Origin of the sequence: Stenotrophomonas sp. 22385 (assembly GCF_052045085.1) — a bacterium.
In the GTDB taxonomy this organism is placed as follows: domain Bacteria; phylum Pseudomonadota; class Gammaproteobacteria; order Xanthomonadales; family Xanthomonadaceae; genus Stenotrophomonas.
The window spans coordinates 129,329-185,554 of the sequence record NZ_JBQEOG010000001.1; the positions used below are offsets into that span (position 1 = coordinate 129,329).

Sequence of the window (56,226 nt, forward strand, 5' to 3'; positions counted from 1 at the left end):
CGACTATCCCCCCCGCCCCCCCCCCCCCCCCCCTCCCCCCCCCCCCCCCAAGCCGGTGGTGGTGGTCAAATCCGGCCGTCACATCCGCATCGAGCCCGATGGCGATACCCATGTACAGGCGCTGGCCAGCTCCGACGCGGTGTACGGCGCCGCGTTCAACCGCGCCGGGCTGCTGCGGGTGGGCGCGCTGGACGAACTGTTCACCGCCGCCGAAACACTCGGCCGCCTTGGCACCTTCCCCGGTCGCCGGCTGGCCATCCTCAGCAACGGCGGCGGGGTAGGGCGGCTGGCCGTGGATCAGCTGCTGGCCCTGCGCGGCAGCCTGGCCGAACTCTCGCCCGGCACCATCGCCGAACTGGACGCCGTTCTGCCCGAAGGCTGGTCGCGCAGCAACCCGGTCGACATCGTGGTCGACGCCGATGGCGAGCGCTACGCTGCCGCCATCGATGCGCTGATGTCCGACACCGCCAACGATGCGGTGCTGGTGGTGAACGTGCCCACCGCGTTCACCTCATCGGCAGACGCCGCGCAGGCACTCACCCGTACCCTCGGCCTGCGCCCGCGCCACCATCGCGACAAGCCGGTGTTCGCGGTGTGGCTGGGCAACGACGACCGTGCTACCGCCACGCTCAATGCCGCACGGGTGCCGACCTATCCCACCGAAGCCGAGGCGGTGCGCGGCTTCCAGCACCTGGTGCGCTACCGCGACGCGCAGGCAGCGCTGATGGAGACCCCGCCCAGCCTGCCGCAGGATTTCGTGGTGGATACCGCCACCGCGCGCGCCATTGTCGAGGCCGCGCTTGCCGCCGGCCAGCAGTGGCTGGATCCCATCGCCACCCACCAGCTGCTCTCGGCCTACGGTATTCCCTCCGCGCCGGTAATGCAGGCGCGCGATCCGCATGAAGCCATGGATCTTGCCCAGCCGCTGCTGGAGCAGGGCACTACCGTGGCGGTGAAGGTGTTCTCAGCCGACATCCCGCACAAGTCCGATGTCGATGGCGTGCGGCTCAACCTGGGCAGCCTGCAGGCGGTGCAGGCCGCCGCCAGCTCCATTCTCGCCCGCGCCCATGACATGCGCCCGAACGCGCGCATCGACGGCGTGCTGGTGCAGCCCACCATCGTGCGGCCCAAGGCGCGCGAACTGATCGCCGGCATTGCTGACGACCCGACCTTCGGCCCGGTGGTGGTGTTCGGCCGGGGTGGCACCGCCGTGGAAGTGATCGACGACAAGGCGCTGGCGCTGCCGCCGCTGGACCTGCGCCTGGCTCACGAACTGATCGGCCGCACCCGCGTGTCGCGTATCCTCAAGGCATACCGCGACGTGCCGGCCGCCGACGAGCGCGCCGTGGCGCTGATCCTGGTCAAGCTGGCGCAGCTGGCGGCCGACATTCCTGAAGTGCGCACGCTGGACATCAACCCGTTGCTGGCCGACCGCGATGGAGTCATCGCACTCGATGCGCGCGTTGCCATCGCACCCTCGCGCAAGCTGCACAAGGGCCGTGGCCATCCGCGCTTCGCGGTGTTCCCCTATCCGAAGGAGTGGGAGCGCACCATTACCCTCTCTGACGGTGCCCCTGCCTTCGTACGCCCGGTGCGCCCGGAAGACGACGCGCTGTTCCGCGCCTTCTTCGCCCGCGTCACCGACGACGACCTGCGCCTGCGCTTCTTCCAGTCGGTGAAGCATTTCAGCCATGAATTCATCGCGCGCCTGACCCAGCTCGACTACGCCCGTTCCATCGCGCTGGTGGCGATCGACCCGCGCAGTGGCGACATGCTCGGCGCGGTGCGCCTGCATGCGGATGCGGATTACGATCGTGGCGAGTACGGCATCCTGATCCGTTCCGACCTCAAGGGCCATGGCATCGGCTGGCGCCTGATGACCATCATGATCGAGTACGCCCAGTGGCTGGGCCTGAACATCGTTGAAGGCCAGGTACTGCGCGAGAACAGCACCATGCTGGCGATGTGCCAGAGCCTGGGCTTCAAGACGAAACTCGACCCCGACGACCCCACGGTGATGGTGGTGACCCTGCCGGTACAGGACGCCAACGTATCCCTGCCGCCCGAGGGCGCCGGGTAGGCTCGGTTCCCGAACGACTGCCGATACCCGTGCAACATCCGGTAACGCATGACCTCCAACGAAGGCGCCTCTCCGGCACAGGTCATGCGTCACCCTGCCGATCACGTCCAACGGCAGTCGTTCGGGAACCGGCCCTACCGAGCGGCACTCCACGGCATTCAACCATCACCGCCGACTCCGCGTCCGTTACTCTGCCGGCCGGTTGCCTGCATCAGAAACAATGCCGAGTGCTCACGGGTCCCGACGGGTACTGGGTCACGCCAACGCTCCAGGTCACTGTTTCATGGTTCTGTGCCGATCAGGAGCCTGCAACACACTGGGCCACACACGACACTCCATGGCCACCCGGATCGCGGACAATAGCGGCATGACCGATCGTGTACCGCTGTTGCTGCTGCCCGGCCTGCTCAACGACGCCGAGCTCTGGCGCGCGCAGATTGCCGCCCTGTCCGACATCGCCGACTGCACGGTGGGCGACCAGTCCCGGGGCGAAACCCTGCAGGCGGTGGTCGAGGACGTTTTGGCCCAGGCGCCGGAACGCTTTGCCCTGGCGGGCTTCTCGCTCGGTGGCTTCGTCGCCCAGCAGATCCTGCGCGTGGCCCCGGAGCGGGTACTGCGGCTGGCGCTGATCGACACCTCGATCCATGCCGACTCGCCCGAGCGCGCCGCCCAGCGCCAGTCGCAGCGTTCCAGCGTGCGCCTGCCCGGCACCTTCCATGGCTTCGGCGACAAGCTGATGCGCAGCTACATCGATGCCTCGCGGCTGGACGACTACGTGCTGGTCCAGCGCGTGCGCGACATGACCGCGCGCCTGGGCGCAGAGGTGTTCCTGCGCCAGAGCGCGTTGGACCGCAGCGACGGCCGCGACGTACTGGCCGGCTACCGCGATCCGCTGCTGATCCTGTGCGGCGCCAACGACCGCATCACCCCGCTGGCAATCAGCGAGGAGATGCATGCCCTCGTACCCGGCTCAACCCTGGTGGTGCTGCCCGATTGCGGCCACCTCGCGCCCATGGAAAAGCCGGAAGAGGTCAGCGCCGCGATGCGCGATTGGCTGTTGGCCTGACCTGCGGCACACTCAATCCCACGCCGGCGCGATGCCTTCCGGGTTCGCCAGGCGCTGACCGCGATCCAACGTGGCGATCTGGGCCATGTCCTCATCGCTCAACGTCAGGTCCGCCGCCAACAGGTTGCTGGCCAGGTTCTCACGACGGGTCGACGACGGAATGACCGCAAAGCCCTGCTGCAGCGCCCAGGCCAGCGCGACCTGCGCCGGGGTGGCAGCGTGGCGTTCGGCAATGGCCTGGATCACGGGGTCCTTCAGCACTTCGCCATAGGCCAGGCTCATGTACGCCGTTACATGGATGCCCTGCTCGCGCAGGAACGCAACCAACGTCCGGTTCTGCAGGTACGGATGCACCTCGATCTGGTTGGTCGCGATCGCATCGGCGCCCAGGATCGCAATCGCCTGGCGGGTCAGGTCAATGGTGAAGTTGGAGATACCGATCTGCCGCGTCAGCCCGTCGGCCTTGGCCTGCGCCAGCGCGCCCAGGTATTCCTTCATCGACACCGCATCGTTCGGCGACGGCCAATGGATCAGGGTCAGGTCCACATGGTCGGTGCGCAGCTTGCGCAGGCTCTCGCGCAGGCTGTCCAGCAGCGCATCGTGCCGGAAGCTGGCAATCCAGACCTTGGTGGTCAGGAACAGGTCCTCACGCGCCACGCCAGACTCGGCGATGACCTGCCCGACCTCGGCTTCGTTGCCGTAGATCTGCGCCGTATCGATGGCGCGGTAGCCCACGTCCAGTGCGTTGCGGACCGAATCAATGACGGTCTGGTCCTTCAGGCGGAACGTGCCGAGGCCAAATGCGGGAATGCTCATGAAAAACTCCTTCAGCGGGGGAAGTGCAGGCTACGCAGTGCACCGTTAAACGAATCAAATGAGAAGGCTCAATGGGCGGCGGCAACCACGCCTTCGGCGCGGTCCTCGATCCCGTCACGCCGGTCCAGCCGCCCGCTCAGCACGGTCAGCCCCAGCGCACCCAGCACCACCAGCGCGCCCAGCCAAGGCGTGTGCATCAGGCCCAGGTGATCCACCACCAGCCCGCCCAGCGAAGCACCCATTGCGATGCCCACGTTGAACGCGGCGATGTTCAGGCCAGAGGCCACGTCCGCCGCCTGCGGCGCGAACCGCTGCGCCTGCTTCACCACGTACACCTGCAGCCCCGGCACGTTGCCGAATGCCACCGCGCCCAGCGCCAGCACCGTCAGCAGCACCAGCCAGGTGTTGTGCGCGGTGAAGGTCAGCGCGAACAGCACCAACGCCAGCAGCCCGAAGATCAGCTTCAGCGCCGGGATCGGGCCACGGCGGTCGGCCAGGCGGCCACCCCACAGGTTGCCGATGGCTACCGATACGCCGTACACCAGCAGCACGCCGCTCACCGCATTCGGCGAGAAACCGGTGACGTCCTGCAGGATCGACGCGAGATAGGTAAAAGACAGGAACGTACCGCCATAGCCCAGCGCAGTGATGGCATACACCAGCAGCAGCCGCGGCTGTGCCAGCACGGCCAGCTGCTGGCCGAACGTGGCCGGTTCGCTGCGCTGCAGGTTGCGCGGCACGAACAGCAGGCTGCCGATCAGCGCGATCACGCCCAGCGCCGCCACTGCCAGGAAGGTAGCGCGCCAGCCCAGGTGCTGGCCGATGAACGTACCCAGCGGCACCCCGGTCACCAGGGCCACGGTCAGCCCGGTGAACATGATCGCGATCGCGCTGGCCGCCTTCTCCTTCGGCACCACCGAGGTCGCGATGATCGAACCGATCGAGAAGAACACGCCGTGCGCCAGCCCGGTGAGCACCCGGGCCACGATCAGTGAGCCGTAACTGGGTGCCATCCAGGCAATCACATTGCCCACGGTGAACAGCACCATCAGCGCTACCAACAGGGTCTTGCGTGGCACCCGGCCGGTGAGTGCGGTCAGCACCGGCGCGCCGACCGCAACGCCCAGCGCGTACAGCGAGACCAGCAGGCCCGCGGAGGGTAGGGACACGCCGAGATCGGCGGCAATGGTCGGGATCAGCCCGACGATGACGAATTCAGTGGTGCCGATGGCGTACGCACCCAGCGTAAGCGCCAACAAGGCCAAGGGGATGCCACGGGACATGAGGGTTACCGGTGGGAGAAGAAGGTGCGCAGTCTGCGCGTCCCACTCTTGCTGAAAAACCGGTCTTCACGCCAATGACTCTTGCTTCATGGTCAATAATGCATCCATGAAGACCACCCTCGATGAAATGCAGGCGTTCATCGCCGTGATCGACAGCGGTTCGATCACCGCCGCCGCCGATGCTCTGGGCCAGACGACCTCCGGGGTCAGCCGGGCCCTGGGCCGGCTGGAGGAAAAACTGGGCACGACGCTGCTGACCCGCACCACCCGGCGGCTGCAGCTCACCGAGGAGGGCGATGCCTTCCTGGCCCAGGCCCGCGCCATCGTGGCCTCGGTGGAGGCCGCCGAAGAGCAGATGACCGCGCGCCGCCAACGCCCGGCCGGGCGCCTGCGCGTGGATGCGGCCACCCCGTTCGTGCTGCATGTGATCGCCCCGCTGGTGGCCGGCTTCCGCACGCGCTACCCGGATGTGCAGCTGGAGCTCAACAGCAGCGAGCGCTACATCGACCTGCTCGAGCGCCGTACCGACGTAGCCATCCGCATCGGCCCGCTGGCCGACTCCACCCTGCACGCGCGCCCGCTCGCGCACAGCCGGCTGCGGGTGCTGGCCAGCCCGGCCTACCTGGCCGAGCATGGCACCCCGAAAACGGTTGAGGATCTGGACGGCCACGCGTTGCTCGGCTTCAACGAGCCCGATTCGCTCAACCACTGGCCGCTGCCCGGGCGCACCGACGTGCTGCTGCACATTCGCCCGGCGGTGGCGGTGTCCAGCGGCGAAACCCTGCGCCGGCTGGCGCTGGAGGGGGCGGGCGTGGTCTGTCTGTCCGATTTCATGACCCACCGCGACCGAGATGCGGGCACGCTGGTGCAGGTGCTGCCGGCGCTGACCGTGGAAGTACGCCAGCCCATCCACGCCGTGTACTACCGCAACACCGCCGTATCGGCGCGGATCAGCAGCTTCCTGGATTACCTGGCGGACGCCATGACGGGACAGGCCTTCCTCCGGTAACGCCGGCCGTTCATCGGCCATCTGAACGGTAAGACGCGTACGTGGGCGGCCAACGGCCGGCGCTACCCGTCGGCGGAAGAATATGTAACTATAGTTGTTACATGAAATCGAACAATCAGTTCTCCGACGCGCTCCACATCATGGCCCACCTGGTCGGCCAGGACGGACCGCGCACCTCCGAACAGCTCGCTACCTGCCTGCCGACCCACCCGGTGGTGATCCGCCGCCTGCTCGCCGCGTTGCAGAAGGGCGGGCTGGTCCACACCGCGCGCGGCCATGGTGGCGGCAGCCAGCTGGCGCGCGACCCGGGCACCATCACCCTGCACGACGTCTATCTCGCCATCGGCTCGCCGGCGCTGTTGCATACCGGCGCGCGCGAAACCGGGCGTGGCTGCCCGGTGCAGCAGGTGGTGAATGCCGCGTTGGACGAGAGCTACCAACAGGCGCAGGCGCTGCTCGAACAGCGCCTGCGCGCCACCACCCTGGCCACATTGGGCGACGCCTTCGCCCGGCACCTGGCCCTGCACGCAACAGGAGTTGCCCATGACCTTTGATGCCGTGATCGTCGGCGGTAGTTTCGCCGGCCTGTCCGCCGCGATGATGCTGGCGCGTGCGCGCCGCAGCGTGCTGGTGATCGACAGCGGGTTGCCGCGCAACCGCTACTCCAGCCACTCGCACGGCGTGCTGGGCCTGGATGGCATCTCCGGCACCGACCTGCTGCGCCAGGCCAAGGCACAGCTGCTCGATTACTCCAGCGTGCGCTGGGCCAATGACACCGTCACCAACGCGCAGCCGACCGTGGATGGTTTTGCGGTCACCACGGCGGCCGGTGAGACCTGGGCGGCGCGCAAGCTGTTGCTGGCCACCGGCATCCGCGATGTGCTGCCCGAACTTCCCGGCCTGGCCGAGCGATGGGGCCACAGTGTGCTGCACTGCCCGTACTGCCACGGCTACGAAGTGGGCGGTGGTGCAATCGGGCTGCTGGGTGGGCATCCCATGTCGCCGATCATGGCCGGGCTGATCGCCGACTGGGGCCAGGTCACCTTCTTCACGCAGGGCATGGCGCTGGACGACGAGCAGCTGGGCACGCTGCAGCGGCGCGGCGTGCAGATCGAAACGGAAACGGTCGTGGCACTGGAAGGCGACGCACCGCAGTTGAGTGGTGCACTGCTGGCCGACGGTCGCCACATCGACCTGCGCGCGCTGTTTGTCAGTGCGCGCCAGGAGATGGGCTCGGCGCTGGTGGAGCAGCTCGGCTGTGAGTTGGAGGAAAGCCCGGTGGGCGTGCTGGTGCGGGTGGATGCGCAGAAGCAGACCAGCGTTCCCGGCGTCTACGCCGCAGGCGATGCAACCTTGATGGGCAACATCACCCTGGCCAGCGCGGAAGGGGTGCGCGCCGGGGTCAGCCTGCATCACGCGCTGGTCGCCGAGGATGGAGCTGCCCCGGGGTGATACGGAAACGGCCACCCTGAGGTGGCCGTTCGTTGAGGCGTCCGCGTCGAATCAGGCGGCGCTGGCGCTTTCCAGCTGTGCGATGTCTTCGGCGGTCAGACCTACCTGCGCGGCAGCCAGCACGTCGCGCAGCTGTTCCACGCTCGTGGCGCTGACGATCGGCGCGGTGATGCCCGGGCGGGCGATCAACCACGCAATGGCGACCTGTGCCGGGGTGGCGTTGTACGTGCCGGCCACGTCATCCAGCGCCTGCAGGATACGCAGGCCACGCGGATTGACGTATTTGGCCACCACGTTGCTGCCGCGCGAGCTGCTCTTGGCCGCATCGTCGGCACTGCGGTACTTGCCGCTGAGGAAGCCGCTGGCCAGCGAGTAGTAGCTGATCACGCCCAGCCCGTGCTCGCGCGCCACCGCCTCCAGCCCGCTTTCGTAGCCGGCACGGTCATACAGGTTGTACTCCGGCTGCAGCGTCTCGTAGCGGGGCAGCTTGTAGTCCGCCGATACCTTCAATGCGGCCTGCAGACGCTCGGCGCTGTAGTTGGAGGCGCCAATCGCACGCACCTTGCCCTGTTCGATCAACCGGCCGAACGCGGCCAGCGTGGTTTCCAGCGGCGTGGACTCGTCATCCTCGTGCGCCTGGTACAGATCAATGACATCGGTCTGCAGGCGGCGAAGCGAATCCTCCACCGCCGCACTGATGTTGTCGGCGGAGAGGCCCGGGTGCTCGGCCCACTTGGCCACCTTGGTGGCCAGCACCACCTTGTCGCGCTTGCCGCTGCGCTGGAACCAGCGGCCCAGGATCGTTTCCGATTCGCCGCCCTTGTTCCCGGGCACCCAGGCCGAATACACATCGGCGGTATCGACCAGGCTGAAGCCGGCATCGACGAACGCATCGAGCAGGGCGAACGAGGTCTTCTCGTCCGCGCCCCAGCCGAACACGTTGCCGCCGAACGCGATGGGAAGCACTTTCAGGCCGGAACGGCCGAGTTCGCGCGGTGCAGCCATGGGCAATCCTCCAATCAAAATCCAATGTCACAGCATAAGTGCCTGTCCATGACACCGCTGCGGCACCGGCCACAAAACAGTGTTCCGCTTCGCTGCACTGCACTAACGTTTTGTGAACACCTTTGACATCGCGGCTGCTAGTCTCGCCGCATCCCGCCACCGTAGGTGATCCGATGAAAGCCCGTTCGCTCAGCTGTGCCTGCCTGTTCACCGTCTCCACGCTGCTGCTTGCCGCCCCCGCCATGGCGATCAAGCCGGCCGGCCCCAACGCCCAGCCCGCCATTACCGCCGCCGTCCAGGCTGCCGTCGACGGCAAGGGCCGCACACCGGAAAACGTGAAGCGCGATGCCTACCGCCACCCGGCGCAGACGCTGTCGTTCTTCGGCGTGGAACCGGGCAAGACCGTGGTGGAAATCACTCCCGGTGGTGGCTGGTACTCGGAGATCCTCGCCCCGCTGCTGCGTGACAAAGGCACCTACGTGGCCGCCGTGGTCGACCCGATGGCCGTGGCCGAAGGCAAGGGCCGCGATTACCAGCAGCGCGGCAAAGACGGGCTGGAAAAGAAGTTCGCCGACGCCCCGGCCCTGTATGGCAAGGCAAAGGTCGTGGGTTACGACCCGAACGCACCGAAGTTCGGCGCGGACAACTCCGCCGATGTGGTGCTGACCTTCCGCAACGTGCACAACTGGCGCAGCGCCAACCAGGCCGAAGGCATGTTCAAGGGCTTTTACAACGTGCTCAAGCCCGGCGGCGTGCTCGGCGTGGTCGAACACCGCGCCAAGGCCGACGTACCGGCCGACGACAAGAGCGGCTACGTCGGGCAGGCCCAGGTCATCGCCATGGCTGAAGCGGCCGGCTTCAAGCTGGCCGGCAGCAGCGAGATCAACGCCAACCCGCGCGATACCAAGGACCACCCGAACGGCGTGTGGACCCTGCCGCCGGTGAACAACCACGACGCCGCCGACGATGCCAAGTACAAGGCCATCGGTGAAAGCGACCGCATGACCCTCCGCTTCGTGAAGTAACCCGGTCGCCACACACCGGTAGGTACCGACCGTTGGTCGGTACCACGGCGCCCGAAGCCGTGTAATGGGACAATGACACCTCGTCACCCACGTCCCGCCCCATGCTCATCGCCTTCAACAAGCCCTTCAACGTCCTGTGCCAGTTCACCGACAGCAGCCAGCCGCCGCGCGCGACGCTGGCCGGCTTTGGCCTGCCGCCTGACGTATACGCGGCGGGGCGGCTGGACTACGACAGCGAAGGCCTGCTGCTGCTCACCGACGACGGCAGGCTGGCGCACCGGCTGACCGACCCGCGCCACAAGGAAGACAAGACCTACTGGGTGCAGGTGGAGGGCGCGCCGACCGACGAGCAGGTGCAGGCATTGCGCAGGGGTGTGCAGTTGAACGACGGCCCGACGCTGCCCGCGCGCGTGGAACATCTGGAAGCGCCGACGCTGTGGGAACGCACGCCGCCGGTACGGTTCCGCAAGACCGTGCCCGATGCCTGGCTGGCCATCACCCTGCGCGAAGGGCGCAACCGCCAGGTGCGGCGGATGACGGCGGCGGTGGGCCTGCCCACGCTGCGGCTGGTGCGCGTGGCGATGGGTGCGCACAGCCTGGAGACGCTTCAGCCCGGCCAGTGGCGTCGGATCGATTGATCCAAATAAAAAACCGCCGGACATGCCGGCGGTTTTTCCAACTGCAACCTGCCTGATGGATCAGGCGTCGCTGCCGATATCGCTGTGCTCATCCACCACCGTGGTGTTGCGGCGGTTGCGCGCGCTGATGCGCTCGGCCTGCCCATTCACCACCTGGCCGTTGGCCAGCTTCTTCTTCTGCTGCTTGCGGTACAGCGCGTAGCCGAGCAGACCGACGCCCACGGCGGCAACGGCGATGGTCGCGGCCGGGTTGCGACGAACCGCCTTGGCCGCCACGCGGCTGCCGGTCTTCACCGCGCCGAGTGCGGCACCGGTCTTGATCCAATCGGTGGCTTGCGGCCCAAAGTGGCGCAGGTTGCTGCCGGCGTGCTTCAGGCCGTCTCCGGCGCTGCTTGCCAGGTCCAGTGCACGCTCAAGGGCGCGGTCGGTAATCACGGTCAGTCTGCTCATGGGGGATCCTTTGCCTCGATTCGGAATCCAGTGTCGCGCGGGGGCCGTGTAGGGCGTGTTATCCGCCAGCCACGGTCCGGTCACGACGATAACCAATCCGCAGGATCCATTCAGCTGGGCCGGCGGCGCACGGTCAGCCGGCGTTACGTCCCGCGTGGCTTGGCGCGATGGGTGGCGCTGGCCGTCCACGGATCATCCGGCCACGGATGCCGCGGGTAGCGCCCCTTCATCTCCTTTTTGACTTCGGCATAGGTGTTGGCCCAGAAGTTGCGCAGGTCCTGGGTGACCTGCAGTGGCCGACCGCCCGGCGACAGCAGGTGCAGCGTGAGCGGCACACGGCCATCGGCGAGGCGTGGCGTATCGGCCAGCCCGAACAGTTCCTGCAGCTTCACCGCCAGCACCGGTGGCTGCGGCGTGCTGCCATCGGCCTCCAGCGCATACGTGATCGGCCGCTCCATGCCCGACGGGACCGCGATGCGCACCGGCGCATGCCGGTCGATCAGCTGGCGCTGTGCCCACGGCGTGGGTGACTTCAGCGCCTCGCCGAGGCTGGATTCATCCAGTGCGTCCAGCCGCGTCCTGCCATTGAACGCCGGCGTCAGCCATGTCGTGAGCGTCTCCATCAGCGCCGCATCCGATACATCCGGCAGTTCCAGCTCCGGCATCCACGCCCGCAGCGAGAGGGCTCGCGCCTGCCACTGGCGCAGGCCGTCGGTCCACGGCAATGCCTCCAGTCCCAGCTCGCGCACCGCCTCGGTCAGCGCCTGTGCGGCCTGGGCCGGATCCACCCGCCCGGCCGAGCGGCTGTCCAGCACGATGCGGTCAAATCGGCTTTCGCGGCGTGCCACCAGCGCCCGCTTGTCCGCGTCCCAGCGCACCACGTCCTGCTGCTGGAAACGCTGCGGGAAATCCTGGCGCAGGCGGTTCTCATCCACCGGCGCGGCACGTTGCAGCAGCGCATCGCGGGCCTCGTAGCGCAGTTCCACCGCCACCAGCCACGGCTCACCCCGCAGGTCGCTGGGGTCGAACAGCCGCGCGCTACGCCCATTGGCCAGGAGGTAACGCAACGGGTCGGTGGGATGACGCGCGGCGACCCGGTCCGGGAAGGCGTGCGCCAGCAGGTCGCCCAGCTGGTGCGCCTCCACCGACGACGGCGGCGCGGTATCGCAGCGCAGGCGTCGCCGCCACTGCTTGCTTGCCGCATCGATGGCCGCCAGCGCGCCGCGATTGGCATCCAGCGGCACGCGCCCCTGGCGGAACGCCGCCAGCGCCCGCCAGCGCGCGTCCAGTGCATCGCCGCCGTGGCGCAGCGGGTCGCGTGCTTCCACCAGCGCGGCCAGGTCGCAGGCCAGCGCCTGTTCCGTCGCGTTGTGGGCTGCCAGCAGCATCGCCGCAAGCCGCGGGTGTGTGCCCAGCGTAAGCATGCGCCGGCCCAGCGCAGTGAGTACCCCGGTGTCGCTCAACGCGCCCAGCCGCTGCAGCAGCTCGCGCGCGGCAGCCATCGCGCCCACCGGCGGCGCATCCACGAAGCGCAGGTCCTCGCTGCCCCACGCCGCCAGCTCCAGCGCCAGCGCGGCCAGCTCAACCTGCGCGATCTCGGGACGGCGCTGGGCCTCCAGCCGCTGCGACTGCGGCCACAGCCGCCACGCCCAGCCCTCGGCCACGCGCCCCGCACGGCCGGCGCGCTGGTCGGCCGAGGCCTGCGCGATGCTCACCACGTCCAGCCGTGAAAAGCCGCTGTTGGGGTCATAGCGCGGCTCGCGCGCCAGCCCCGCGTCCACCACCACGCGCACGCCGGGCAGGGTCACCGAGGATTCGGCCACGTTGGTGGCCAGCACCACCCGGCGCTGGCCCTGCGGATCAGGCTGCAGCACTCGTGACTGTTGCTCTACCGGCAGCTCGCCGTGCAGCGGCAGCACCTGGATATCGGCGGGCAGCGCCTGCTCCAGCGCCGCCTGCGTACGCGAGATCTCGCGTTGGCCGGGCAGGAACACCAGCACGTCGCCCGGGTGCTCGGCCAAGGCCTGCTCAACCGCGCGCCGTGCCTGCGCTTCCAGCGATTCGTCGCGGCGGGCCGGGAAATGGCTCACCGCGACCGGGAAGCTGCGCCCGGCGCTGCTCAAGCGCGGCGCCTCCAGGAACTGCGCCAGCCGCTCGCCATCCAGCGTGGCCGACATCACCACGATGCGCAGGTCCTCGCGCAGCTGCGCCTGCACATCCAGCGCCAGTGCCAGCCCCAGATCGGCGGCCAGGTGGCGCTCATGGAACTCATCGAACAGCAGCGCGCCCACGCCTTCCAGCATCGGGTCGTCCTGCAGCATCCGGGTCAGGATGCCCTCGGTGACCACCTCCACCCGGGTGCGCGCCGACACCTTGTTCTCGAAGCGGATGCGGTAGCCCACTGTCCCGCCGACCTCTTCACCCAGCTGCCGTGCCATGAACTGCGCAGCGCTGCGCGCGGCCACCCGGCGCGGTTCCAGCATGATGATCTTGCGGCCTTCCAGCCACGGCGCGTCAAGCAGCGCCAGCGGCACCTGGGTGGTCTTGCCCGCGCCCGGGGGCGCTTCCAGCACCAGGCGCGGGTGCGTGGCCAGCTGCGCGGCGATCTGCGGCAGCAGCTCGGAAATCGGAAAACTCGGCGTACTCATGGCGCAAGGATACGGGCCGGCGGCGGTGCCGCACAGGCGGCACGCTACAATGGCGCGATTCATTGCCCTGTAGCTGCCCCATGCAACTGATCGATATCGGCGCCAACCTCACCCACGATTCGTTCGACCGTGACCGCGATGCCGTGCTGGCCCGCGCCCGCGACGCCGGCGTGGTGCAGATGGTGCTGACCGGCGCCAGCCGCGAGCATTCGCCGATGGCCCTCGAGCTGGCGCGCCAGCACCCGGGCTTCCTGTATGCCACCGCCGGCGTGCACCCGCACCACGCGGTGGAATACACCGACGAATGCGACGGCGAAATGCGCGCGCTGCACGCCCACGCCGAAGTGGTGGCGGTGGGCGAGTGCGGCCTGGACTATTTCCGCGATTTCGCCCCGCGCCCGGCCCAGCACCGCGCCTTCGAGCGCCAGCTGCAGCTGGCCAGTGACGTGCGCGCCGCCGATGGCCAGCGCAAGCCGCTGTTCCTGCACCAGCGCGACGCGCATGCCGATTTCATGGCGCAGATGAAGAACTTCGACGGCCGCATCGGCGCTGCGGTGGTGCATTGCTTCACCGGCGAGCGCCAGGAGCTGTTCGATTACCTGGACCAGGACTGGTACATCGGCATCACCGGCTGGCTGTGCGACGAGCGCCGTGGCGCGCACCTGCGCGAGCTGGTGAAGCACATCCCGGCCGAGCGGCTGATGATTGAAACCGACGCGCCGTACCTGCTGCCGCGCAGTTTGAAGCCGATGCCGAAGGACCGGCGTAATGAGCCCATGTTCCTGGCGCATATCGTCGAGGAACTGGCGCGGGATCGCGGCGAGGATGTCGAAGTGACCGCAGCGAATGCGACCGCAGCGACGCGCACGTTCTTCCGCCTGCCGGACGCGCGCTGACCCGCGCCTGTCGCTGCCTTGGTAGGGTCGCATCCCGATCGACCGCCGATACCAATGGGCAGGCCGTCGAAGGCATGACCCAAGGCGAAGGCGCCTCGCCGGAGAGGTCAATGCGTCAAAGCACCGATCACCGCTATCGGCGGTTGTTTGGGAACCAACCCTGCCGGATGGCGTCCTGCAGCCCTTCGCGGTATGTCGCGAATGTTGGCTTCCAGCCCAGCGCCTCGCGCGTGCCCCGGCTGTCGATGCGCTTGTTGCTCGCATAGAACCGCCGTAACGCCGGGCCTACCGATGGGTCATCCCACGCCACCGCTGGCGGCATCGCAAACCCACCCAGCTTCGCCGCGAACGCCAACACGTCCTGCGGCGCCGCCGGCTCATCATCGGCAGGCAGATACAACGCCTCACCCGGGCGATCCATCGCCGCGACAACCACCGCCGCCAGATCCTCCACATGCAGCCGGTTGAACTTCAACCCCGGCCTCACCACATGCCGCGCCCGGCCTTCCGCCAACTGCACGAGCGCATTGCGCCCGCGACCGTAGATCCCCGGCAAGCGGAACACCGCAGACGCCACGCCTTTCCCGCGAGCAAATTCGCGCCACTGCGCCTCGGCCAGCAACCGCCGCCGCGCAGTGTCATCCACCGCATCGGCTACCGACGTCTCGTCGATCCAGCCACCCTCGCGGTCGGCATACACCGCCGTTGAAGAGAGATAGCCCACCCAGCCAAGTGCCGGGCTCTCCTGCAACTCCGCAGCCACCAGCCGCAATGCGGGATCGCCGCCTTCATCAGGCGGCACCGTACAGATCACGGCCTCCGCGCTGCGGATAGCCTCACGCAGCGCATCATCAATGGGCTGCCCAGCCACCAAGCAGTGGCGGACAACACCATCATCAGGCGCTGCATCCGGCTCCCGCACCGTGCCACTGCAGGCCACGCCCCGCGCCCGCAACAGCGCCGCCACGCGCCGCCCGCTGTACCCAAGCCCCAACACCAGAACCCGCGTCGGTGCACCGCCGGCGGCCATGATCAGCCCGCGCGCTGGCGCTGGTAAGCCTGCAGGTGTGCATACGCCACCGCCAGCAGCGGCGCCGCCTGGCCGGCCGCGCGTGCCCGCACCAGCATGTCGCCCACGATCTGCTCGGCTTCCACCTGCTGGCCGGCCTCCAGATCGCGCAGCATCGACGCCTTCAGCGCCGAGCCTGCCTGCGTGGTCGCGGCCAGTGCCACGGCCTGCGCCTTCTCCGGAATCGGTTCACCCGCCGCCTCGGCCACCGCCAGGCATTCGGCATACAGCGCGCGCACGATCTCCGCACCATCATCCGTGGTCACGATCGTGCCCACATCCGCCCGCATCAGGCAGGTTGCCGCCGCCAAGGTGGTCAGGAACGTGTACTTCACCCACTGCTCCTGCCCAATGGCATCGCTGGCCACATGGTCCACCCCGGCCTGCACGCACGCCGCCGCCAGGGCCAGTACCCGCGCACTGCTGCCCGGCGTATCACGCTCGCCAAAGGTCAGCTTCGCCGCAGGGGCCAGGTGCAGTACCGCGCCATCGTCGGCCTTGGTCGCACTGATGAAGCACAGCCCGCCCAGCACCGCATCGCGGCCGAAGCGTGCATCCAGTGCCGCGTAGTGGCGCAGCCCGTTGAGGATCGGCAGCACCGTCGTACGCGACGACACCGCCGGTGCAATCGCCTCGATGGAGCTGTCCAGGTCGTAGGCCTTGCAGCTCAGGATCACCAGATCGAAGGGCTGCTCTGCAGCAAGCGCAGGCAGCGCATCAGCAGTGACGTGGGCGACCGGGAAGGTCGCATCACCCAACGGGCTGCGGATGACGAGCCCTTCGCTGTCCAGCTGTGCTGCGCGGGCAGGGCGCACCAGGAAGGTTACGTCGACCCCAGCCTGGGCCAGACGACCGCCGAAATAACCGCCAGTGCCACCGGCGCCCAGTACAAGAATGCGCATTACCTTTCTCCATTAATCCTGAGGGCCGGCCAACGGCCGGCGCTACCGGTAACGTCGCGGTGAGCTTCTGCCTTTCGCTCCGTCACCGACCAAATGTCGAAGGTGGGGCGGGGTGGGTTTGCGGGGGTGTGAGCCGCATGGATGCGGCGACCAAGCCCCCAAGGATGGGTTCACGGCGTCCCCCGCAAACCCACACCGCTCCGCCAAACCGTCAGGAATCACAGAGCCGACGCCTTTGCCTTTGACGTTAGCCTCAGCTCCGCATACCCACGCCACGCTTGAGCAGCCACAGCGCCAGCGCCGTCAGCACCACCACGAAACCGATCATCAGTGCGTAGGCCACCCACAGCGGCACATCGCTCGTACCCAGCAGGCCATAGCGGAACGCGTTCACCATGTAGAAGATCGGGTTCGCATGCGTGGCCGCTTCGGCCCATGTCGGCAGCAGCTTCACCGAATAGAACACGCCGCCCAGGTAGGTCAACGGGGTCAGGATGAAGGTCGGCACGATCGCCACGTCATCGAACTTCTTGGCGTACACCGCATTGATGAAGCCGGCCAGCGAGAAGATCGTCGCGCCCAGCAGCACCGTGGTCAGCGTCACCAGCGGGTGCGGAATGCGTACCGGCGTGAAGAACATCGCGATGAGCAGCACGATCACGCCCACCATCAGCCCGCGCAGCACCGCACCGGCCACGTACCCCCACAGGATCACCCAGTTCGGCATCGGGCTCACCAGCAGCTCTTCCACGTGGCGCCCGAACTTCGCCCCGAAGAACGACGAACTGATGTTGCCGTAGCTGTTCTGGATCACGCTCATCATCACCAGGCCCGGCACGATGAACTGCATGTAGCTGTAGCCGCCCATCTCGCCCACGCGCGAACCGATCAGCCCGCCGAAGATCAGGAAGTACAGCGTCATCGTGATCGCCGGCGGCACCAGCGTCTGGCCCCAGATGCGCAGGATGCGCGCCACTTCGCGGCGCACGATCGTCATCAGCGCAATCCGGTTGCGCTGGCCGTCGGTCAGGACCGGGGTCGGGGTGCTGCTCATGCCGCGTTCTCCTGGTTGCCGGTGAGGCGCACGAACAGCTCCTCCAGGCGGTTGCTCTTGGTCCGCATCGACCGCACCCGGATGCCCGACGCGTTCAGCGCCGCGAACACCCGGTTCAGATCCATCGCGCGCGGCATGTCCACATCCAGCGTGTGCCCGTCGATGGCCACCATCGTGGTGCCCTCGATCACCGGCAGCTGCGCCGGCAGCTCACCGTCGATATCGAACAGGAAGCCTTCCACGTCCAGCTTGGCCAGCAGCTCGCGCATCGGCCCCTGCGTCACGATCTGGCCGTGGTTGATGATCGCCAGGTTGCGGCACAGGTGCTCGGCCTCTTCCAGGTAATGCGTGGTGAGGATGATCGTGGTGCCAGCCGCGTTGATCTCCTTGAGCACCCGCCACATGTCGCGGCGGATCTCGATATCCACGCCCGCGGTGGGCTCATCCAGGATCAGCAGGCGCGGGCGGGTCATCATCGCCCGGGCGATCATCAGCCGGCGCTTCATGCCGCCCGACAGCGTGCGGCTCATCACCTGCGCCTTTTCCCACAGGTGGGCGCGCTTGAGCTCCTCTTCGGCCATCTTCTCGGCCTCGGCGCGGGCCACGCCATAGAAGCCGGCGTAGTTGACCAGGATGTCGAAGGGTTTCTCGAACAGGTTGAAGTTGATTTCCTGCGGGACCAGGCCGATCAGGCGCATGGTGGCGCTGCGGCTGCGCACCAGGTCGCTGCCGAAGACCTCCACCTGGCCCTCACTGAGGTTCACCAGCGAGCTGATGATGCCGATCAGGGTGGACTTGCCGGCCCCGTTCGGGCCCAGCAGCGCGAAGAAGTCGCCCGGGGCAACATCCAGCGAAACCCCTTTCAGGGCCTGGGTGCCGTTGTCATAGGTCTTGCGCAGGTCGCGCACCCGCAGGGCGGGGGCGGTACTGGTCGCGGGAGTATTCTGGGATGCCAAGCTCTTGCCTTCGCGCCCATGGGACGGCGCTGGATAGGGGCGGGGGAGCGGCTATTATAGAAGGCCTCAGGGGTTTGCCCCGGCTACACACTGTTTCCCAAATTCGTGCCTGTTCAATTCCCCCTCAAGCTGATCGACCGGCGCATGCTGGCCCCCACCGTCGGCCACTACCAGTTCCTGCGTGATGACGGCCAACCGCTGGATTTCCAGCCCGGGCAGTTCATCCAGGTCCATTTCGAGTACGCCGACGGCACCGCCACCAAGCGCAGCTATTCCCTGGCCACGATCCATGACCACGCCCTGGGACCGGGCGAAGCCGTTGATATTGCAGTCAGCTTTGTGCCCGGCGGCGCCGCCACGGCCCTGTTCGAGGGCCTGGACCTGGGCGGCCACGTGACCGCCAGCGGCCCGTTCGGCCGGTTCTGCCTGATGCCGGGCGACCACAACGCCCGCTACCTGCTCATCGCCACCGGCACCGGGGTCACCCCGTACCGCTCCATGCTGCCGCTGCTGGCCACCGCCATGGCCGAACGCGGGGTGGAAGTGGTGCTGTTCCAAGGCGCCCGCAGCCCCGAAGAGCTGCTCTACAGCGAGGACTTCTACGCCTTCGCCGCCGCCCACCCGGGCTTCCGCTACGTGCCGTGCCTGTCCCGCGAGCTGCCCGAGAACCCGCACCCGGACGTCCGCCATGGCTACGTGCAGCAGCACCTGGCCGAATTCGCCCCGAACCCGGCCACCGACATCGCCTACCTGTGCGGCAACCCGGACATGGTGGATGCGACCTTCGAGGCATTGAAGGACGCGGGCTTGCCGACGCCGCAGGTGCGGCGGGAGAAGTACGTCAGCAGCAAGTAACGCTGGGCTGGAGTAAGGGGGCTAGAATGCCCCCATCAGATCCGGAGCTACCGCCATGACGCCCCCCGTGACTGCCAAGCAGGAAGTCGCCCAGTTGCTGAATCAACTGCCGGACGATTCCACGCTCGAAGACATCCAGTACCACGTCTATGTGTTGGAGAAGATCCAGCGCGGGCTCGCTGATGTGGATGCTGGCCGGGTCCACACCACAGAACAGGCGCGCGAGCGGCTGGGTAAATGGCTGGACCGCTGAATTGGACGAGCGAGGCGCTCGACGATATCGACGCCATCGCAGAGTTCATTGCACGAGACTCCCCGCGCCACGCCAGACGGATCATCGAAGCGCTGTTTGAGCTGGGCGATGTGATTGAAGTCCATCCCTTTGCGGGCAGGGTAGTGCCTGAGGTTGGCCGTACAAGCCTGCGAGAGCGGTTCCTCTACAGCTATCGAGTCATTTTACGAAATTCGTGCTGACCAGATTGCAGTACTCGCAGTCCTTCACGGTAAGCGACTGCTTGATTCTGTCGACGAGCGGCTGGGCGGCTGACGTTCGGGCATATGCGCTGGAAGCTTCAGCGGGCTGGAATCGACCCACTCGCGAGGTATGTTGCCAACACGCGGTCTTCGATCTCGTACTCGCCTTTCTCACCCCTGGGTGCCAGCACCAGGTTCTTCACCAGTCGATTGACGGCGGTTTGAACCCGCTGGGGATTACAGGCGTTCTTCTCCTCGAGTCGATCAGTGACCATGGCCCTGAAGTCCGGCCCGCTACAAGCTTCAGCAGATGCCCGCCTTGTGCGGGCATTTCGCTTTCTGTCTCGGCTGCGGCGAGCCGGTCTTCCAGTTCTGGCGAGGATTCGGCGAACACGCGCATCGAGTCCGACGAGGACTAAAGCAGAAATTATGGGTATTTGTGGCAGAAATCATAATTATGGTTTTCATCATAAAGGACCATAATTCTGACCGCTCCTATGAACGGCAGCCTCAGCGCGACATCCGCCGCATCCCTTGCGGCCAGCGGCGCGGGCAAAAGCGTCACCTCGCTTGATCGAAATTACCAAAGAGTTCTGGCGTTGCGATTGATGCCGTATCGGGTGGGTCGCCCAGGTGCCTGATTTCCGGTCCTTGGCCGGCAATCGCCGCTACGGCCGCGGCGACAACGCAAGCAAACACCATCGGACAGCAGTGCTACGTTGAGACAATGCTCAATGCCCGGACCGCGTATGGCCCGTTGCACACACTGAGGTTCGCGAGCATGTCAGTACAGGGAGAGTACGAGCTGGCTGCTCGCTTTCAGAAGCTGGTTGAATCCGTTGATGATTCACGGCGGAAGAGTGATGCGGATGCCTTTGCTTTTGCCTACCTGCTGACCCCCAAGCAGGCCGATGAAATCGACAGGGTCTGCGACGAAAACAGGTGGGAACGAGTGAACTGCTACGCGATCATGATCAAGCCTGGCTACATCCGGCACGTAATCGCAGCTCGAAGAAACAAAGATGGCCTTTCGGTGGCCGAAATCGCAACCATCGTTGCGAAGGCATACAGCCCGCGAAGCCTGTTGCGGTTCAATCCCCCAAGCGGCGAGACCGGCAGCGACAGGAAAAGTGACCGTCAGTCGCTAATTCTCAACACTCACCAGAAAGTGCTGTTACGTGGAACGCCGTACTATGCCGCCGCGATCCTGGAGATCCGAATCGAAGGGTCTAGAAGGTATTTGGCCCCGGTAACGTGCTATCACGCGACCGAGGCCAAGAAACGCAGAATACTGAAGTGACTACGTAGGAAGGACGGCCTCACTGGCAGGTTTCCACACTCAAGTGAACAACCCATCCGCCAGCAATTTCCCTTCATGTGCCCCTTGAGAGGCTTCGCAGCTCCGCCGACAAATTTTCTGCTGTCTGCGTAGTCAAGTTAACTATAGCTGCCGGGAGAGGCCCCTTCAAGCGTCACCAATATCCGGTGCGCAAAGCTTTGGACTCCGTCCCACCACGTCGCAACACTTTGTGAGATTGGCCGTATTTGATGGCTCTGTTTCCTGCCGCGATGTCGGCAATCGACCCTGACGGCTATGGGAGAGCCTGGGTTGATCGGCCCTACGAGAGGATTGCTGGCCTCGGGATACAGCAGTTCCGCTACGCACTGTGCTTTACGAACTCCCTTGGCACGTGGTCGGTCAGCCAAACGCCATTGCCAGCCTGGAAGAACGTATAGCCCTGTTGATGCATGCGAAGCGCATCAACTGTCAGCACGATAGGACTGCCGTAACGCTGGCCAACGGTCGTGGCGGTGGTGGTGTCCTCGGAAAGGTGCACATGGTGTCGCTGGCCCGGACGCAGCCCTTCCGCCAGGATCGACTCAAGGTTCCGCGTCGCCGTTCCGTGGTAGAGCAATGCAGGGGGAACCTTGGCAATGTGCTGTATGGCAACGCTATCGGTGGAGTGACCTTGCACTGCACGAATGCGGCTGTTGTCATCGGAGAGGGTGAAGCGCTTCTTGTCGTTTGTGCTCACGATCTGCTGGATGAGTGCCAGATCCAGCTCTCGGCCGGCGGACGTTGCGCCGGCGATCAGTGCATCAACGTCAGCCCACCCTTCGGCGTCCAGCGTCAGCCCGACAGCGTCGGGCTGATGACGCAGTACGTAGCTGAGGAACTTGCTGGTCTCTGTGAGTTGCTTTGTCATCTGTCTATTTCCTTAAGCCGGCGTGTACGCTGATTCAATTGGCAGCGCCGCCATGGCCTCATCCAGTCTTTCTTCCCGTACCAACCTGCAGATCCGATGGGCCAGCGGCGTGACATCGGTGACACGCTGGATCCACTCCCCGGTGTACAGGCGCACGGCCTCGCCACTCAATCCGATCTGGATGGCGCGGTGCTCCAGCGGCCGGTGGTGCAGGTCACGCTCCGGGTCCCATTGCACGCGGACCGGTGAGCGGCTCTTGAGCGCCTCCCATTCCTGTGCGTCCATGCCCGGTTCGGGGTGGCTGGTACAGCCGTGAGCCAGTGCCCATGCGAAGCCCTCATGGGTGATGTCGATGGCCAGGATGCGGGACTGACCCGGATCTTTGTAGCCCCATCCGGCGCGATACATCATCCACAGGAAGGAGGGCTTGATCCACGTCATCCGCTCCATCTTGAAGGTCGGGGCGACGAAGGTCTGGTGCTTGAGGGCGCTGTCGGCGATGGTGTCCGAGTAGGCCTGGTAAACGCGAAGGGTGGAACCGTCGTACTGGTCGCGGATCTGCCGCGCCGGAGTCGTTGTCGTTGTCATTTCGCTCCTTATAGCCGAGCTCGCGCAGCCGATCGCCCAGCGGGCGACGGGCGGTCGTTTGCATTGGATCATCGGCGGCGCCGCGGCCATCGATTCCTCTCGGGTATCAGGCCGGACGAATGCTGCTGGACATGCATCATTGGCGGGCTGAGGAACGCACCGTCGTACCTAGCGAAGCTTGGATTGATTGTTACTACTGAACCCGCCCTCTTCATATGCGGAGACTGTTGGTAGCTGCGCTTTCAGCGCCATATGCGTCATCGAGAAGGTTTTGCCTACCGAAGTCTGGAAACCAAGAGGCACAAACAATTTCCCATCGTTGGCAGCGGCGCGCATGGTGTGTTCCGGAGCGTAGAAACTCCAAAAACACGAGAATTGGATGTCCTGCGTCGGGAGGGTGGCTAATACAACACCCTCGTGGAAATACGCCCGCCGAGTTTTCGTGTTTTACGGTTTCTAACCTCCCGACTCCCTCGCCATCCCGGCGAGGGATCTTCCTACTGGAGGCACACCATGAAAAGGCAGCGACCCGACGACAGCTACAACGACTACCCTTCCCAATCCGCGATTGCCCGGCGCGCACGCGAACGCCGTACGCAATCCCCGCCGTGCACGCCACCCGCACACTTCCACGAAGAGCTGAAGGTTCCCTACCTTAAGATCCGCGGCCAGTGGCTGCGGCAGATGGGCTTCAACGTGGGTCGCAAGCTGCAGATCGAAGCCTGCGCTGGCGTCATCACCATCAAGCTGCTGGGCACGCCGGCAGTCGAAGATCCACGGGTGCCCAGGTTCGTGGAACGCACGATCTTCCACGGCGAAGTCAACGCCGACCTGGGGCAGTTCTTGCCCGAGGACGTCATCCCATGAAGAAGCAGGTTTACTTGCGGGTGAAGGTGGATCCCGTCCTACGCCGCGCCTTCCAGCTCTCCGCGTGGCGCAGCGAACGATCACCCAGCTACGTGCTCCGGTCCTTGATCCAGAACTGCGTGTCCTTGGATCGGAACCTCAATGGCCTTGATATTGAGGTCTGGGGCGATTCCTTCCCGCTGGAAGATGAAGCGACGAGGCAGCCGATCCGGCAGCGCTCCCGGTGAAGAGGTGGCAACGCCACCGCTACCCGGAGCGCTCTGCCATGTAAGTGTTCGCACCACGCACCACTGCAAATCCGGTTACGGGCCCGTCTCCGGCAAGTTCAGCACCCTATCCTGGTCGGTCTCCTCGCGCTGGCGCAGGGACGAAACCCCTCGTCGAATCGGGCATGTCACATCCAGCCGCCCATCCGTCATGGCATGCTGAGACCCTTCAATCCAGGATGCGATCGAAATGCGACTTTCCTGCCGTCCCCTGGCCACCAGTGCGGCGTTGCGGCTGCTGGCGGCCTGCCAGGCCACTCCGGATGCACCCCCGGAAGCGGCTGAGCGCCAGTACTGAACACTGACGTTCATGCCCTGCACCCTCACCAGCGCCCAGGCCAGCAACAACGTCGAAGCCGAGTGCGCCACCCTGCAGGTGCCTGAAAACCCAGAGGCGCCCGATGGCCGCTACTGCGATGGCTGGGCGCACACAAACCTCGCCCTACGGATGTCCCGACCCGGCTAAAGGGGCATTGGCCGCCACTAAAGTGGTACCACCAAGAGTGGTTAAGAGAGTCCGGCCCGCTTCACGCTTCAGCAGATGCCCGCCCAAAGCGGGCATTTTGCCTTTCACACCTTCAGATGGGATCGACTATTTTTTCAAGGCGTCCCGCGCTGTCGTAAAGGAAGTATCTTTCATCATGGAGGCCGTAGGAGCAGCGACCCTCCGCGGAGCGGGAAAATGAGGCCACGACTGTCAAGCCACCCTCCCGCGGTAGCACTTGATAGTTGCACCCGCTGAAGTCGCCCGTGCAGAACGATCTGGACTCCGTGCGTGCCGATGCTAAAGCCGCTTCCGCCTCGGGGCCAGAAGCGAACATACGCACTTTGCCCCCGCACTCGACGGTTGGAGGCTCCTCGGTGCATCCAATCAAGGTGCATCCTGTCAATAGAAGCGTTATCAGCGGTTGTCTCATGGCGCTGTCCGGTCAATCCCAGTACGTCCCATTCTCCACGCGCGGAATGAAGATCTGTTCAATCTGATTGATCCGGTCCTGGATCACATTCCGGCAGACATCGTTGTCGCAGCTCAGAGGGGAACGCTTTGACTTGAGACACTGCAATTCCACACGGTGTGCGGCGAGTTCGGTAGCCCTCAATTCTTCCATTGTATCGAAGGTGACATCACCGAGAGGGCCAATTCCTCCCAGCCACGAGTAGTAGCGACAAATCCCTGGATCGGCGCGGTTGGCATCCGCGGCGTGGCTGCGCTCATGCGCGAGTAGGCAGTCACCCAAGCACTCTTTTTGGTATGAATCCAAAGCTCCCCAGCGCACATAGGGGACGACGGAGCCCCCTTCACAGCGGATGGATCCCTTTTCGCCGCGTTTCGGTGGTGTTGACGGCTGCCTGATGGCCTTGAGTCCAAACGGGTCGTACGCGCCGGTGGGCATGCCATTGGCATAGCCGTACGTGCTGGGACCGGCAGCAAGGCCAAGGGGATCGCTCTGCACATAGCGCCCGATGCCAAAATCGTAATCACGGAAGTAATTGTGATTCAGGCCCGTGGCCGAGTCATAGCGTTGGCCGGGGAAGCGCATATCGAACGTGAATGCAGTGCCGTCTCGATCCGGGTCTTCATCGGGTGCACTGTTCCCGAAGGCTTCACCTGCCATATCCCACGTCCAGATGGGCACGTTCCGGTAAGTATCAATCACGGCGCGCGGCGTACCCAAATGATCGGTCTCGATGAAATGCACCTTTCCCTGAGCAATCACGCTCACGGGAAGATCGTCCATCCAGACCACCAGCTGCACCGCCGCTTCGCCGTCGAAGTCTCCCAACCAACGGCCGTCCTCGTCGAAGATGCTGTAGATCCGTGTGTCGGCTAGACCCCTGCAGACGCGCTCACCGTGTCCGTTATAAATGTACTCCACCACCGACCCAGTGCCACGCTCGGCACGGCTCATGCGGCCAGCGGCGTTGTACTGGAATGCTACGTTGTCTTGGCCAATGAAAACCGTGTTGCCGGCCGCGTCATAGCGCCGGTCCACGTCTCCCACCGACAGCAGTCTGTGGCTTGCCGGTGCATACCTGTACGTCTGGACGCCAATGGCATTGGACACCGTAGTGCGATTGCCTGTGGCATCATATGTGTAGCCTTCGATGACGGCGCCGGTTACCTTATCCTTGAACTCGGTGAGCCGGTTCAGCCCGTCGTAGGCGAATTCAATCGCGGCGCTACCAGGCGTCTGATTAGCGCCCAGCGAGGTGAGGTTGCCCGCTGCATCCCAACCGTATGCGTATTGCGACCCTGGTTGTCCGGGGGCCGCGCTAGAGATGGTCGACGGGCGGTAGTTGAGGTCCACCGTTCGCGTGATCGTGCGACCGCCTGCAAACGTCCAGCCCGCCACGTTCCCGAACGGGTGATGGGACACGTTGGTCACCAGTACTTGTCGGTCACCGCCGGCCTGCGTCAGCCCGATCTCCGTGGTGCGTCCGGCCGCGTCGCGCACATAGTCCACGCGCATGCCATCAGGGTACTGCAGTGACGACAATCTCCCCGCGGACGTGTAGGCGTATTGAACCGTAAATGCAAGTTCGCCGATCTGCTGCACTTTCCGCGTGACGTTGCCGAACCGGTCGTTGCAGTAACGAGTTTCTCCGCTGGCATCGGTCATGCGGGCCAACCGTCCGGCCGGGAACGACTCGAAAGGATCGCAGTCAGATGGCGCAACGTCGTAGTCGTACGCCATATTGAGCCGGGCGTCGCTGAAGGTAGTGGAGATCAAGCGATTCAGCGCGTCGTGCTTGAAGGCCGTCGTCTCGTCGCGTGCGTCCTTCGTAGACAGCGGGTTGCCTGCACTGTCGTAGGCGTAGTTGGTTTGACCGGTATCCGGACTGGACAAACGCACCAGCTCACCGAATGCGTTGTACTGGTAGAGGGTGCGCAGGCCGTTGGGATCAACGACTTCCCTGATCGCGTCGTTGGCATTGCGTACCACGCCGGTGGTGGCGCCGATGCCGTCTGCATCTTCAGTCACCGAGAGCACTTGACCCCGCGCGTCGTACTCCCTCTTCGTCACGCGACCAAGCGCATCGGTGGCGCGATTTAGGTTGCCGTTGGCGTCGTATGAGAACAGCGCGCGGTTGCCGGTGGCATCGGTAACGGCGTTCAGTCTGCCGAACGCATCGTAAGTGCGCGACATCGTGCGGCGAAGCGTGCCGTGTTCGTCCCTCACATCCTCGCCGATCCGCTTGCCGGCCGCGTCCAGTGTGTAATGAATCGCATTGCCGTCGGCATCCACAACTGCAGCCAGGCGATGGGCGCCGTCGTACGCATATGACGTGAAGCTCCCATCCGGCAGCGTGATGCTGCTGACCAGTCCATTGGGGTAATAGTCGATGCGCGTGGTCTGGTCCGGGGTGCCGCCCCCGGCAACAACGCTGCTGGTCAGGCGTCCGTGAAAATCGTAGATGAAATCCGTCGTGACACCGTTCGCGTCGCGGAGGCTCGCCGCGCGACCCATCGCGTCGTAACGCAGCGTCTCCGACACTTGGCCCGCCGCATTCATCACCTTCCACAGATCGCCCTTCCGCCACAAGCAGTCCGCAATCCTAACCGCGCAGTCAGGATGATCCGATGGGTAGTATTGAAACTTAGTGGTATCGACCACATCGGACCGCGGGCCGTCGATCGCCACTACTAAGCCGGTTAGCGGGCACACCCCCATTTGGACGTCGGCATCGGCACAGTACGTCAGCAGTGTCTGCCGGACACCTGCCGGTGCCGGGGTCTGCGCGCCGCACACATAGGCGGAGGCGCCGCTCACGGCGGGATCCACCTCGCACGTCGCGAAGCGCGCGCCGCTGGCAAGATAGCCGTGCTTGACGGTAGACAGCACGGCTAGGCTCGAACCGGTTTCGCTGCCCCGTATCTCACGCTTGGTCTCGCGTCCAAGTGCATCTCGCGTGTAGAACACCTTCCGCCAACTTTGCGTGGATGCGGCGGTCTCCACCGACGACAGGAACCCGCCTTCGTACGCGTAGGTCGTGGTGTTGCCGGTACGGTCCACGTTCCTGATCAGCTGCGCACTGCTGTAGGTATTGGACACGGTTCCCCTGACGTCGCTAAGGGTCAGGGGTCGGCGATACTGGTTGCTGGCATAGGTGATGGTTCGAGTCCCCAGCCCGTCGGTCGATACCTGTACGGTGTCGGCCCCGGTGTAAGTCACCCGCGTTGCCTCCACCGGGCCGTCGTCTCCTTCAAGCTGACTGCCCGTCACCCTGCCGTCACCATCGTAGGAAAAGGTGGCGTATCGATGGCCGGTTTCGTCGATGATGCCAGTCAGTAGGTGCGTTTTGTCGCTGCCGGACCTGCCAGACTCATTATAAATGTACTGTTTAACGCCCCCCGCCTGACGCACGGCAGAGAGATTTTCAGCAGCATCGTACGCGTACTCTATGGCAGAGCCGTCGGGTCGAACGATGCGCGAGAGACGTCCCGCTTCGTACTCGAACATGGTCCGACGGCCCTGAGCAGTGAGCAGCTGCGACACATTGTCACCTGCATAACTCACAGTGACATTCCTGCCCGCATCGTTGGCATCCCGCAGCAGTACCAATCGACCATCTACATCGAATTCCCGGATCTCGCTGCCGTAGGTGACCCGGTAGCCGATCAGCGGGCTGCCAATCTTCTCGATCACTCGCTCTTGATGTACCAGACTGCGATATCGCGAGCCGCCGGCCGACACGCTTCCCTCGTAGAAGCCGTCCGGGGTGACATAGGCGGGCAGCACGCCCGCGATGACGCGATCAGAAAATGTGGTGCTCCAGCCCGTCGAGATGTTGCCCGAATCCAGTTCCGCCAACGAGTGATAGACCCGTGCGAAGGTCCACCCGGAAATTTGGAAGTCCGGCTCCAGTCGCATCTTGTCGCCGGTGCCCGGGAAGCAGGGGTGTGCGTTGACTGGGCAGGAATCGTACTGCCGCAGCGTCACCTTGATGCTGGGCAGGGGATCCATCGGCACACACCATCGCGTTCCTTCGATCGGCGGTTTGGCTGCGGTAAACCCAACAGACGTGCCCTTGAAGCCCAGAGGGCACAGGTAGACGATCTTCTGGTCGATGGTGAAGAACCAGGTCTTGCTGTTGCCGCCGCAATCGATCTGGTAATCGGCGCGCCGGAAGGTGTCTCCGGGCGTGGTGATGCCCCCGCCGCGGATCGTCTCGAAATGGAATGCGCCATAGCGTCGCCCGTTGAGTGGGGCTTCGGTGGCATACACATACGGGTTTACGTAGCTTCCCGCCAAAGCAGGAGTGCCAACATTGCATTCCTTTGGTCTATATACGCCGCTCTCCCATCTGGACTGCATGGCCTGAGCTTCGGTGGAACAGGAGCGTGGGTAAAGCGGGTTATCGCTTGTGCAGTCCGGCATTGCAGAATCGAAATCCGTGGATGCAAAGGACTTGTAGAACGTTTCCGGCTCCTGATTGTCCACCTTGTAGGTCAAGGTGTAGGTCCGGTCAGATAGAAGCGGCGTCCGACCTGCGCGCTGCAGCAACGAGCCGTAGTTGGAATCGCCCCCCTCAGCGCTTCGGCCTGTGACAGGTCGGGGACGCAGGTGGACTTGTAGCAGTAGGAGGCCTGTTGCGCCAAGGCGCCCTTTGGGGCGAACAGCAACATGCTCGCCATCAGAATTGCTGATCCAATACCGCGCATCTTCATCTTCCATGATCTGTGCCGTAACGGCAGAGAATTGGCCAGCACCTTGACGTTGTCAAGGCAGCGGCGTGCTGCGGTGTGGCGGGGCTGCAGCGGCGACCGTACACCGGCTGACGGTCACATCCGCCGAACCCGTCCGTCATGGCATGCTGAGACCCTTAACTCAAGGACGTGACCGAGCATGCAACGTGCGATCCGACCCCTCGCCACCGGCGCAGCCCTGCTGCTGCTGGCGGCCTGCCAGCCCACCCCGGAAGCGCCGCCTGACGGCGCCCAGCGCCAGTACGGCCAGCTGACCTTCAAGCCCTGCACCCTCACCAGCGCCCAGGCCAGCAACAACGTGGAAGCCGAGTGCGCCACGCTGCAGGTGCCTGAGAACCCCGATGCGCCCACTGGCCGCAGGATCGGGCTCAACATCGCTTGGCTGGATACCGCCAACGAAGGCGAGGGCAAGCAGGACCCGGTGTTCTTCCTGGCCGGCGGGCCGGGCCAATCGGCCACGCAGGTGGCGGCCATCATCAACCAGTCGCTGCGCGAGGTGCGCAAGAAGCGCGACATCATCCTGGTGGACCAGCGTGGCACCGGCAAATCCAACCCGCTCAGCTGCGTGGATGCCGAGGGCAAGGAGCTTTCGTTCGACGAGAACGCGGCGGCCACGCCCGAGGTGATCGCCGAGTTCGCCACCCGCTGCGCCGCCGCGCTGGTCGACCGTGCCGACACCCGCTTCTACACCACCACCCAGGCCATTGGTGACCTGGATGCCGTGCGTGCGGCGCTGGGCGTAGACAAGATCAACCTGGTCGGCGGCTCCTACGGTACCCGCGTGGCCCAGCAGTACGCCGCGCGCTTCCCGCAGCACACCCGTGCGGTGGTGATCGACGGGGTGGCGCCGAACGACCTGGCGGTGGGCGGCGATTTCGCCAACACCTTCGAATCGGCGATCGAGCTGCAGTCCGCCCAGTGCCGCAAGGACGCGGCCTGCGCCAAGCGCTTCCCGGTCGATACCCGCACCCAGCTGCGCAACGTGATGACCACGCTGGCCAAGGCCCCGGTGGTGGTGGAATACCGCGACCCGGGCACCGCTGCGGTACGCCGCGACCCGGTCAGTGCCAACACCGTGACCAGCCTGGCCTTCATGTTCTCGTACATGCCGGAACTGTCCTCGCTGCTGCCGGTGGTGCTGGACGAAGCCGCGCAGGGCCGCTACGCGCCGCTGATGTCGCTCAACAGCCTGGCCACCCGCAACATGGCCGGGCAGATGAACCAGGGCATGCAGTGGTCGGTGATCTGCGCTGAAGACGCCGACCGCTACCAGGAAGGCCCGGCCGGCGACCGCCTGCTCGGCCCGGAAGTGGCGCGCATGTTCTTCGCCGCCTGCCCGGTGTGGAACGTGGGCACGCGCCCGAAGAACTTCACCGCGCCGCTGAGCACCGACGTGCCGGTGCTGCTGCTGTCGGGCGAGTTCGACCCGGTCACTCCGCCGCGCTACGCAGAACAGGTGCTCATGCACCTGCCCAACGGCCGCCACATCGTGGCCAAGGGCCAAGGCCATGGCACCCTCGGCGCCGGCTGCATGCCGCGCCTGCTGGCGCAGTTCATGGACAAGGCCGACGCCAAGGCACTCGACGCCTCCTGCCTGGATACCCTCACCGCGGTGCCGGCCTTCACCTCGTTCAACGGATGGGAACCATGATCGTCGCCGAGAACCTGCATAAAGCCTTCAAGACCAAGAGCGGCCTGATCAAGGCGGTGGACAACGTCGGCTTCCAGGCCGAGGACGGCCGCATCACGGGCCTGCTTGGGCCCAACGGCGCCGGCAAGACCACCACCATGCGCATGCTCTACACGCTGATGTCGCCCGACCAGGGCCGGGTGCTGGTGGACGGTCTGGACGTGGCCACCCACCCGGTGGAGGTCCGCCGCCGGCTGGGCGTGCTGCCCGATGCACGTGGGGTGTACAAGCGGCTGACCGCGCGCGAGAACATCGCCTACTTCGGCGAGCTGCACGGCATGAGCGCGGCCCACATCCGCGAGCGCACCAAGGTGCTCTCTAAGGCGCTGGACATGGAAGACATCCTGGACCGCCAGACCGACGGCTTCTCCCAGGGGCAGCGCACCAAGACCGCCATTGCGCGCGCGCTGGTGCACGACCCACGCAACGTGATCCTGGACGAGCCCACCAACGGCCTGGACGTGATGACCACCCGTGCGCTGCGCGGGTTCCTGCGTGAGCTGCGCGATGAAGGGCGCTGCGTGATCTTCTCCAGCCACATCATGCAGGAGGTGGCCGCGCTGTGCGACACGATCGTGATCATCGCCAAGGGCACGGTGATGGCCGCCGGCACTGCCGATGAACTGCGCGCGCTGACCGGCGAAGCGAACCTGGAAGATGCCTTCGTAAAGGCAATCGGCAATGAAGAAGGACTGCACGCATGAGCGCGTTTGCCACGTTGTTGACCGTCATGCGCAAGGAACTGCGCGACCTTTCGCGGGACCGCCGGACCTTGGCGCTCACCCTGCTGCTGGGGCCACTGCTGTACCCGGTGCTGATCCTGGGCATGGGCAAGCTGGCCGAAACCCGGTTCAAGACCCAGATCGACACCCCGCTGGACATTCCCACCATCGGCCGTGAGCACGCCCCCAACCTGGTGCGCTTCCTGGCCTCGCAGGGACTCAACGCGGTGGACCCGCCGAAGGACCTGACCGCGGAGATCCGTGACCAGAAGATCGACATCGCGCTGCGTATCAGCCCCGAGTTCGGCAAGGACTGGGCCGAGGGCCGGCCGGCACTGGTAGAGATCGTGCAGGACAGCACCCGCCGCGATGCGGACATTCCCACCGCGCGCCTGAAGGCGGCGCTCAACGGCTACAGCCAGCAGGTGGGCGCGCTGCGCTTGCTGGCGCGCGGGATCGACGCGCAGGTGGCACGCCCGCTCGATGTGGCCACCCAGGACCTGGCCACGGCCGAGGCCAAGCGCGGTGTGATGCTGTCGCTGCTGTTGCCGATCCTGCTCACCATCACCTCGTTCCTGGGCGGCGCCTACCTGGTGATGGACACCACCGCGGGTGAGCGCGAGCGGCAATCGCTGGAGCCGTTGCTGGCCACCCCGGCCAAGCGCAGCGCGATCGTCAGCGGCAAGATCGCCGCGGCCTGCGTGGTGGGGGTGGTGTCGCTGCTGCTTACGTTGACGGCTTTCAAGCTCAGCGCGCAGCTGTCCACCGGCGCGGCGGCGCGGCAGCTCAACATGGGGCTGCTGTCGATGCTGCAGATGCTGTTCGTGATGATGCCGATCCTGTTCATCGGTACGTCGCTGCTCACCTTCCTCTCGGCAGCGGCCAAGAGCATGAAGGAGGCGCAGAGCCACATGACCTGGCTGATGCTGCTGCCGATGCTGCCCGGCTATGCATTGATGGTGTACCCGGTGAAGAACGAGCTGTGGCAGCTGGCGGTGCCGTTCCTGGCGCAGAACCAGATGCTGCTGAAGATCATCCGCCACGAAGCGATCAGCGCGCAGATGTGGGCGGTATACCTGGTGGCAGGGTTCGGCCTGGCCGCACTGCTGTGGTTCGCGGCTGTACGCCGTTACCACCAGGAGCGCCTCGCGATCTCCGGTTGATTTCCGGGCTGCTGCGTACCGACCAACGGTCGGTACCTACCGCCACGGCAGCCGATCGGTACCTACCGTCCCGGCCGCCGATCGGTACCTACCGTCCCGGCCGCCGGTAGGTATCGACCGTTGGTCGATACGGCGCCCACAAAAAACCCCGGATCGCTCCGGGGCTTTTTTTTGCCCGTCAACCGTGGATCAACCGCCCGGCGCGAACGACAGCGTGCGGCGGGTGGTGACCGGGGCGCTGACCGGTTCGAATTTCCAGCGCTTGACCGCGTTGAGCGCTTCGCGGTCGAACACGCGGGCCGGGGTGGCGCGCAGCACCCGCGAGCTGGTGACCGAACCGTCCGTACCCACGGTGATTTCCACCAGCACCTCGCCCGAGGTACCGGCGCGCAGCGCGTCGGTCGGGTAGCGCGGGGCCGGGGTGCTGATCGGGCGCAGGGCGGCGGCAGCGGCCGGTGCGGCCGCAGGCTGCCGGGCAGCGGCGGCCTGGGCGGCCGCTGCGGCCTGCTGGCGCTGTTCGGCTTCGCGGCGGGCCGCAGCCTGGCGCTCGGTGTCCTGGCGCTCGCTTTCGCGGCGGGCCGCATCCTGCTGCGCGGCGATCTGCTTGGCCGCTTCGGCTTCGGAGGCCTGCTGCTGGCGTTGCTGGTCGGCCAGCAGCTTGACCTTGTTCTCAGCGTCCTTCTTGACCTTGTCGGTCTCTTCCTGGGTGCGCTTGAGCGCGGTCTGCATGCCGTTGGTGATGCCCGACTTCAGGCGCGGCAGCGCCGGTGCGGTGGCGTCCACCTTTTCGATCAGCGCCACCAGGCGCTGGCCTTCGGTGAAGTCCTCGCGGGTCAGGCTCTGCTCGGCGGCAATCAGCGTGTACGGCAGCAGGTCGGTCAGCGCGCTCTTGATCGAGGCGTCATCCGGGGTCTTCTCGCGCAGCGCCAGGTAGTACTCCATGGCGTTGTCGCCGGCCGGGGCGTACATGCGGTTTTCGCGCAGGGCCTTGCTGGCCAGGTCGCGCAGCTCTTCGGTCCCCATCGACTGGACCTTGGCCGAAACCGCCGGTGCCGGCGGCGCGGCGGCGGGCGCGGCGGCCGTGGCCGCCGGTGCGGGCGGCGTGGCCGGAGCCGTTTCGTCCTTGCCCGAGCAGGCGGCCAGGGCCACCACCAGGGTCAGCGGCACCAGCAGGCGCGCCTTGGCGTTCGTGTTGACGTGCGACATCCAACTCCCCTTTGAAGAACGACGATACGTAAGGCCTGATGCGGTCAGGCCGACCGAAGCCCCGGTACGTTTCCCAGCGTCCGGCGCGGTGCAGCAGGTGCCCAATCTAGCATCCCCGCGCCCTGCTTTGCAGGGCCGGGGCAGGCAGGGCAGGCGCTTAGTGCGCCAGCGACTTGCTCGGGGTGTGGGCCATCAGCTTGTCGGTGTAGGCAATGCCGATCGCCGACAGGATGAATGCGGCGTGGATGATGGTCTGCCACATCACGCCGCTGCCGGTCATGGTGGAACACTTGAACGAGGCTTCCACGGCCGGGCCGTACTTGGCCACGGCATCCAGCACCGCGGTGACGTACTCGGGGCTGTTGCACGCCGGCAGGCCGTCCAGGTTGCCGGCACCGATGAAGGTCTTGAGCAGGTGGATGGAGGAAATGCCGATGATGGACAGCGCGAGCTTCACCTTCAGCACGCTGGCGTTGACGTGGCTCAGCCACTCCGGCTGGTCGGGGTGGTTTTCCAGGCGCAGGCGCGAAACGAAGGTCTCGTAGCCACCCACGATCACCATCACCAGCAGGTTGGAGATCATCACCACGTCGATCAGGCCCAGCACCAGCAGCATGATTTCCTGCTCGCCCATGCTGTTGGCCTTGTGGACCAGGTGCCACAGCTCCTTGCCGAACAGGAACACGTAGACGCACTGCGCCAGGATCAGGCCCAGGTACAGCGGCAGCTGCAGCCAGCGCGAGGCGAAGATCAGGGACGACAGGGGGCTGATGGGCTTTTCGGTCGAGCTCATGCTGGAATGCTGCGTTGCGGGGGACGCCGCAGAGTAGCGGGCCTTCATGACCCTGCCAAGCCAACTGACGCACTAGACTCGGCATTCCTGAACCGCTGGGCCCCGTCATGATCGATCTGTATTACTGGCCAACCCCGAACGGCCACAAAGTCACCCTGCTGCTGGAAGAGCTGGGCCTGCCGTACGCCATCAAGCCGGTGAACATCGGCAGCGGTGACCAGTTCAAGCCCGAATTCCTCGCGATCTCCCCCAACAACAAGATGCCGGCGCTGGTGGACCACCAGCCCACCGACGGGGGCGCGCCGCAGAGCGTGTTCGAATCCGGGGCGATCCTGCTGTACCTGGCCGAGAAGACCGGGAAGTTCCTGCCGGCCGATACCCGCGGCCGGGTGGCGGTGCTGGAATGGCTGTTCTGGCAGATGGCCGGGCTGGGCCCGATGAGCGGCCAGATGGGCCATTTCAATGTATATGCACCCGAGCAGATTCCGTATGCCATCGAGCGTTACGGCAACGAAGTGCGCCGCCTGCATGGGGTGATGGACAAGCGCCTGGCCAGCAGCGCGTACCTGGGCGGCGACGACTACAGCATCGCCGACATGGCCAGCTACCCGTGGATCGGCGCGTACGACAAGCTGCCGGTCGACTTCGCCGCGTTCCCGAACCTGAAGCGCTGGCACGACGCCATTGCCGCGCGCCCGGCGACCCAGCGGGCCTATGCGCTCAAGCATCAGGTCAACCCGGATGCCGGCAAGCCGCTGAGCGACGAAGAGCGCAAGCACCTGTTCGGCCAGCGGTGATCGTCGGGGCGGGCACCTCCCTGGGCACCCGCCTCCCGGTTTTGGTTAGGATGGTCCGCTCCCAACCGCCCCGCCGGAACGGGAACGCCCAGCCGCCGCCGGAAGATTCCATGCGCCACTTTGTTGCCTCGCTCGCCCTCATGCTCGCCTCGACCACCGCCGTCCACGCCGAAAAGCTCACCCTGGATGCCATCACCGGGCCGCTTCCGCTGTCCGGTCCGACCCTGATGAAGCCCAAGGTGGCCCCGGATGGCTCGCGCGTGAGCTTCCTGCGCGGCAAGGAGGCCGACCGCAACCAGTTGGACCTGTGGGCGTACGACATCGCCAGCGGCCAGACCCGCCTGCTGGTGGATTCCAAGGTCGTGCTGCCCGGCGATGAAACCCTGAGCGATGCCGAAAAGGCCCGCCGTGAGCGCCAGCGCATTGCCGCCATGACCGGCATCGTCGATTACCAGTGGTCGCCGGACGCGCGCACGCTGCTGTTCCCGCTTGGGGGCGAACTCTACCTGTACGACCTGGACAAGCAGGGCAAGGCCGCCGTGCGCCAGCTCACCCACGGTGAGGGCTTCGCCACCGATGCCAAGCTGTCGCCGAAGGGCGGCTTCGTCAGTTTCGTGCGCGACCGCAACCTGTGGGTGATCGACCTGGCCAGCGGCCGCCAGCTGCAGCTCACCCGCGATGGCAGCGGGACCATCGGCAATGGCGTGGCCGAATTCGTCGCCGACGAGGAAATGGACCGCCACACCGGATACTGGTGGGCACCGGACGACTCGGCCATCGCGTTTGCGCGCATCGACGAATCGACGGTGCCGGTGCAGAAGCGCTACGAGATGTATGCCGATCGCACCGAGATGATTGAACAGCGCTATCCGGCCGCCGGCGACCACAACGTCACCGTCAAGCTGGGCGTGATCGCCCCGCGGGCCGATGCCGCGCCGCGCTGGGTCGACCTTGGCTCCAATCCCGACATCTACCTGGCCCGCGTCGATTGGCGCGACCCGCAGCACCTCACCTTCCAGCGCCAGTCGCGCGACCAGAAGACCCTGGAACTGATCCAGGCCGACCTGGAAAGCGGCAAGCAGCGCACCCTGGTCACCGAAACATCGCCAACGTGGGTGCCGCTGCACAACAGCCTGCATTTCCTCAAGCAGGGCGGCTTCCTGTGGTCGTCCGAACGCAGCGGGTTCCAGCACCTGTACCGCGTGTCCGATGACGGCAAGACGGTGACCGCGCTGACCAGCGGCAACTGGCCGGTGGACGAACTGCTGGCCGTGGACGAAGACGCCGGCAAGGTCTACTTCCGCGCCGGGGTGGATTCCCCGCGCGAAAGCCAGCTCTACGCCGTGCCGCTGCAGGGTGGGGCGCTGCAGCGCCTGTCCAGTGAACCGGGCATGCACAGCGCCAGCTTCGCGAAGAATGCCAGCGTGTACGTGGACAGCTGGTCCAACACCACGACCCCGCCGCAGATCGCCCTGCACCGCGCCAATGGTGAAAAGATCGCCACGCTGGTGGAAAACAACCTGGCCGATCCCAGCCATCCGTACGCACGCTACCTGGACGCGCAGCGCCCGGTCACCTTCGGCACGCTCACCGCCGCCGATGGCCGCACCCCGCTGCATTACAGCCTGATCACCCCGGCCGGTTTCGATCCGGCCAAGCGCTACCCGGTGGTGGTGTACGTGTATGGCGGCCCGGCCAGCCAGACCGTCACCGACAGCTGGCCCGGTCGTGGCGACCACCTGTTCAACCAGTACCTGGCCCAGCAGGGCTATGTGGTGTTTTCACTCGATAACCGCGGCACGCCGCGCCGCGGCCGCGATTTTGGCGGTGCGCTGTACGGCGTGCAGGGCACGGTGGAAGTGGCCGACCAGCTCAAGGGCGTGGCATGGCTCAAGCAGCAGCCGTGGGTCGACCCGGCGCGCATCGGTGTGCAGGGCTGGTCCAACGGCGGTTACATGACCCTGATGCTGCTGGCCAAGGCGTCGGACCAGTACGCCTGCGGCGTGGCCGGCGCGCCGGTCACCGACTGGGGCCTGTACGACACCCATTACACCGAGCGCTACATGGACCTGCCGGCACGCAACGCCAAGGGCTATGAAGAGGCGCGCGTGCTGGCGCATATCGACGGCCTGCGTTCGCGCCTGCTGCTGATCCACGGCATGGCCGACGACAACGTGCTGTTCACCAACTCCACCGCGCTGATGAGCGCGCTGCAGAAACGTGGCCAGCCGTTCGAACTGATGACCTACCCGGGTGCCAAGCATGGCCTGTCCGGCAGCAACGCATTGCACCGTTACCGCCTGGCCGAGGACTTCCTGGGTCGCTGCCTGAAGCCGTAACGGGTCGGCCGGGTCATGGCTGGGGGGGCGGCCATGACCTCCGGCCGATTGCCGCTGCCCCCCTGAGTGCGTAGGGTCGCAGGCAACCGCTCACTGGAGTCCTGCATGAAGCCGCTTGCCCTTGCCGTCGCGTTGGCCCTTTCCGTCCCCGCCGCGCTCAGTGCGCCGCCGGCCTTCGCTGCCGTTCCTGCCGCCACCAAGGCCCCGGCCAGTGTGGCCTGGGTGACCCGCAGCAACGAACTGGCGCAGATCCTGCTCGACGCGCAGGGCCCGTTCCAGCCGGAAGAGACCGGCTTCTTCGGTGTGCCGGGCTACGACGACAAGGTGGCCGATTTCGGTCCGGACAACGCCAAGCGGTACCGCGCCGCGATGGCCAAGGCGCGCGACCAGCTCAAGGCCAAGCTGGCCACCGAGCGCGACCCGAACGTGCGCCAGGACCTGGCGATCATGATCGCCGCCGCCGACGAGAACATCGAAGGCAGCGAACTCAATGAAAAGTACCTGCTGCCGTGGAGCGACACCCCGCAGACGGTGTTCAGCGGCATCAACCTGCTGCTGTCGGACCAGGTGCCGGCCGAGCGCCGCGCCAAGGCGCTGGACCGCCTGAAGGCCTACGCCGGCCTGGCCCCGGGCAGCACCGCCATCACCACACTGTCGCGCCAGCGCTATGAAGAGCGCCTGGCCGACAAGACCCTGCTGCAGCCGACGAAGATCGAGGTCGAGCAGTCGCTGGCCAACGTCGATACCTACATCACCGGCATTGAAAAGCTGTTCGACAAGTACAAGGTCGCCGGCGCCGACGAGGCGCTGAAGACCATCGCCACCCAGCTGCGCGAGTACCGCGACTGGACGAAGAGCGAAGTACTGCCCAAGGCACGTGCCGATGCGCGCCTGCCCGAGCCGCTCTACGCCTTCCAGCTCAAGCGCGTGGGCATCGACATCGACCCCAAGCTGCTGATGCAGCGGGCGCAGCTGGAGTTCATGGAAACCCGCTCGGCGATGCGCCAGCTGGCGCCGCTGGTGGTCAAGGCCAAGGGCCTGAAGGTGGCCGACCCGACCGACCCGGTGGCGGTAATCCGCGCGCTGAAGGGCGACAAGATCGCCGACGACCAGCTCGAGCACCACTACCGTGGCGTGATCGATGCGATCGACCCGATCATCCGCGCCCAGAAGATCGTGGACGTGCCGCAGCGCCCGATGCAGATGCGGCTGGGCTCGGCCGCCGAAAGCGCGGCCTCGCCGGCCCCGCACTTCCTGCCGGCGCCGTTGGTGGGCAACACCGGCCAGCAGGGCACCTTCGTGCTGCCGCTGGGCAACCCCGCCGCCGGCGACAAGGCCGCGCAGTACGACGACTTCAACTTCGGCTCGGCCGCGTGGACGCTGAGCGCGCACGAAGGCCGCCCGGGGCATGAGCTGCAGTTCACCGCGATGGTGGAGCGCGGCGTGTCGCTGGCGCGCACGATGTTCGCGTTCAATTCGGTCAACGTGGAAGGCTGGGCGCTGTATGCAGAAGCCGAAATGGTGCCGTACGAGCCCTTGGACGGGCAGCTGATCGCCCTGCAGTTCCGCCTGCTGCGTGCCGCGCGCGCGATGCTTGATCCGATGCTCAACCTGGGCCTGATCGATCGGGCCAAGGCCGAGCGCGTTCTGATCGACGAAGTGGGCCTGTCGCAGGCGATGGCCACCCAGGAACTGGACCGTTACATGGTGCGGTCGCCGGGCCAGGCGGGCAGCTACTTCTACGGCTACACCCGGATCCTGGAACTGCGCATGCAGACCGAGCTGGCCCTGGGCGACAAATTCGACCGGCTGGCGTTCAACAACTTCCTGCTCGATCAGGGCCTGCTGCCGCCGGACCAGCTGGCCAAGGCGGTCAATGAGGTGTTCATCCCGCGGTACAAGGCGAAGTAATCACCTCCGCATGGGCCACGACCAACGGTCGTGGCCTACCCACCTAGTTCGTATGCACGCCCCGGCGGAACATGGGCGCTTTGGTAGGTCACGACCGTTGGTCGTGACCCGCTTTCACCGCGCCGGTTTAATGGTCTGCACCGGCAACCGCTCCGCCGGCGGCGGATTCGGAACCCAGATGGCCACCCCGGCCGCGCGCTTCTGCGTGGTCGGAATGCCGATGCCCACGCCGCCGCCACTGTGCGAGCCGTAGCTGCCGCCGCCCACCGACAGGCCGCCCCCCGAGCTGCTGGACTCCACGCCCATCAGGATCACCCCGTTGGCGCCGAGCGCGGCCGCTTCCTTCTTCAGCCGCATCACCGCCGCATCGGTCTGGCCCTGCGTGCCGAAGCCTGCGGCGCTGGTCGATTCCAGCTGGGCGATTTCAATCGAACCCGGCGGTGGCGTGGAGTAGATCTGTACCAGTGCCGGGTCGGTAGGCGCACGGGTCTGGCCCAGCATCACCCTGGAGGTGCTGGCGCAGCCGGTCACGGCCAGCAGCACACCGAGCAGCGGAAGGAGTCGAATGTTCATGGGTTCACCCTTGTTCGGCCTGGTCGGCCTGCGCCTGGATCATCCGGGCCGGCCACTGAATCGGCGCCAACCCCGTTCTGGCGAACGTTAACACCGCCGGGGTGAGCTTGCCGCATCCCGTTCTTGCCGCCGCCGTCACGCGCCACTGGCGCGGCTGTCGCTACGCTGCGGCCAGCATTTTCAGCACGGGGAGCGGGTCATGGGACTGATCAGTTTGTTGTGGGGCGTAGTGGCCCTGTTGTGGATGGTCCTGGCCCTGATCCCGCTGCTGGGCTGGGGCAACTGGTTCCTGATCCCGTTTGCCGCGATCGGTGCGGTCATCGGCGCGCTGGGCATCCTGTTCACCCACCCGACCAAACGGGGCCGCGCGTGGACCGGCCTGCTGCTCAACGCGGTCGTGGTGGTGGTGGGCATCGTGCGCCTGTCCATTGGCGGCGGGATCATCTGACTGCGACGCTCGGTCGCACCGGCCGGGATGTCGCGGGCAAGGGCGTAGAATGACCGCCCCATGATCATTCGTCCCCGCCCCCACGGCTGGCAGCTGCTGTACATCCTGCGCGGCTCCATCGTGCCTGCCATTGCGCCCAAGGTGGCCGCCATCTTCGTGCTGGCCGTCGCGGTGGCCACCTTCGCCGAACTGGCCCACCCGCCGGGCATCGAGCGTGTCTCGGTCGCGCCGTTCACCCTGTTGGGCCTGGTGCTGTCCATCTTCCTGAGCTTCCGCAACAACGCCTGCTTCGACCGCTGGTGGGAAGGGCGCAAGCTGTGGGGCCAGCTCATCTACGAATCGCGCAGCCTGGCGCGTCTGTGCAGCACGCTGCTGTCCGCACAGCAGCCGCGCGCAGACCGCATCTGCCGCCTGGCCATTGCCTTCGCGCATGCACTGGCCGCCCGCCTGCGCGGACAGGACGCCGCGCTGGCGGGGCTGCCCTGGGTAACCGAGGCCGACCGCGGGCGTTACGCGCAACGCCAGAACGTGCCGGACCAGCTGCTGGCGATGATCGCGGTGGAAACCACCGACGCGCTGCGCGCCGGTGAGATCGACAGCATCCTGTATGCCCAGTTCGAAACCCGCCTGCATGCGCTGTCCAGCATCCAGGCCGGCTGCGAACGCATCCTGCTGACCCCGTTGCCGTTTGCCTACACCCTGCTGCTGCACCGCTGCGCGTGGATGTTCTGCGTGCTGCTGCCGTTCGGCCTGGCCAGTTCGCTGGGCTGGGCCACCCCGGTGGTCTCGGCGGTGCTGGCCTATGCCTTCTTCGGCCTGGACCAGCTGGGCGAGGAAATGGAAGAGCCGTTCGGGCTGGAACCCAACGACCTGCCGCTGGATGCGATGGTCCGCACCATCGAAATCGACCTGCTCGACAGCCTGGGCGTGCGCCCGCTGCCGGACCCCCTGCAACCGCAGCGTTACCTGCTGCAGTAACCCGACACTGCCCGGAGCATTCCATGGCCCACCCCGACTATCGCCCCCGCCGCATGCGCCACGACGAGTTCTCGCGCCGGCTGATGCGCGAGAACACGCTGACCACCGACGACCTGATCTACCCGGTGTTCGTCCACGAGCTGGCCGGGCGCGCCCCGGTGGCGTCGATGCCGGGCGTGGAGCGGCTGTCGATCGAGGAGCTGCTGAAAGTGGCCGAGGAAGCCCTGGAACTGGGCATTCCGGTGATCGACCTGTTCCCGGTGATCGACCCGGCCGGCAAGAGCCTGGATGCGGCCGCCGCGTGGGACGAGAACGGGCTGGCGCAGCGGGCGATCCGCGCGTTGAAGTCGCGCTTCCCGGAACTGGGCGTGATGACCGATGTGGCGCTGGACCCGTACACCACCCACGGCCAGGACGGGATCATCGATGACAAGGGCTACGTGCTCAACGACATCACCGTGCAGGCGCTGGTCCGGCAGTCGCTGTCGCACGCCGAAGCGGGCGTGGACATCGTCTCGCCGTCGGACATGATGGACGGCCGCATCGGCGCCATTCGCCGCGCGCTGGATGCCCACAGCCACGTCAACGTGCGCATCATGGCCTATTCGGCCAAGTACGCCTCGGCGTTCTACGGCCCGTTCCGCGACGCGGTGGGCAGCTCGGCCAGCCTGGGCAAGGCCGACAAGAAGACCTACCAGATGGACCCGGCCAACGGCGACGAGGCCATGCGCGAAATCGCGCTGGACCTCGAAGAGGGCGCGGACATGGTGATGGTCAAGCCGGGCATGCCCTACCTGGATCTGGTGCGCCGGGTGAAGCAGCAGTTCGGCGTGCCGACGTTCGCCTACCAGGTCAGTGGCGAGTACGCCATGATGAAAGCCGCGTTCGCCAATGGCTGGCTGGACGAACGCGCCTGTGTGTTGGAATCACTGATCGGCTTCAAGCGGGCCGGTGCCGATGGCGTGCTGACCTATTTCGCGCCGCAGGTGGCGCGTTGGCTGCGCGAACGCTGACAATACACATCGACACGCAGACAGGAGCAGGGTGATGCAGACGATGGGATGGGTGCAGTGGCTGACGTGGGGCACCGGCGTGCTGGTGTTCGCGGTGGTGATCGGCCTGGTCATCCGCGGCGTGCTGCGCGCCGCCCGCCGCGCGCCGGAGCAACCCTCGGCCGCCGCCCGCCTGGCGCGCGAAGCCAACCTGCCGGTAGCCGTGCAGGCGCAGCTGGCCGCGCTGAACCAGCGCAAGGACCACGGCGAGATCAGCGAAGCCGAGTACGAACAGCAGCGCGCCGCGCTGCTGCGCGCGTACTGAACATCGCGCAGCCACGCAGGGCGTGGCTCTACGCCGGCTTGTAACGGTAGAGCCACGCCCTGCGTGGCTGCACCCTCACCGACAGCCAGCGACGGCCGGCGTCCGCAACCGATACAGATCCAACCCGTCCGCCTTCGGCGACTTTGCCTGCCCAGCCACCACCATCTCGCTGGGCTTGGACGCATCCACCACCGGCGCGCCGGTCTGCCCGTCGGCGGTGTTGAACGACAACCCCAGCGGCTCTGCGGCCTTGCTGTAGTCGCAGCCCACCACCCACACCTGCGAATGGCCGCCCGCCACCCGGGTCAGCGCCAGCGCCCCGCCATTGCCCAGCCAGTCGCCGCCCAGCTCATCGGCCGCACTGTTGAGCGGCGCCGGCAGCGGTGTCGCGGTGTTGAACCCGCGTCCCTGCGCGGTCGCCACGTACAGATCGAACCCACCCTGGGTGCCTTTCCCATTACGGGCAAACAGCAGCACCTGCCCATCCGGCCGCACCGCCGGGCGGCGCTCATCGGCGGCCGTGTTGACCGTTACCGGCATCGTCAGCACGGTGCCGAAGCTGCCGTCCTCGCGGATCATCACCCCGTACAGGTCGAACCCACCGCTCCCGCTGCCGCCGTTGGAGGCGAAGTACAGCCAGGCCCCGTCGTGGCTGAAGAACGGGTCCACGTCATCCCCGGCGGTGTTGAACGCCAGCGGCGCCGGGTCCTGCCAGCGCCCGTCGCGCAGTGTGGCCTGCCACAGGTCCCAGCCGCCGGTCCCGCCGGGCCGATCGCTGGCCCAGATGATGCGCTTGCCATCCGGCGCGATGGTCGCCTGGGCCTCGTTGGCCTTGGTCGACACCACCCCCATGCCTTCGATGCCGAACTCGGAAAGCGCCATCGCGCCCGGTGCGGAGAGTAAACTCAGGCTCAGCGCGAGCAGAGACAAGGGAGTGCGCATAGTCGCTTCCATTGGGGTTTGCGTTTCAATCCAGGCCCGGAGTTTAAGACACCCATGACCGCCCGTTACGCTGTATTCGGCCAGCCCATCGCCCACTCGCAGTCGCCGCACATCCATGCCGCGTTCGCCCGCCAGGAAGGCATCGCGCTGGATTACCGCGCCATTGAAGCGGCACCGGCCGACTTTCCGGCCGAGCTCGAGAGGTTCGCGGAGGAAGGTGGCGTCGGCGCCAACGTCACCGCGCCGCTGAAGGAAATCGCCTTCGGGCTGTGCAAGACCTTTACTTCCCGCGCGATGCTGGCCAGATCGGTCAACACGCTGCTGCGCAAAGGTGATGGCTGGCACGGCGACACCACCGATGGCGTGGGCCTGGTGCGCGACCTCACCGACCGCCACAGCCTGGACCTGCGCGGCCGCCGCGTGCTGCTGCTGGGTGCCGGTGGCTCGGCGCGCAGCGTGGCGCCGGCGCTGCTGGACGCCGGCATCCGTGAACTGGTGGTGGTCAACCGTACCCCGCAACGCGCCGATGAGCTGAGCGATGCGATCGGCGAGCCCGGCCGCGTGCTGACGCAGTACTGGGAACGCATGGACGAACTCGGCGACTTCGAGCTGATAGTCAACGCCACTTCCGCGGGCCGTGACCGCAATGAAGAGTTCAAGCTGCCGCTGTCACTGGTCAACAGCATGACCACCGCCGTGGACCTGAACTATGGCGAGGCCTCCTTCGCGTTCCTGGCCTGGGCCCGCGCCGCGCAGTGCCGCAACATGGTCGACGGCCTTGGCATGCTGGTCGAGCAGGCTGCCACCAGCTTCCAGCAGTGGCACGAAGTGCGCCCGGAAACCGATCCGGTCTACGCCGAGCTGCGCGCGAAGAACGCGCTGGCGGGTGACGCGTGAACATGGACCTGCTGCTCAGCCTGCTGGGCATGGCCGCGCTGCGCCTGCCAGTGCTGATTGCGCTTGCGGTGTCGCTGGTGTGGGTGGTGGATGCCCCGCGCGGCACCATCCGCAGTGTGGCGCTGTGGTCGTTGGCCCTGCTGCTGCTGGCCAGCCTGGCCGGGTTGGCGCTCAACATCGTGCCGACCTGGCTGGTCCAGCGCGGCGAGTACGGCAACGTGCAGATGCTGTCGTGGCTGCTGCGCGGCGGCCACTTCCTCATCGGCCTGGTGGAGGCGCTGGGCACGGTGCTGCTGGTGTGGGCGATGACCCGCGCGCTGCGCAACCGCACCGCCCCGGCCGCCTGAGCGGGCGACCCCGGTCACGGAACTGAACCGGCGCGGAAAAATCCGCGCCGGCCGCGGGCCCCGGGCATGAGAAAATACCCGCCTGATCCAGGCAGGACCTCCCCGGCGTGACCGAAAAAGTTGAAGCCCCGCGTGCGCTGAACGACGAGCTCAAGACCGTCATCCGCGATGCCTACGCCAAGCTGCAGGCCAACACCCCAGGCTTCAGCACGCGGCGTTCGCAGAGCCAGATGATCGGCGTGGTCTCGCGTGCGCTGTCGCAGAGCGGCGGGGTAGGGGTGGTCGAAGCGCCCACCGGCGTGGGCAAGAGCCTGGGCTACCTCACCGCCGGCGTGCCGATCGCGCTGGCCACGAAGAAGAAGCTGGTGATCAGCACCGGCACCGTGGCGCTGCAGTCGCAGCTGGTCGAGCGCGACATCCCGAACTTCCTCAAGGCCACCGGCCTGGAAGCCACCGTGGCGCTGGCCAAGGGCCGCACCCGCTACCTGTGCACGCGCAACGCCGCCGAAGCGCATGGCGATGGCGCGCAGGAAGGCATGTTCGAGGACGAGCAGCCGCTGTTCGACCGCCCGCTGGCGCCGATCGAAATGGACCTGGCGCAGAAGCTGAGCAGGGATTTCGTCGAAGGTCGCTGGAACGGCGACCTGGACAACGCGCCGGACACCATCAGCCCCTCGCTGCGCTCGCGCATCACCACCCCGGCCTCGGGCTGCGCGGGCCGCAAGTGCGCCTACTCGGCGCAGTGCGCGGTGCTGCGCGCACGCAACACCGTGCGCGATGCGCAGATCGTGGTGACCAACCATGCGTTGCTGCTGTCGGCGCTGTCCATTGGCGAAAGCGACAACGGCCAGCCGTTGATCGCACCGCCGTCGGACATGCTGCTGGTGCTCGACGAAGGCCACCATATCGGCAACGTGGCCATCGATCAGGGCGCGGCCAGCCTGGCCCTGGATGAAATGGCCAAGCGCACCGGCCGCCTGCAGATCCTGATCGCCGCCGCCTACCGCGCGGTGGACAAGGACAAGCTCGGCAACCTGCTGCCCAACGAAGCCATCGATGTGGCCGCGCGGGTCAGCAAGCAGCTGCGCGCGTTCCGCGATGTGATCGACCGCAGCTGGCAACCGGACCCGACCGCGCAGGAGCCGATGTGGCGCGCGCCGAACGGACGCCTGCCGGACATCTGGATGGCCGACATCGAAGCGCTGGCCGACGATACCCGCGCGCTGTTCAACTGGGCCCACGCCGCACTATCCCAGGTGGCCAAGGGCAAGCCTGACGATGCGGCGCGCGAGCGCCTGCAGCGCACGCTGGGCATGGCGCTGGAAATGATCGAACAGCAGCACAACCTGTGGACCGCCTGGCGCCGCGAAGACAAGGACGGCCAGCCGCCGTTCGCGCGCTGGGTCACCCTGTCGCGCGATGGCGACCTGATCCTGCACGGCTCGCCGGTGTCGGCTGCCAACGTGCTGCGCAAGCTGCTGTGGGATGAAGTGGATTCGGTGGTGATGACCTCGGCCACGCTCACCGGCGGTGGCGACTTCCAGGCGCTGGCGATCGACAACGGCATTCCCAGCGAAGCGGAGATGGTCTCGCTGGCCTCGCCGTTCGACCTGCCCAACCAGGCCGAGCTGATCGTGCCCAACTTCCCGGTCACCCCGGACGACCGCGAGCGGCACCCGAAGGAAGTGGCCAAGTACCTGGTCAAGGAACTGGACTGGAGCAAGGGCAGCATCGTGCTGTTCACCTCGCGCTGGAAGATGGAGAAGGTGGCCGAGCTGATGCCGGCAGCGCAGCGCAGGCAGGTGCTGGTGCAGGGCGAAACGGCCAAGCAGAAGATGATCGACGAGCACCTGCGGCGCACCTCGGCGGGCGAGGGCTCGGTGCTGTTCGGGCTGAACTCGTTCGGCGAAGGCCTGGACCTGCCCGGCGAAGCCTGTACCACGGTGGTGATCACCCAGGTACCGTTCGCGGTGCCGACCGATCCGCAGACCTCCACCCTGAGCGAATGGTTTGAAAGCCGTGGCTTGAACGCCTTCAACCTGATCGCCATCCCGCACGCCCTGCGCACGCTGACCCAGTTCGCCGGCCGCCTGATCCGCACCTCCACCGATACCGGCCGCGTGATCATCCTCGACTCGCGCCTGATCAGCCGCCGCTACGGCAAGCGCATCATCGATGCGTTGCCGCCGTTCAAGCGGGTCATCGGCTGACGGGCACCCCGTGGGACACACATGCGTGTCGGCGCGGTCTCACACCTTGCTCAGATCCCGCACCGCGCCCTTGTCGGCACTGGTCGCCAACAACCCGTAGGCCTTGAGTGCCCCGGTCACCTTGCGCGGACGCGCCTCGCGGGGCTTCCACCCCAACGCGTCCTGCTCCGCACGGCGCGCCGCCAACGTAGCGGCATCCACCAGCACATCAATCCGCCGCGCCGGAATATCGATCCGGATCCGGTCGCCATCGCGCACCAATCCAATCGTACCGCCCGCTGCCGCTTCCGGTGACGCATGCCCGATCGACAGCCCGGACGTACCGCCCGAGAACCGTCCATCGGTCAGCAGCGCACACTGTTTGCCCAGCCCCTTCGATTTCAGGTAACTGGTCGGGTACAGCATTTCCTGCATGCCCGGCCCACCGCGCGGGCCCTCATAGCGGATCACCACCACATCGCCCGCGCCCACTTCATCGGCCAGGATGCCCTGCACGGCCGCGTCCTGGCTTTCGAACACCTTCGCAGTGCCCTCGAACACATGGATGGACTCATCCACGCCGGCGGTCTTCACCACGCAGCCATCCTCGGCCAGGTTGCCCCGCAGCACCGCCAGCCCACCTTCGGCCGAGTACGCGTGCGCCACATCGCGGATGCAGCCCTCGGCGCGATCCAGGTCCAGTGACGGCCAACGCGTGGCCTGGCTGAAAGCCACCTGGGTGGGAATGCCGGCCGGGCCGGCACTGAAGAATTCGTGCACCCCCGCATCGTCGGTCACCGCCACATCCCAGCGCGCAATCGCGTCGGCCAGGGTGCGGCTGTGCACGGTGGGTACCTCGGTATGCAGCAGTCCGCCGCGTGCCAGCGACCCGAGGATCGCGAACACGCCACCGGCGCGGTGCACGTCCTCCATGTGGTACCTGGGCGTGTTCGGCGCCACCTTGCACAGCTGCGGCACGCGTCGCGACAGCGCATCGATCGCATGCAGGTCGAAGTCCACTTCGGCTTCCTGCGCGGCGGCCAGCAGGTGCAGGATCGTGTTGGTGGAACCGCCCATGGCGATATCCAGCGTCATCGCGTTCTCGAACGCGGCATGGGTGGCGATGCCGCGCGGCAGCGCCGTGGCATCTTCGCCGCCATACCAGCGGTGGCACAGCTCCACCACCAGCCGGCCGGCACGGCGGAACAGCTGCTCGCGGTCGGCGTGGGTGGCCAGGGTCGAGCCGTTGCCCGGCAGCGACAGCCCCAACGCCTCAGTCAGGCAGTTCATCGAGTTGGCGGTGAACATGCCCGAGCACGACCCGCAGGTGGGGCAGGCGCTGCGCTCGTACTCGGCCACCTTTTCATCGGAGGCGCTGGCATCGGCGGCGATCACCATCGCATCCACCAGGTCCAGCTTGTGCTCGGCCAGCCGGGTCTTGCCCGCTTCCATCGGCCCCCCGGAGACGAACACCACCGGGATGTTCAGCCGCAGCGCGGCCATCAGCATCCCGGGGGTGATCTTGTCGCAGTTGGAAATGCACACCAGCGCATCGGCGCAGTGCGCGTTGACCATGTACTCCACCGAGTCGGCGATGATCTCGCGGCTGGGCAGGGAATACAGCATGCCGTCGTGGCCCATGGCGATGCCGTCATCCACCGCGATGGTGTTGAACTCCTTGGCCACGCCGCCGACCTGTTCGATCTCCCGCGCCACCAGCTGGCCCAGGTCCTTGAGGTGCACGTGGCCCGGCACGAACTGGGTAAATGAATTGGCGATGGCGACGATCGGCTTGTGGAAGTCGGCATCGGTCATCCCGGTGGCACGCCACAGGGCGCGGGCGCCGGCCATGTTGCGGCCGGCGGTGGAGGTGCGGGAGCGGTATTCAGGCATGGGGGCTGGCAGGATCTGGCGGGCCGTGGGGGCGCGTTGCCACTCGATTCTGCCCAAAAATTCCGGTTGCTGTTGCAACCGTCGGCGCGGGCGATCCTGAAACGGCGTTCATCTTTTTCACTTTGCCGGTTTTGGTTGTTGGCGGCAATCAGGCATGATTGAGGCGATGACCGTAAAAGGGGGCACGACGCCATGAAACGTTCCAGGACCACCGCACTGCTGCTGATGAGCGCTGCGCCGCTGCTGTTTACCGCCTGCCAGAAGGATGAGGCGGTGCAGGTGCAGGAGGGGCTGTACACCTCGGTGCAGGCCTGTACCGACGCCACCGGCGACCCGTCCGCGTGCCGTACGGCCTTTGCCGAAGCGCAGAAGCAGTCCGCAGACGCCGCCCCCAAATACGCCTCGCGTGCCGAATGCGAAGCCGAGTACAACGCCGAGCAGTGCGTGGAACAGAAGACCTCCACCGGCCACTCGTTCATCGGCCCGATGATGATGGGCTTCTTCATGTCCCAGATGCTCAGCAACCGCGGCGCCGGCCTGGCGCAGGCCCCGGCCGCAAGCCCGGCCTACCAGGACAAGGCCAAGGGTTGGGCGCGCCCGGCCCCGGGCGGCACCGGTGGGCTCAACACCGCCAGCGGCATCGGCGCGGGCAAGGCCGGCCTGGCCCCGGTCACCAGCACCCCCAACCGCGCGGTGACCGCCAGCCGCGGTGGCTTCGGCAACACCAGCAGCAGCCGCAGCAGCTACGGCGGTTGATGCAATGAAGCGTGTGCGAATCGACGAGCGCAGCCAGTGGCGCGCTCGTGCTGCCGAGTCCGGTTTCCGCTTCCACACCATCGATGGCCTGCCGTACTGGGATGAAACCGCGTACTACGCCTTCACCCTGCGCCAGATCGAGCAGGACATCGAAGACCCCAGCGCCGAGCTGCACGCGATGGCGATGGAGCTGGTGGACGAGGTGGTGCGCAGCGAACAGCTGATGGACCAGCTGGCGATTCCGCCCGCGTTCCGCGACTGGATCGCCAACAGCTGGCGCCGGGGCGAGCCTCACCTGTACGGCCGGCTGGACTTCGCCTATGACGGCACCGGCCCGGCCAAGCTCTACGAGCTCAATTACGACACACCGACCTCGCTGTTCGAGGCGTCGTTCTTCCAATGGCAGTGGCTGGAAGACCAGCGCAACCAGAACCGCCTGCCGCCGCAGGCCGACCAGTTCAACGCCATCCATGAGGCACTGGTCGAGCGCTTCGGGCAGCTGTCGGCGCAGTTGCCGCCGCCGCTGTACTTCACTGCCGTGGGCGCCTCGGAAGAAGACCAGGGCACCGTGGCTTACCTGCGCGACTGCGCGGCCCAGGCCGGGCTGCGGGGCGAGGCGATCGCGATCGAAGACATCGGGCTGTCCGAGGACGGCCGTTTCACCGCGCTCGACGACACGGTGATCGGCAGCCTGTTCAAGCTGTACCCGCTGGAAGACCTGATGACCGAATCATTCGGCCAGGCGCTGCCGGGTTCGGGCGTGCAGCTGCTGGAACCGGCGTGGAAGGCGATTCTGAGCAACAAGGGGGTGCTGCCGCTGCTGTGGCAGCGGCACCGTGGCCACCCGAACCTGCTGGCGGCCGAGTTCGACGATGGCAGCGCGCTACCGCCCGGCTGGGTGCGCAAGCCTCTGTTCTCGCGCGAAGGCGCCAACGTGGCCATGCACCTGGCCGACGGCAGCTGGCAGGAGAGCGAAGGTCCCTACAACGGCCCGGCGATCCGCCAGGCCGCACACCCGCTCACGGCATTCGATGGCGGTTACCCGCTGATCGGCAGCTGGATCGTGGGCGACCAGGCCTGTGGCATGGGCATCCGCGAAGACAACAGCCGGATCACCCGCGACAGCGCCCGTTTCGTGCCGCACGCAATCATCGACGAAGCGCCGACGCGCATTTACGTGTGATGGTTCAACGGCGTCACGACCAACGGTCGTGACCTACCGGCGCACACGATCGGCGCACACCGGCCGGTCAACCCGGTCGGTATCGGTCAACCCGGTCGGTAGGTATCGACCGTTGGTCGATACGTGGCTACAGCAACCCGTCGCGCTTGACCGCCAGGTAGCGCTCCACCAGCGCGCCTGGCAACGCTTCGGCCGTGACATCAAGCACCATCACCCGATGACTGCGCAGCGCCTCATGCGCGTCGTTGCGCTGCTGCAGGTAGCGCGCGATGGCACCGGCCTGGGTCGCGTCCTGCAGGGTTTCGACTTCCCGTTCCAGCGCCACGTCCAGCTCGCGCTCGCGCAGGCTGGCCACGCAGACCAGGTGTTGCCGCTGCAGCAGGCGTACCGCCACCAGCAGGTCCTCGATATCCTCATCGCGCACGTTGGTGACCAGCATCACCAGTGAACGCCGGCGCTGGCGCAGGCTCAGTTCGGTGGCAGCGGCCAGGTAATCGGTGGCCACCGGTTGCGCCTGCAGGTCGTAGCTGGCGCGCAGCAGTGCGTCGATCGCACCCATGCCGCGTTGCGGTGCCACCCAGCGGCTTTCACCGCCACTGGCGAACAGACCCACGCCATCGCCCTGGCGCAGCGCCAGGTAGGACACCACCAGCGCCGCGTTGAGCACGTGGTCGAAGTGCGACAACCCGCCTTCGCTGGCCATCATGCGCCGGCCGGTGTCGATCATCAGCACCAACTGCTGGTTCTTCTCGTCCTGGTATTCGCGGGAAATCAGCTTGCGCGCACGCGAGGTGGCCTTCCAGTCGATCTGGCGCAGGCTGTCGCCGATGCGGTACTCGCGCATCTGGTGGAAATCGGTGCCTTCGCCGCGGCGCCTTTTGAGATGCGCACCGACCAGGCGTGAGGCCTGTTCGGCACTGAACAACGCGAAGCGGGTGAGCGGGGCGAAGTTGGGGTACACGCGTACGGTCAGTGCCGGCGGCAGCAGGCGGCGCTGGCGCCACATCCGCCACGGCGAATGCAGGCGCAGGTGGACGCCATCGAACACGAAGCGGCCGCGCGCGGTCGGGGTCAATGTGTAGTTCACGCTGCTGGCCACCAGCGGCTTGAGCGTCAACGCACGCGGCAGACCCTGCAGCGTCCATGCCCCCGGCACCAGGTCGAACACCTCCACGCGCTGGCGACGGCTGGATTCGAAGCGCAGCGTGGTACGCCGCTCGACGTTCAACGCCAACGCCTCCGGCAGTTCGCGCTGCACGGTGGGCGAGGGCTGCGCGCGCAGCCGCAGCAGGTCCACCAGTGCCAGCACCGTGATCACCGCCGCAACAGCCCACCATGCCGACACCGGCAGCAGGCCGAACGCCACCGGCAGCCCGAGCAGTGCCCAGCCGACCAGCAGGATCAGCAGCAGCGTGCCTGGCCTCATTTGCGCGGCGCTTCCACCTTGGCCAGCAATGCGGTCAACGCATCGTCGGCCGACTGGCCTTCGATCTGCAGTTCGGGGGCCAGCGCAATACGGTGTCGCAGCGCCGGCCGCGCGATCTCGCGCACGTCATCGGGGGTGACGAAGTCGCGGCCGGCCAGCACCGCCTGTGCACGTGCCGCGCGCACCAGCGCGATGCTGCCGCGCGGGCCGGCGCCGAGTGCGATGCCAGGGAACTGCCGGGTGGCGGCAACAATACGCACCGCATAATCCACCACTTCCGGATCCACCGTGATCGCCGCGGTCGCCTGCTGCAACGCGATCACCTCGGCGGCATTGAGCACGCGCGGCACCTGCGACAGGTCGAAGTCGGCCGCGCTGCGGCCGGTGGTGATCGCATCGACCATGCGCTTCTCATCCTCCAGTGCCGGGTAATCGATGATCACCTTGAGCAGGAAACGGTCCAGCTGCGCTTCGGGCAGCGGGTAGGTGCCTTCCTGCTCCACCGGGTTCTGCGTGGCCAGCGTCAGGAACGGTGGGTGCAGGGGGAACGCCTTGCCTTCGATGGTGACCTGGCCTTCCTGCATTACTTCCAGCAATGCCGACTGGGTCTTGGCCGGCGCGCGGTTGATCTCATCGGCCAGCAGCAGGTTGGTGAATACCGGGCCGCGGCGGATCTTGAAGCTCTCCGATTTGGGGTCATACACCGCATGGCCGCTGACATCGCTGGGCATCAGGTCGGGGGTGAACTGCACACGGCCGTAGTCCAGCTCCAGTGCCTGCGCCAAGGCACGCACCAGCAGGGTCTTGCCCAGCCCGGGAACGCCTTCGATCAGCACATGGCCGCCGGCCAGCAGCGCGATCAGGATCTGGTCGAGCACCTCGGGCTGGCCGATGAAGGCGCGGCCCACGGCGTCGCGCACGGCATCGACGCGTTCGACCAGGCTCTGGCCGGTCAGCGCGGGCGGGGACAACGGCGGCGGGGCGGATTGATCGGTCATAGCAGGTTTCTCATCTGGATCAACAGGCGGATGCGCTCACGCAGGGCCGCCACATCCTTCGATGGCGGCACCTGCAAAGCGGTCTGGACACGGGAATGCGGCCACTGCAGCAGGCTGGCGATGGCATGCACCTGCGCCTCGCCGCCGAGGGCGGCAGCGGTGGGTGCACGCCGCCGCAGCCGGGCCAGGAAGGCGCGGCGGGTGGCGTCGTACAGCAGCGGTGCCTTGCCATAGCGCAGCAGGTGCTCGCCGCTGGCACGCACGTGTTCCAGCAGCGAGCGGCGTTCGGTGGCCGGCGCCGGCAGCAGGCTGCCCAGCCGCTGTGCGCGCTGCCAAAGCCAGCCCAGCAGCGCCAGCAGCAGCGGCACCCACACCGGCCAGCCCTGGTAGAAGAGGCGCGACCACAGGGTGGGCGGGCGCGAGCCGTAGATCAGCCAGACGGTGCCTTCGGCATAGTTCGGGTCGAGCACATGGCGGGTCAGGTCGCGGTGGGCAATGTCGTGCAGGCCGTCGGCCAGGCTGCCTTCGGGGTCCGCCGCATCGAAGCTGCGCGGGGTGCCTTTCAGGAACTCCATGTCCGACAGCACATCGACGCTGCCATCGCCCCTGCGCAGCCGCGCGAACACCAGGCCCTCGTCATCGCCCCATTCGCGCTCCACACGAATGCCGTCGGGCACGTCCACGCCGAAGCGGCGGCCACTGCAGAACTCGGCATGGCCCGGGTCGTCGGCAATGTGGAAGGCCTTGCAGGCGCTCTCGTAGTACTCCGTATCCACGCCCAGCGCATCCAGCAACGGGCCCTGCGGGGCGTCTTCGTCATCGGACAGCGGCGGCGTGCGCAGCAGCAGGTGGCCGCCCCGTTCCACCCACGCGAGCAGTGACTGCGCGGCAGGGGCGGGCACGTCGGCGGTGTCCTGCAGCAACACCACGGTGTCGGCCGGCTTGAGCTGCATGCGCGGCAGGTCCAGGCGCGGGCTGGAATGCACGGTGATACCATCGGCACGCAGCGCCTGGCCCAACACGTACAGCGGGTTGTAGCTGGCTTCGCCCTGCGGCGGCAGGTGCTCGGTATGCACCACGCGTTCATGGCTGCGCAGGAACAGGATCGCCAAGGGCACGCCCAGCACCAGCAGCACGCCCAGTACGATCAACCAGCGCAGGCGGGCACTCATGCGCGCCACCGGAACTGGGTCTGCAGGGTGGTGGCCAGGGCGTCGAATTCGTCCGGCTCAGGCAGGCGCCCGGCGTAGGCGGCGTACTGCCAGACCCGCACGATGCGCGCGAACAGGCTGCGGTCGGCCTCCACCGGCATGCGTCGCGAGGCGCGCAGGCACTGTGCTTCGGTCGCGCCCGGTGGCAGCACCACCCCGGCACGTTCGCTCATCGATTCCACGCTGGCGCGGTACAGCAGTGCCAGTGCCTGGCGCGGACGGCCCTGCTGCCACAGCTCGCGTGCGCGCGAGGCCGGATCCGACGGAATCACGTCGGGCAGTTCCACCGTTTCTTCGACCACCGGCTCGGCTGTCCCGCGTCGTGTCCCGCCGGTACCGCGCAGCCAGCGCAGCCACCACGGCGCGGTAGCGATCAGCCCCAGCACCAGCAGCCCGACCAGGCCCCACAGGATCCATTCGGCGATCTGCGCGGGCAGGCGCGGGCCGCGTGCGAAGGGATTGCGGTCCTCGTTCGCCTTGGGATCCTCCTTCTTGTTCTTCCCGGCCTCGCTGAGCGTGCGCTCCCAGCGCTTCACCTCACGCGTGGGCGTCACCAGCGGATCTTCGTAGGCGCGCTGCACGGCCTGGCGAAAGCCGGCGGTGTCGGCACTGCCGCCGAAGATCACCGCCGGGGTGTTGGACGGATCGTCGGCGGGCACCGCCTCGGGGTCTTCCTCTTCCCCGTCACCGGCGTCGTCATCGGTACCCGTGGGTACGGCGCAACTGGGCGCTTCTGAAGGCTCCTGCGCGCGCAGCCCGCCCATCGGCCAGCACAGCACCAGCGCCAGCACCAGCAGCGGCGCCGCCTGCTGCAGGCGGTCACGCATGCGGCGGAACGCGATTTCCACGTCCCATGCTTCCATCTCGGTGCGGCGGTTGAGGTACAACGCGAAACCGGCACCGGCGTAGAACGGCCCGATCAACGTGGCCGCCAGCCAGAACAGGGCATTCACTCCCAGCTGTGCCCATGCGGGCATGTTCTCGCGCATCATCTCCCACGCCGCGCGCCACGAATCGGACAGCAGTTCGAGGGGGACGAACAGGAAGATCGCCGCGATGCAGCCGCTGACGATCACCAGCTCGAACACCATGCACATCAGCGTGAGCAGCACGGCATGGCCGAACGTGCCG

Annotated in this window: 51 protein-coding genes (1 of these 51 running past the window's edge); 29 read left to right on the forward strand and 22 right to left on the reverse strand. The window is 66.5% G+C overall.

What is annotated here, in order from left to right:
- The coding region (locus tag ACTJI4_RS00495) for a bifunctional acetate--CoA ligase family protein/GNAT family N-acetyltransferase (RefSeq protein WP_440868216.1) at positions 1–2,080 on the forward strand (2,080 nt) is incomplete at its 5' end.
- A gap of 367 nt (positions 2,081–2,447) precedes the next feature.
- Positions 2,448–3,146 (forward strand): alpha/beta fold hydrolase, encoded by a 699-nt coding sequence (locus ACTJI4_RS00500; RefSeq protein WP_440868217.1) that lies wholly within the window; start codon positions 2,448–2,450, stop codon positions 3,144–3,146.
- Positions 3,147–3,158: 12 nt separating this feature from the next.
- On the opposite strand, the gene dkgB is transcribed toward ACTJI4_RS00500, so the two are convergent.
- Both dkgB and ACTJI4_RS00510 read right to left on the reverse strand, forming a co-directional pair.
- Entirely contained in the window at positions 3,159–3,962 is an 804-nt protein-coding gene (gene dkgB, locus ACTJI4_RS00505) for a 2,5-didehydrogluconate reductase DkgB (RefSeq protein WP_440868218.1), read from the reverse strand.
- A gap of 68 nt (positions 3,963–4,030) precedes the next feature.
- Positions 4,031–5,245: an MFS transporter gene (locus ACTJI4_RS00510; protein ID WP_392922339.1), complete on the reverse strand. Its 1,215-nt coding sequence runs from the start codon at positions 5,243–5,245 to the stop codon at positions 4,031–4,033.
- Between the two features lie 106 nt (positions 5,246–5,351).
- On the opposite strand from ACTJI4_RS00510, the gene ACTJI4_RS00515 reads away from it, so the two are divergent.
- From ACTJI4_RS00515 to ACTJI4_RS00525, 3 genes are all read left to right on the forward strand, one after another.
- Positions 5,352–6,254 carry a LysR substrate-binding domain-containing protein gene (locus ACTJI4_RS00515; RefSeq protein WP_440868219.1) on the forward strand — a complete coding sequence of 301 codons (903 nt, stop codon included), beginning with the start codon at positions 5,352–5,354 and terminating at the stop codon, positions 6,252–6,254.
- A gap of 101 nt (positions 6,255–6,355) precedes the next feature.
- Positions 6,356–6,808, forward strand: a complete 453-nt coding sequence (locus ACTJI4_RS00520) for an Rrf2 family transcriptional regulator (RefSeq protein WP_440868220.1) — start codon at positions 6,356–6,358, stop codon at positions 6,806–6,808.
- Positions 6,798–7,706: an NAD(P)/FAD-dependent oxidoreductase gene (locus ACTJI4_RS00525; protein ID WP_440868221.1), complete on the forward strand. Its 909-nt coding sequence runs from the start codon at positions 6,798–6,800 to the stop codon at positions 7,704–7,706. Before ACTJI4_RS00520 ends, ACTJI4_RS00525 begins: the two co-directional genes overlap by 11 nt.
- Positions 7,707–7,757: 51 nt before the next feature.
- Here ACTJI4_RS00525 and ACTJI4_RS00530 read toward each other — a convergent pair whose 3' ends face one another.
- Positions 7,758–8,711: an aldo/keto reductase gene (locus ACTJI4_RS00530; RefSeq protein WP_392922351.1), complete on the reverse strand. Its 954-nt coding sequence runs from the start codon at positions 8,709–8,711 to the stop codon at positions 7,758–7,760.
- A 173-nt stretch (positions 8,712–8,884) separates the two neighbouring features.
- On the opposite strand from ACTJI4_RS00530, the gene ACTJI4_RS00535 reads away from it, so the two are divergent.
- Both ACTJI4_RS00535 and ACTJI4_RS00540 read left to right on the forward strand, forming a co-directional pair.
- Complete coding sequence (locus ACTJI4_RS00535) at positions 8,885–9,736, forward strand: class I SAM-dependent methyltransferase (protein ID WP_440868222.1); 852 nt, start codon at positions 8,885–8,887, stop codon at positions 9,734–9,736.
- Between the two features lie 101 nt (positions 9,737–9,837).
- Positions 9,838–10,374, forward strand: coding sequence for a pseudouridine synthase (locus ACTJI4_RS00540; RefSeq protein WP_440868223.1), 537 nt, complete (start codon positions 9,838–9,840; stop codon positions 10,372–10,374).
- 60 nt (positions 10,375–10,434) lie between these two features.
- Here ACTJI4_RS00540 and ACTJI4_RS00545 read toward each other — a convergent pair whose 3' ends face one another.
- Positions 10,435–10,824: a hypothetical protein gene (locus tag ACTJI4_RS00545; protein WP_392922360.1), complete on the reverse strand. Its 390-nt coding sequence runs from the start codon at positions 10,822–10,824 to the stop codon at positions 10,435–10,437.
- Positions 10,825–10,967: 143 nt separating this feature from the next.
- A complete protein-coding gene (hrpB, locus tag ACTJI4_RS00550; RefSeq protein WP_440868224.1) occupies positions 10,968–13,472 on the reverse strand; it encodes an ATP-dependent helicase HrpB in 2,505 nt (834 codons plus the stop codon).
- A gap of 80 nt (positions 13,473–13,552) precedes the next feature.
- On the opposite strand from hrpB, the gene ACTJI4_RS00555 reads away from it, so the two are divergent.
- Positions 13,553–14,368 (forward strand): TatD family hydrolase, encoded by an 816-nt coding sequence (locus ACTJI4_RS00555; RefSeq protein WP_440868225.1) that lies wholly within the window; start codon positions 13,553–13,555, stop codon positions 14,366–14,368.
- 133 nt (positions 14,369–14,501) lie between these two features.
- On the opposite strand, the gene ACTJI4_RS00560 is transcribed toward ACTJI4_RS00555, so the two are convergent.
- The 4 genes from ACTJI4_RS00560 to ACTJI4_RS00575 all read right to left on the reverse strand — a co-directional run bounded on the left by ACTJI4_RS00560 (position 14,502) and on the right by ACTJI4_RS00575 (position 18,349).
- Positions 14,502–15,398 carry an epimerase gene (locus tag ACTJI4_RS00560; RefSeq protein ID WP_440868226.1) on the reverse strand — a complete coding sequence of 299 codons (897 nt, stop codon included), beginning with the start codon at positions 15,396–15,398 and terminating at the stop codon, positions 14,502–14,504.
- A 2-nt stretch (positions 15,399–15,400) separates the two neighbouring features.
- Positions 15,401–16,339: a 2-dehydropantoate 2-reductase gene (gene panE / locus ACTJI4_RS00565; RefSeq protein ID WP_440868227.1), complete on the reverse strand. Its 939-nt coding sequence runs from the start codon at positions 16,337–16,339 to the stop codon at positions 15,401–15,403.
- Between the two features lie 253 nt (positions 16,340–16,592).
- Positions 16,593–17,393 carry an ABC transporter permease gene (locus ACTJI4_RS00570; RefSeq protein ID WP_068854422.1) on the reverse strand — a complete coding sequence of 267 codons (801 nt, stop codon included), beginning with the start codon at positions 17,391–17,393 and terminating at the stop codon, positions 16,593–16,595.
- Positions 17,390–18,349, reverse strand: a complete 960-nt coding sequence (locus ACTJI4_RS00575) for an ABC transporter ATP-binding protein (protein WP_392922374.1) — start codon at positions 18,347–18,349, stop codon at positions 17,390–17,392. Before ACTJI4_RS00575 ends, ACTJI4_RS00570 begins: the two co-directional genes overlap by 4 nt.
- Positions 18,350–18,454: 105 nt before the next feature.
- On the opposite strand from ACTJI4_RS00575, the gene ACTJI4_RS00580 reads away from it, so the two are divergent.
- From ACTJI4_RS00580 to ACTJI4_RS00595, 4 genes are all read left to right on the forward strand, one after another.
- Complete coding sequence (locus ACTJI4_RS00580; protein WP_440868228.1) at positions 18,455–19,204, forward strand: ferredoxin--NADP reductase; 750 nt, start codon at positions 18,455–18,457, stop codon at positions 19,202–19,204.
- 55 nt (positions 19,205–19,259) lie between these two features.
- Positions 19,260–19,457: a hypothetical protein gene (locus ACTJI4_RS00585; protein ID WP_440868229.1), complete on the forward strand. Its 198-nt coding sequence runs from the start codon at positions 19,260–19,262 to the stop codon at positions 19,455–19,457.
- Positions 19,442–19,678 (forward strand): type II toxin-antitoxin system RelE/ParE family toxin, encoded by a 237-nt coding sequence (locus ACTJI4_RS00590; protein ID WP_440868230.1) that lies wholly within the window; start codon positions 19,442–19,444, stop codon positions 19,676–19,678. The genes ACTJI4_RS00585 and ACTJI4_RS00590 overlap by 16 nt, the downstream gene beginning before the upstream one ends.
- 781 nt (positions 19,679–20,459) lie before the next feature.
- Positions 20,460–20,978 (forward strand): hypothetical protein, encoded by a 519-nt coding sequence (locus ACTJI4_RS00595; protein ID WP_440868231.1) that lies wholly within the window; start codon positions 20,460–20,462, stop codon positions 20,976–20,978.
- Between the two features lie 358 nt (positions 20,979–21,336).
- Here the strand turns inward: ACTJI4_RS00595 and ACTJI4_RS00600 are convergent, their stop codons facing one another.
- The 3 genes from ACTJI4_RS00600 to ACTJI4_RS00610 form a co-directional block, all read right to left on the reverse strand.
- Positions 21,337–21,885: an RNA 2'-phosphotransferase gene (locus tag ACTJI4_RS00600; protein WP_440868232.1), complete on the reverse strand. Its 549-nt coding sequence runs from the start codon at positions 21,883–21,885 to the stop codon at positions 21,337–21,339.
- Between the two features lie 12 nt (positions 21,886–21,897).
- Positions 21,898–22,473, reverse strand: a complete 576-nt coding sequence (locus tag ACTJI4_RS00605) for a DUF4291 domain-containing protein (protein WP_440868233.1) — start codon at positions 22,471–22,473, stop codon at positions 21,898–21,900.
- 168 nt (positions 22,474–22,641) lie between these two features.
- Entirely contained in the window at positions 22,642–22,809 is a 168-nt protein-coding gene (locus ACTJI4_RS00610; RefSeq protein ID WP_440868234.1) for a hypothetical protein, read from the reverse strand.
- A gap of 177 nt (positions 22,810–22,986) precedes the next feature.
- Here ACTJI4_RS00610 and ACTJI4_RS00615 point away from each other — a divergent pair, with 177 nt between their 5' ends.
- Complete coding sequence (locus ACTJI4_RS00615; protein WP_440868235.1) at positions 22,987–23,340, forward strand: SymE family type I addiction module toxin; 354 nt, start codon at positions 22,987–22,989, stop codon at positions 23,338–23,340.
- Positions 23,337–23,567, forward strand: a complete 231-nt coding sequence (locus tag ACTJI4_RS00620) for a hypothetical protein (RefSeq protein WP_440868236.1) — start codon at positions 23,337–23,339, stop codon at positions 23,565–23,567. The genes ACTJI4_RS00615 and ACTJI4_RS00620 overlap by 4 nt, the downstream gene beginning before the upstream one ends.
- Before the next feature lie 968 nt (positions 23,568–24,535).
- Here the strand turns inward: ACTJI4_RS00620 and ACTJI4_RS00625 are convergent.
- Positions 24,536–29,062, reverse strand: a complete 4,527-nt coding sequence (locus tag ACTJI4_RS00625) for an RHS repeat-associated core domain-containing protein (protein ID WP_440868237.1) — start codon at positions 29,060–29,062, stop codon at positions 24,536–24,538.
- A 393-nt stretch (positions 29,063–29,455) separates the two neighbouring features.
- Between ACTJI4_RS00625 and ACTJI4_RS00630 the strand changes: the two genes are divergently transcribed.
- From ACTJI4_RS00630 to ACTJI4_RS00640, 3 genes are read left to right on the forward strand one after another with little or no spacing between them, the layout of a single operon-like run.
- Positions 29,456–30,967: an alpha/beta hydrolase gene (locus tag ACTJI4_RS00630; protein WP_440868238.1), complete on the forward strand. Its 1,512-nt coding sequence runs from the start codon at positions 29,456–29,458 to the stop codon at positions 30,965–30,967.
- A complete protein-coding gene (locus tag ACTJI4_RS00635; protein WP_440868239.1) occupies positions 30,964–31,710 on the forward strand; it encodes an ABC transporter ATP-binding protein in 747 nt (248 codons plus the stop codon). Before ACTJI4_RS00630 ends, ACTJI4_RS00635 begins: the two co-directional genes overlap by 4 nt.
- Positions 31,707–32,891 carry an ABC transporter permease gene (locus tag ACTJI4_RS00640; protein ID WP_392922400.1) on the forward strand — a complete coding sequence of 395 codons (1,185 nt, stop codon included), beginning with the start codon at positions 31,707–31,709 and terminating at the stop codon, positions 32,889–32,891. Before ACTJI4_RS00635 ends, ACTJI4_RS00640 begins: the two co-directional genes overlap by 4 nt.
- Before the next feature lie 189 nt (positions 32,892–33,080).
- On the opposite strand, the gene ACTJI4_RS00645 is transcribed toward ACTJI4_RS00640, so the two are convergent.
- Both ACTJI4_RS00645 and ACTJI4_RS00650 read right to left on the reverse strand, forming a co-directional pair.
- Positions 33,081–34,097, reverse strand: a complete 1,017-nt coding sequence (locus ACTJI4_RS00645) for an energy transducer TonB (RefSeq protein ID WP_440868240.1) — start codon at positions 34,095–34,097, stop codon at positions 33,081–33,083.
- Positions 34,098–34,254: 157 nt separating this feature from the next.
- Positions 34,255–34,890 carry a TIGR00645 family protein gene (locus tag ACTJI4_RS00650; protein ID WP_336442730.1) on the reverse strand — a complete coding sequence of 212 codons (636 nt, stop codon included), beginning with the start codon at positions 34,888–34,890 and terminating at the stop codon, positions 34,255–34,257.
- 107 nt (positions 34,891–34,997) lie between these two features.
- On the opposite strand from ACTJI4_RS00650, the gene ACTJI4_RS00655 reads away from it, so the two are divergent.
- The 3 genes from ACTJI4_RS00655 (at position 34,998) to ACTJI4_RS00665 (ending at position 39,937) form a co-directional block, all read left to right on the forward strand.
- Positions 34,998–35,687: a glutathione S-transferase N-terminal domain-containing protein gene (locus tag ACTJI4_RS00655; RefSeq protein WP_392922407.1), complete on the forward strand. Its 690-nt coding sequence runs from the start codon at positions 34,998–35,000 to the stop codon at positions 35,685–35,687.
- A 110-nt stretch (positions 35,688–35,797) separates the two neighbouring features.
- Entirely contained in the window at positions 35,798–38,026 is a 2,229-nt protein-coding gene (locus tag ACTJI4_RS00660) for a DPP IV N-terminal domain-containing protein (protein ID WP_440868241.1), read from the forward strand.
- A gap of 105 nt (positions 38,027–38,131) precedes the next feature.
- Entirely contained in the window at positions 38,132–39,937 is a 1,806-nt protein-coding gene (locus ACTJI4_RS00665) for a DUF885 domain-containing protein (RefSeq protein WP_440868242.1), read from the forward strand.
- Positions 39,938–40,051: 114 nt separating this feature from the next.
- Here the strand turns inward: ACTJI4_RS00665 and ACTJI4_RS00670 are convergent, their stop codons facing one another.
- Positions 40,052–40,510, reverse strand: a complete 459-nt coding sequence (locus ACTJI4_RS00670) for a hypothetical protein (protein WP_392922415.1) — start codon at positions 40,508–40,510, stop codon at positions 40,052–40,054.
- Between the two features lie 199 nt (positions 40,511–40,709).
- On the opposite strand from ACTJI4_RS00670, the gene ACTJI4_RS00675 reads away from it, so the two are divergent.
- From ACTJI4_RS00675 to ACTJI4_RS00690, 4 genes are read left to right on the forward strand one after another with little or no spacing between them, the layout of a single operon-like run.
- Complete coding sequence (locus tag ACTJI4_RS00675; protein ID WP_440868243.1) at positions 40,710–40,958, forward strand: hypothetical protein; 249 nt, start codon at positions 40,710–40,712, stop codon at positions 40,956–40,958.
- 60 nt (positions 40,959–41,018) lie between these two features.
- Positions 41,019–41,936: a bestrophin family protein gene (locus tag ACTJI4_RS00680; protein WP_440868244.1), complete on the forward strand. Its 918-nt coding sequence runs from the start codon at positions 41,019–41,021 to the stop codon at positions 41,934–41,936.
- A gap of 23 nt (positions 41,937–41,959) precedes the next feature.
- Complete coding sequence (hemB, locus tag ACTJI4_RS00685) at positions 41,960–42,949, forward strand: porphobilinogen synthase (RefSeq protein WP_392922423.1); 990 nt, start codon at positions 41,960–41,962, stop codon at positions 42,947–42,949.
- Between the two features lie 34 nt (positions 42,950–42,983).
- Complete coding sequence (locus ACTJI4_RS00690; protein WP_440868245.1) at positions 42,984–43,253, forward strand: gas vesicle protein GvpG; 270 nt, start codon at positions 42,984–42,986, stop codon at positions 43,251–43,253.
- Between the two features lie 75 nt (positions 43,254–43,328).
- On the opposite strand, the gene ACTJI4_RS00695 is transcribed toward ACTJI4_RS00690, so the two are convergent.
- Positions 43,329–44,195: a TolB family protein gene (locus ACTJI4_RS00695; protein WP_440868246.1), complete on the reverse strand. Its 867-nt coding sequence runs from the start codon at positions 44,193–44,195 to the stop codon at positions 43,329–43,331.
- 54 nt (positions 44,196–44,249) lie between these two features.
- Here ACTJI4_RS00695 and aroE point away from each other — a divergent pair, with 54 nt between their 5' ends.
- The 3 genes from aroE (at position 44,250) to dinG (ending at position 47,649) form a co-directional block, all read left to right on the forward strand.
- The gene (gene aroE, locus ACTJI4_RS00700) at positions 44,250–45,092 is read left to right on the forward strand and encodes a shikimate dehydrogenase (protein ID WP_392922432.1); all 843 of its coding nucleotides are present in this window, start codon (positions 44,250–44,252) and stop codon (positions 45,090–45,092) included.
- 2 nt (positions 45,093–45,094) lie between these two features.
- Complete coding sequence (locus ACTJI4_RS00705; RefSeq protein WP_392922906.1) at positions 45,095–45,439, forward strand: hypothetical protein; 345 nt, start codon at positions 45,095–45,097, stop codon at positions 45,437–45,439.
- A 107-nt stretch (positions 45,440–45,546) separates the two neighbouring features.
- A complete protein-coding gene (dinG, locus tag ACTJI4_RS00710) occupies positions 45,547–47,649 on the forward strand; it encodes an ATP-dependent DNA helicase DinG (protein ID WP_392922435.1) in 2,103 nt (700 codons plus the stop codon).
- A gap of 39 nt (positions 47,650–47,688) precedes the next feature.
- Here the strand turns inward: dinG and ilvD are convergent, their stop codons facing one another.
- A complete protein-coding gene (ilvD, locus tag ACTJI4_RS00715) occupies positions 47,689–49,521 on the reverse strand; it encodes a dihydroxy-acid dehydratase (protein WP_440868247.1) in 1,833 nt (610 codons plus the stop codon).
- Positions 49,522–49,713: 192 nt separating this feature from the next.
- Between ilvD and ACTJI4_RS00720 the strand changes: the two genes are divergently transcribed.
- Together ACTJI4_RS00720 and ACTJI4_RS00725 are read left to right on the forward strand one after the other, a co-directional pair.
- Positions 49,714–50,277 carry a DUF1190 domain-containing protein gene (locus ACTJI4_RS00720; protein ID WP_392922440.1) on the forward strand — a complete coding sequence of 188 codons (564 nt, stop codon included), beginning with the start codon at positions 49,714–49,716 and terminating at the stop codon, positions 50,275–50,277.
- 4 nt (positions 50,278–50,281) lie between these two features.
- Positions 50,282–51,460, forward strand: a complete 1,179-nt coding sequence (locus ACTJI4_RS00725) for a glutathionylspermidine synthase family protein (RefSeq protein ID WP_440868248.1) — start codon at positions 50,282–50,284, stop codon at positions 51,458–51,460.
- 127 nt (positions 51,461–51,587) lie between these two features.
- Here the strand turns inward: ACTJI4_RS00725 and ACTJI4_RS00730 are convergent, their stop codons facing one another.
- The 4 genes in view from ACTJI4_RS00730 to ACTJI4_RS00745 are tightly spaced (each overlapping or abutting the next) and all read right to left on the reverse strand, a layout consistent with a single transcriptional unit that may run on beyond the window.
- Entirely contained in the window at positions 51,588–52,886 is a 1,299-nt protein-coding gene (locus tag ACTJI4_RS00730; RefSeq protein WP_392922446.1) for a DUF58 domain-containing protein, read from the reverse strand.
- Positions 52,883–53,884, reverse strand: coding sequence for an AAA family ATPase (locus ACTJI4_RS00735; RefSeq protein ID WP_440868249.1), 1,002 nt, complete (start codon positions 53,882–53,884; stop codon positions 52,883–52,885). The genes ACTJI4_RS00730 and ACTJI4_RS00735 overlap by 4 nt, the downstream gene beginning before the upstream one ends.
- A complete protein-coding gene (locus ACTJI4_RS00740; RefSeq protein WP_440868250.1) occupies positions 53,881–55,056 on the reverse strand; it encodes a DUF4350 domain-containing protein in 1,176 nt (391 codons plus the stop codon). Before ACTJI4_RS00740 ends, ACTJI4_RS00735 begins: the two co-directional genes overlap by 4 nt.
- Positions 55,053–56,226: the 3' portion of a DUF4129 domain-containing protein gene (locus tag ACTJI4_RS00745; RefSeq protein WP_440868251.1), read on the reverse strand. The gene runs 434 nt beyond the window's last position; 1,174 of the gene's 1,608 nt are visible here — the last part of the coding sequence; its start codon lies off the right edge, out of view — the gene reads right to left on this strand; it ends in the stop codon at positions 55,053–55,055. Before ACTJI4_RS00745 ends, ACTJI4_RS00740 begins: the two co-directional genes overlap by 4 nt.

Bases quoted from the DNA above. Each gene is read 5' to 3' on its own strand.
- ACTJI4_RS00500 (WP_440868217.1), top strand. From the start codon at position 2,448: ATGACCGATCGTGTACCGCTGTTGCTGCTGCCCGGCCTGCTCAACGAC.
- dkgB (WP_440868218.1), bottom strand. From the start codon at position 3,962: ATGAGCATTCCCGCATTTGGCCTCGGCACGTTCCGCCTGAAGGACCAG.
- ACTJI4_RS00510 (WP_392922339.1), bottom strand. From the start codon at position 5,245: ATGTCCCGTGGCATCCCCTTGGCCTTGTTGGCGCTTACGCTGGGTGCG.
- ACTJI4_RS00515 (WP_440868219.1), top strand. From the start codon at position 5,352: ATGAAGACCACCCTCGATGAAATGCAGGCGTTCATCGCCGTGATCGAC.
- ACTJI4_RS00520 (WP_440868220.1), top strand. From the start codon at position 6,356: ATGAAATCGAACAATCAGTTCTCCGACGCGCTCCACATCATGGCCCAC.
- ACTJI4_RS00525 (WP_440868221.1), top strand. From the start codon at position 6,798: ATGACCTTTGATGCCGTGATCGTCGGCGGTAGTTTCGCCGGCCTGTCC.
- ACTJI4_RS00530 (WP_392922351.1), bottom strand. From the start codon at position 8,711: ATGGCTGCACCGCGCGAACTCGGCCGTTCCGGCCTGAAAGTGCTTCCC.
- ACTJI4_RS00535 (WP_440868222.1), top strand. From the start codon at position 8,885: ATGAAAGCCCGTTCGCTCAGCTGTGCCTGCCTGTTCACCGTCTCCACG.
- ACTJI4_RS00540 (WP_440868223.1), top strand. From the start codon at position 9,838: ATGCTCATCGCCTTCAACAAGCCCTTCAACGTCCTGTGCCAGTTCACC.
- ACTJI4_RS00545 (WP_392922360.1), bottom strand. From the start codon at position 10,824: ATGAGCAGACTGACCGTGATTACCGACCGCGCCCTTGAGCGTGCACTG.
- hrpB (WP_440868224.1), bottom strand. From the start codon at position 13,472: ATGAGTACGCCGAGTTTTCCGATTTCCGAGCTGCTGCCGCAGATCGCC.
- ACTJI4_RS00555 (WP_440868225.1), top strand. From the start codon at position 13,553: ATGCAACTGATCGATATCGGCGCCAACCTCACCCACGATTCGTTCGAC.
- ACTJI4_RS00560 (WP_440868226.1), bottom strand. From the start codon at position 15,398: ATGGCCGCCGGCGGTGCACCGACGCGGGTTCTGGTGTTGGGGCTTGGG.
- panE (WP_440868227.1), bottom strand. From the start codon at position 16,339: ATGCGCATTCTTGTACTGGGCGCCGGTGGCACTGGCGGTTATTTCGGC.
- ACTJI4_RS00570 (WP_068854422.1), bottom strand. From the start codon at position 17,393: ATGAGCAGCACCCCGACCCCGGTCCTGACCGACGGCCAGCGCAACCGG.
- ACTJI4_RS00585 (WP_440868229.1), top strand. From the start codon at position 19,260: ATGACGCCCCCCGTGACTGCCAAGCAGGAAGTCGCCCAGTTGCTGAAT.
- ACTJI4_RS00590 (WP_440868230.1), top strand. From the start codon at position 19,442: ATGGCTGGACCGCTGAATTGGACGAGCGAGGCGCTCGACGATATCGAC.
- ACTJI4_RS00595 (WP_440868231.1), top strand. From the start codon at position 20,460: ATGTCAGTACAGGGAGAGTACGAGCTGGCTGCTCGCTTTCAGAAGCTG.
- ACTJI4_RS00600 (WP_440868232.1), bottom strand. From the start codon at position 21,885: ATGACAAAGCAACTCACAGAGACCAGCAAGTTCCTCAGCTACGTACTG.
- ACTJI4_RS00605 (WP_440868233.1), bottom strand. From the start codon at position 22,473: ATGACAACGACAACGACTCCGGCGCGGCAGATCCGCGACCAGTACGAC.
- ACTJI4_RS00610 (WP_440868234.1), bottom strand. From the start codon at position 22,809: ATGCGCGCCGCTGCCAACGATGGGAAATTGTTTGTGCCTCTTGGTTTC.
- ACTJI4_RS00615 (WP_440868235.1), top strand. From the start codon at position 22,987: ATGAAAAGGCAGCGACCCGACGACAGCTACAACGACTACCCTTCCCAA.
- ACTJI4_RS00620 (WP_440868236.1), top strand. From the start codon at position 23,337: ATGAAGAAGCAGGTTTACTTGCGGGTGAAGGTGGATCCCGTCCTACGC.
- ACTJI4_RS00630 (WP_440868238.1), top strand. From the start codon at position 29,456: ATGCAACGTGCGATCCGACCCCTCGCCACCGGCGCAGCCCTGCTGCTG.
- ACTJI4_RS00635 (WP_440868239.1), top strand. From the start codon at position 30,964: ATGATCGTCGCCGAGAACCTGCATAAAGCCTTCAAGACCAAGAGCGGC.
- ACTJI4_RS00640 (WP_392922400.1), top strand. From the start codon at position 31,707: ATGAGCGCGTTTGCCACGTTGTTGACCGTCATGCGCAAGGAACTGCGC.
- ACTJI4_RS00645 (WP_440868240.1), bottom strand. From the start codon at position 34,097: ATGTCGCACGTCAACACGAACGCCAAGGCGCGCCTGCTGGTGCCGCTG.
- ACTJI4_RS00650 (WP_336442730.1), bottom strand. From the start codon at position 34,890: ATGAGCTCGACCGAAAAGCCCATCAGCCCCCTGTCGTCCCTGATCTTC.
- ACTJI4_RS00655 (WP_392922407.1), top strand. From the start codon at position 34,998: ATGATCGATCTGTATTACTGGCCAACCCCGAACGGCCACAAAGTCACC.
- ACTJI4_RS00660 (WP_440868241.1), top strand. From the start codon at position 35,798: ATGCGCCACTTTGTTGCCTCGCTCGCCCTCATGCTCGCCTCGACCACC.
- ACTJI4_RS00665 (WP_440868242.1), top strand. From the start codon at position 38,132: ATGAAGCCGCTTGCCCTTGCCGTCGCGTTGGCCCTTTCCGTCCCCGCC.
- ACTJI4_RS00670 (WP_392922415.1), bottom strand. From the start codon at position 40,510: ATGAACATTCGACTCCTTCCGCTGCTCGGTGTGCTGCTGGCCGTGACC.
- ACTJI4_RS00675 (WP_440868243.1), top strand. From the start codon at position 40,710: ATGGGACTGATCAGTTTGTTGTGGGGCGTAGTGGCCCTGTTGTGGATG.
- ACTJI4_RS00680 (WP_440868244.1), top strand. From the start codon at position 41,019: ATGATCATTCGTCCCCGCCCCCACGGCTGGCAGCTGCTGTACATCCTG.
- hemB (WP_392922423.1), top strand. From the start codon at position 41,960: ATGGCCCACCCCGACTATCGCCCCCGCCGCATGCGCCACGACGAGTTC.
- ACTJI4_RS00690 (WP_440868245.1), top strand. From the start codon at position 42,984: ATGCAGACGATGGGATGGGTGCAGTGGCTGACGTGGGGCACCGGCGTG.
- ACTJI4_RS00695 (WP_440868246.1), bottom strand. From the start codon at position 44,195: ATGCGCACTCCCTTGTCTCTGCTCGCGCTGAGCCTGAGTTTACTCTCC.
- aroE (WP_392922432.1), top strand. From the start codon at position 44,250: ATGACCGCCCGTTACGCTGTATTCGGCCAGCCCATCGCCCACTCGCAG.
- ACTJI4_RS00705 (WP_392922906.1), top strand. From the start codon at position 45,095: ATGGACCTGCTGCTCAGCCTGCTGGGCATGGCCGCGCTGCGCCTGCCA.
- ilvD (WP_440868247.1), bottom strand. From the start codon at position 49,521: ATGCCTGAATACCGCTCCCGCACCTCCACCGCCGGCCGCAACATGGCC.
- ACTJI4_RS00720 (WP_392922440.1), top strand. From the start codon at position 49,714: ATGAAACGTTCCAGGACCACCGCACTGCTGCTGATGAGCGCTGCGCCG.
- ACTJI4_RS00725 (WP_440868248.1), top strand. From the start codon at position 50,282: ATGAAGCGTGTGCGAATCGACGAGCGCAGCCAGTGGCGCGCTCGTGCT.
- ACTJI4_RS00730 (WP_392922446.1), bottom strand. From the start codon at position 52,886: ATGAGGCCAGGCACGCTGCTGCTGATCCTGCTGGTCGGCTGGGCACTG.
- ACTJI4_RS00735 (WP_440868249.1), bottom strand. From the start codon at position 53,884: ATGACCGATCAATCCGCCCCGCCGCCGTTGTCCCCGCCCGCGCTGACC.
- ACTJI4_RS00740 (WP_440868250.1), bottom strand. From the start codon at position 55,056: ATGAGTGCCCGCCTGCGCTGGTTGATCGTACTGGGCGTGCTGCTGGTG.